Annotated in this window: 47 protein-coding genes and 6 pseudogenes (1 of these 53 only partly in view); 34 read left to right on the forward strand and 19 right to left on the reverse strand. The window is 60.6% G+C overall.

Features of this window, described 5'->3' with window-relative positions:
- From NKJ55_RS06565 to NKJ55_RS06580, 4 genes are all read right to left on the reverse strand, one after another.
- Positions 1–1,360 carry the 5' portion of an adenylate/guanylate cyclase domain-containing protein gene (locus NKJ55_RS06565; protein ID WP_352449175.1) on the reverse strand. 494 nt of this gene lie to the left of the window's left edge, so the window shows 1,360 of its 1,854 coding nt (coding positions 1–1,360); the start codon lies at positions 1,358–1,360; the stop codon falls past the left edge of the window.
- A gap of 588 nt (positions 1,361–1,948) precedes the next feature.
- Complete coding sequence (locus tag NKJ55_RS06570; RefSeq protein WP_352449176.1) at positions 1,949–2,530, reverse strand: sulfocyanin-like copper-binding protein; 582 nt, start codon at positions 2,528–2,530, stop codon at positions 1,949–1,951.
- A 477-nt stretch (positions 2,531–3,007) separates the two neighbouring features.
- The gene (locus NKJ55_RS06575; protein ID WP_352449177.1) at positions 3,008–4,594 is read right to left on the reverse strand and encodes a serine hydrolase; all 1,587 of its coding nucleotides are present in this window, start codon (positions 4,592–4,594) and stop codon (positions 3,008–3,010) included.
- Positions 4,595–5,522: 928 nt separating this feature from the next.
- On the reverse strand, positions 5,523–5,831 hold the full coding sequence (locus tag NKJ55_RS06580; RefSeq protein ID WP_156937426.1) for a hypothetical protein: 309 nt from the start codon (positions 5,829–5,831) through the stop codon (positions 5,523–5,525).
- Between the two features lie 88 nt (positions 5,832–5,919).
- On the opposite strand from NKJ55_RS06580, the gene NKJ55_RS06585 reads away from it, so the two are divergent.
- Positions 5,920–7,596 (forward strand): winged helix-turn-helix domain-containing tetratricopeptide repeat protein, encoded by a 1,677-nt coding sequence (locus NKJ55_RS06585; RefSeq protein WP_352449178.1) that lies wholly within the window; start codon positions 5,920–5,922, stop codon positions 7,594–7,596.
- A gap of 70 nt (positions 7,597–7,666) precedes the next feature.
- A complete protein-coding gene (locus tag NKJ55_RS06590; RefSeq protein WP_352449179.1) occupies positions 7,667–7,834 on the forward strand; it encodes a hypothetical protein in 168 nt (55 codons plus the stop codon).
- A gap of 246 nt (positions 7,835–8,080) precedes the next feature.
- On the opposite strand, the pseudogene NKJ55_RS06595 reads toward NKJ55_RS06590, so the two are convergent.
- Positions 8,081–8,713 (reverse strand): annotated as a pseudogene (locus NKJ55_RS06595) (tyrosine-type recombinase/integrase).
- Between the two features lie 432 nt (positions 8,714–9,145).
- Here NKJ55_RS06595 and NKJ55_RS06600 point away from each other — a divergent pair.
- The 9 genes from NKJ55_RS06600 to NKJ55_RS06640 are packed head-to-tail and all read left to right on the forward strand — an operon-like array spanning position 9,146 to position 19,102.
- Positions 9,146–10,159, forward strand: a complete 1,014-nt coding sequence (locus NKJ55_RS06600) for an ABC transporter substrate-binding protein (RefSeq protein ID WP_352449180.1) — start codon at positions 9,146–9,148, stop codon at positions 10,157–10,159.
- 47 nt (positions 10,160–10,206) lie between these two features.
- Complete coding sequence (locus NKJ55_RS06605; RefSeq protein WP_352449181.1) at positions 10,207–11,217, forward strand: ABC transporter substrate-binding protein; 1,011 nt, start codon at positions 10,207–10,209, stop codon at positions 11,215–11,217.
- 44 nt (positions 11,218–11,261) lie between these two features.
- Positions 11,262–12,269: an ABC transporter substrate-binding protein gene (locus NKJ55_RS06610; protein ID WP_352449182.1), complete on the forward strand. Its 1,008-nt coding sequence runs from the start codon at positions 11,262–11,264 to the stop codon at positions 12,267–12,269.
- 30 nt (positions 12,270–12,299) lie between these two features.
- A complete protein-coding gene (locus NKJ55_RS06615) occupies positions 12,300–13,319 on the forward strand; it encodes an ABC transporter substrate-binding protein (RefSeq protein ID WP_352449183.1) in 1,020 nt (339 codons plus the stop codon).
- A gap of 38 nt (positions 13,320–13,357) precedes the next feature.
- On the forward strand, positions 13,358–14,356 hold the full coding sequence (locus NKJ55_RS06620; protein ID WP_352449184.1) for an ABC transporter substrate-binding protein: 999 nt from the start codon (positions 13,358–13,360) through the stop codon (positions 14,354–14,356).
- Positions 14,353–14,958: an SCO family protein gene (locus NKJ55_RS06625; RefSeq protein ID WP_352449185.1), complete on the forward strand. Its 606-nt coding sequence runs from the start codon at positions 14,353–14,355 to the stop codon at positions 14,956–14,958. The genes NKJ55_RS06620 and NKJ55_RS06625 overlap by 4 nt, the downstream gene beginning before the upstream one ends.
- Positions 14,924–17,578: a GAF domain-containing protein gene (locus NKJ55_RS06630; protein ID WP_352449186.1), complete on the forward strand. Its 2,655-nt coding sequence runs from the start codon at positions 14,924–14,926 to the stop codon at positions 17,576–17,578. Before NKJ55_RS06625 ends, NKJ55_RS06630 begins: the two co-directional genes overlap by 35 nt.
- On the forward strand, positions 17,575–17,940 hold the full coding sequence (locus NKJ55_RS06635) for a response regulator (protein WP_352449187.1): 366 nt from the start codon (positions 17,575–17,577) through the stop codon (positions 17,938–17,940). The genes NKJ55_RS06630 and NKJ55_RS06635 overlap by 4 nt, the downstream gene beginning before the upstream one ends.
- 13 nt (positions 17,941–17,953) lie before the next feature.
- Entirely contained in the window at positions 17,954–19,102 is a 1,149-nt protein-coding gene (locus NKJ55_RS06640) for an adenylate/guanylate cyclase domain-containing protein (RefSeq protein WP_352449188.1), read from the forward strand.
- Positions 19,103–19,384: 282 nt separating this feature from the next.
- Here NKJ55_RS06640 and NKJ55_RS06645 read toward each other — a convergent pair whose 3' ends face one another.
- A complete protein-coding gene (locus tag NKJ55_RS06645; RefSeq protein WP_352449189.1) occupies positions 19,385–19,897 on the reverse strand; it encodes an OmpA family protein in 513 nt (170 codons plus the stop codon).
- A 10-nt stretch (positions 19,898–19,907) separates the two neighbouring features.
- Positions 19,908–20,567 carry a L,D-transpeptidase gene (locus NKJ55_RS06650; RefSeq protein WP_352449190.1) on the reverse strand — a complete coding sequence of 220 codons (660 nt, stop codon included), beginning with the start codon at positions 20,565–20,567 and terminating at the stop codon, positions 19,908–19,910.
- A 267-nt stretch (positions 20,568–20,834) separates the two neighbouring features.
- Between NKJ55_RS06650 and NKJ55_RS06655 the strand changes: the two genes are divergently transcribed.
- Positions 20,835–21,968, forward strand: coding sequence for an aminopeptidase (locus tag NKJ55_RS06655; RefSeq protein ID WP_352449191.1), 1,134 nt, complete (start codon positions 20,835–20,837; stop codon positions 21,966–21,968).
- Between the two features lie 159 nt (positions 21,969–22,127).
- Here the strand turns inward: NKJ55_RS06655 and NKJ55_RS06660 are convergent, their stop codons facing one another.
- Entirely contained in the window at positions 22,128–22,361 is a 234-nt protein-coding gene (locus NKJ55_RS06660; RefSeq protein ID WP_023679240.1) for a hypothetical protein, read from the reverse strand.
- Positions 22,362–22,681: 320 nt separating this feature from the next.
- Between NKJ55_RS06660 and NKJ55_RS06665 the strand changes: the two are divergent.
- Positions 22,682–23,289 (forward strand): annotated as a pseudogene (locus tag NKJ55_RS06665) (enolase C-terminal domain-like protein); the annotation flags it as partial.
- A 138-nt stretch (positions 23,290–23,427) separates the two neighbouring features.
- Positions 23,428–23,676, forward strand: a pseudogene (locus tag NKJ55_RS06670) (glutathione S-transferase family protein); the annotation flags it as partial.
- Positions 23,677–23,731: 55 nt separating this feature from the next.
- Here NKJ55_RS06670 and NKJ55_RS06675 read toward each other — a convergent pair.
- Positions 23,732–25,402, reverse strand: coding sequence for an FAD-dependent oxidoreductase (locus NKJ55_RS06675; protein WP_352449192.1), 1,671 nt, complete (start codon positions 25,400–25,402; stop codon positions 23,732–23,734).
- Between the two features lie 162 nt (positions 25,403–25,564).
- Here NKJ55_RS06675 and NKJ55_RS06680 point away from each other — a divergent pair.
- The 5 genes and pseudogenes from NKJ55_RS06680 to NKJ55_RS06700 form a co-directional block, all read left to right on the forward strand.
- Positions 25,565–25,810 (forward strand): annotated as a pseudogene (locus tag NKJ55_RS06680) (SAM-dependent methyltransferase); the annotation flags it as partial.
- A 77-nt stretch (positions 25,811–25,887) separates the two neighbouring features.
- Entirely contained in the window at positions 25,888–26,184 is a 297-nt protein-coding gene (locus tag NKJ55_RS06685) for a DUF718 domain-containing protein (protein ID WP_352449193.1), read from the forward strand.
- Positions 26,185–26,997: 813 nt separating this feature from the next.
- The gene (locus tag NKJ55_RS06690) at positions 26,998–28,353 is read left to right on the forward strand and encodes a selenium-binding family protein (RefSeq protein WP_352449194.1); all 1,356 of its coding nucleotides are present in this window, start codon (positions 26,998–27,000) and stop codon (positions 28,351–28,353) included.
- A complete protein-coding gene (locus NKJ55_RS06695; protein ID WP_352449195.1) occupies positions 28,350–28,721 on the forward strand; it encodes a 2Fe-2S iron-sulfur cluster-binding protein in 372 nt (123 codons plus the stop codon). The genes NKJ55_RS06690 and NKJ55_RS06695 overlap by 4 nt, the downstream gene beginning before the upstream one ends.
- A 5-nt stretch (positions 28,722–28,726) precedes the next feature.
- Complete coding sequence (locus NKJ55_RS06700) at positions 28,727–29,176, forward strand: CoA-binding protein (protein WP_031212498.1); 450 nt, start codon at positions 28,727–28,729, stop codon at positions 29,174–29,176.
- A 57-nt stretch (positions 29,177–29,233) separates the two neighbouring features.
- Here the strand turns inward: NKJ55_RS06700 and NKJ55_RS06705 are convergent, their stop codons facing one another.
- Positions 29,234–30,457, reverse strand: coding sequence for an NAD(P)-binding domain-containing protein (locus tag NKJ55_RS06705; protein WP_352449196.1), 1,224 nt, complete (start codon positions 30,455–30,457; stop codon positions 29,234–29,236).
- Between the two features lie 59 nt (positions 30,458–30,516).
- Positions 30,517–31,074, reverse strand: coding sequence for an OsmC family protein (locus tag NKJ55_RS06710; protein ID WP_023679231.1), 558 nt, complete (start codon positions 31,072–31,074; stop codon positions 30,517–30,519).
- Between the two features lie 1,334 nt (positions 31,075–32,408).
- On the opposite strand from NKJ55_RS06710, the gene NKJ55_RS06715 reads away from it, so the two are divergent.
- The 8 genes from NKJ55_RS06715 (at position 32,409) to NKJ55_RS06750 (ending at position 39,578) form a co-directional block, all read left to right on the forward strand.
- On the forward strand, positions 32,409–33,020 hold the full coding sequence (locus NKJ55_RS06715) for a cupin domain-containing protein (protein WP_352449197.1): 612 nt from the start codon (positions 32,409–32,411) through the stop codon (positions 33,018–33,020).
- A gap of 116 nt (positions 33,021–33,136) precedes the next feature.
- Complete coding sequence (locus NKJ55_RS06720) at positions 33,137–34,075, forward strand: ABC transporter substrate-binding protein (protein WP_352449198.1); 939 nt, start codon at positions 33,137–33,139, stop codon at positions 34,073–34,075.
- Positions 34,076–34,149: 74 nt separating this feature from the next.
- Positions 34,150–34,947 (forward strand): ATP-binding cassette domain-containing protein, encoded by a 798-nt coding sequence (locus NKJ55_RS06725; protein ID WP_352449199.1) that lies wholly within the window; start codon positions 34,150–34,152, stop codon positions 34,945–34,947.
- Positions 34,944–35,948 carry an ABC transporter permease gene (locus NKJ55_RS06730; protein WP_352449200.1) on the forward strand — a complete coding sequence of 335 codons (1,005 nt, stop codon included), beginning with the start codon at positions 34,944–34,946 and terminating at the stop codon, positions 35,946–35,948. The genes NKJ55_RS06725 and NKJ55_RS06730 overlap by 4 nt, the downstream gene beginning before the upstream one ends.
- A 4-nt stretch (positions 35,949–35,952) precedes the next feature.
- Positions 35,953–37,041 (forward strand): phosphotriesterase family protein, encoded by a 1,089-nt coding sequence (locus tag NKJ55_RS06735; RefSeq protein WP_352449201.1) that lies wholly within the window; start codon positions 35,953–35,955, stop codon positions 37,039–37,041.
- A gap of 27 nt (positions 37,042–37,068) precedes the next feature.
- The gene (locus NKJ55_RS06740; protein WP_352449202.1) at positions 37,069–37,839 is read left to right on the forward strand and encodes a glutamine amidotransferase; all 771 of its coding nucleotides are present in this window, start codon (positions 37,069–37,071) and stop codon (positions 37,837–37,839) included.
- 3 nt (positions 37,840–37,842) lie between these two features.
- Positions 37,843–38,751, forward strand: coding sequence for a ribokinase (locus NKJ55_RS06745; RefSeq protein WP_352449203.1), 909 nt, complete (start codon positions 37,843–37,845; stop codon positions 38,749–38,751).
- Positions 38,748–39,578: a BtpA/SgcQ family protein gene (locus tag NKJ55_RS06750; protein ID WP_352449204.1), complete on the forward strand. Its 831-nt coding sequence runs from the start codon at positions 38,748–38,750 to the stop codon at positions 39,576–39,578. Before NKJ55_RS06745 ends, NKJ55_RS06750 begins: the two co-directional genes overlap by 4 nt.
- A 38-nt stretch (positions 39,579–39,616) precedes the next feature.
- Here NKJ55_RS06750 and NKJ55_RS06755 read toward each other — a convergent pair.
- The 4 genes and pseudogenes from NKJ55_RS06755 to NKJ55_RS06770 all read right to left on the reverse strand — a co-directional run bounded on the left by NKJ55_RS06755 (position 39,617) and on the right by NKJ55_RS06770 (position 41,747).
- Positions 39,617–40,002, reverse strand: a pseudogene (locus NKJ55_RS06755) (type II toxin-antitoxin system VapC family toxin).
- Entirely contained in the window at positions 39,999–40,244 is a 246-nt protein-coding gene (locus NKJ55_RS06760; protein WP_352449205.1) for a type II toxin-antitoxin system Phd/YefM family antitoxin, read from the reverse strand. Before NKJ55_RS06760 ends, NKJ55_RS06755 begins: the two are co-directional and overlap by 4 nt.
- Before the next feature lie 387 nt (positions 40,245–40,631).
- Positions 40,632–40,919, reverse strand: a complete 288-nt coding sequence (locus NKJ55_RS06765; RefSeq protein WP_023679221.1) for a hypothetical protein — start codon at positions 40,917–40,919, stop codon at positions 40,632–40,634.
- Positions 40,920–40,928: 9 nt separating this feature from the next.
- On the reverse strand, positions 40,929–41,747 hold the full coding sequence (locus tag NKJ55_RS06770; RefSeq protein ID WP_352449206.1) for a hypothetical protein: 819 nt from the start codon (positions 41,745–41,747) through the stop codon (positions 40,929–40,931).
- 236 nt (positions 41,748–41,983) lie between these two features.
- Between NKJ55_RS06770 and NKJ55_RS06775 the strand changes: the two genes are divergently transcribed.
- Entirely contained in the window at positions 41,984–42,376 is a 393-nt protein-coding gene (locus NKJ55_RS06775) for a hypothetical protein (RefSeq protein WP_031212493.1), read from the forward strand.
- Positions 42,377–42,433: 57 nt separating this feature from the next.
- Here the strand turns inward: NKJ55_RS06775 and NKJ55_RS06780 are convergent, their stop codons facing one another.
- Positions 42,434–43,975: a caspase family protein gene (locus NKJ55_RS06780; protein ID WP_051406215.1), complete on the reverse strand. Its 1,542-nt coding sequence runs from the start codon at positions 43,973–43,975 to the stop codon at positions 42,434–42,436.
- A gap of 209 nt (positions 43,976–44,184) precedes the next feature.
- On the opposite strand from NKJ55_RS06780, the gene NKJ55_RS06785 reads away from it, so the two are divergent.
- The 3 genes from NKJ55_RS06785 (at position 44,185) to NKJ55_RS06795 (ending at position 47,845) form a co-directional block, all read left to right on the forward strand.
- Entirely contained in the window at positions 44,185–46,134 is a 1,950-nt protein-coding gene (locus tag NKJ55_RS06785) for an adenylate/guanylate cyclase domain-containing protein (protein ID WP_156937424.1), read from the forward strand.
- A 26-nt stretch (positions 46,135–46,160) separates the two neighbouring features.
- Complete coding sequence (locus NKJ55_RS06790; RefSeq protein WP_023679216.1) at positions 46,161–46,919, forward strand: hypothetical protein; 759 nt, start codon at positions 46,161–46,163, stop codon at positions 46,917–46,919.
- A 464-nt stretch (positions 46,920–47,383) separates the two neighbouring features.
- Complete coding sequence (locus NKJ55_RS06795; protein WP_352449207.1) at positions 47,384–47,845, forward strand: phasin; 462 nt, start codon at positions 47,384–47,386, stop codon at positions 47,843–47,845.
- Here NKJ55_RS06795 and NKJ55_RS06800 read toward each other — a convergent pair.
- Complete coding sequence (locus NKJ55_RS06800; protein ID WP_352449208.1) at positions 47,842–48,159, reverse strand: hypothetical protein; 318 nt, start codon at positions 48,157–48,159, stop codon at positions 47,842–47,844. The two genes, NKJ55_RS06795 and NKJ55_RS06800, sit on opposite strands and share 4 nt — an antisense overlap.
- 366 nt (positions 48,160–48,525) lie before the next feature.
- Between NKJ55_RS06800 and NKJ55_RS06805 the strand changes: the two genes are divergently transcribed.
- The 3 genes from NKJ55_RS06805 (at position 48,526) to NKJ55_RS06815 (ending at position 51,633) form a co-directional block, all read left to right on the forward strand.
- Positions 48,526–49,665, forward strand: coding sequence for an FIST N-terminal domain-containing protein (locus NKJ55_RS06805; protein ID WP_352449209.1), 1,140 nt, complete (start codon positions 48,526–48,528; stop codon positions 49,663–49,665).
- A gap of 10 nt (positions 49,666–49,675) precedes the next feature.
- On the forward strand, positions 49,676–51,016 hold the full coding sequence (locus NKJ55_RS06810; RefSeq protein WP_352449210.1) for an ATP-binding response regulator: 1,341 nt from the start codon (positions 49,676–49,678) through the stop codon (positions 51,014–51,016).
- A gap of 71 nt (positions 51,017–51,087) precedes the next feature.
- Positions 51,088–51,633: a hypothetical protein gene (locus tag NKJ55_RS06815; protein ID WP_352449211.1), complete on the forward strand. Its 546-nt coding sequence runs from the start codon at positions 51,088–51,090 to the stop codon at positions 51,631–51,633.
- Between the two features lie 98 nt (positions 51,634–51,731).
- On the opposite strand, the gene NKJ55_RS06820 is transcribed toward NKJ55_RS06815, so the two are convergent.
- The gene (locus tag NKJ55_RS06820) at positions 51,732–52,415 is read right to left on the reverse strand and encodes a response regulator (RefSeq protein ID WP_023679211.1); all 684 of its coding nucleotides are present in this window, start codon (positions 52,413–52,415) and stop codon (positions 51,732–51,734) included.
- Positions 52,416–53,138: 723 nt separating this feature from the next.
- Positions 53,139–53,284: pseudogene (locus NKJ55_RS06825) on the reverse strand (S-(hydroxymethyl)glutathione synthase); the annotation flags it as partial.

Below are 53,284 nucleotides of genomic sequence, written 5' to 3' on the forward strand. Positions count from 1 at the left end.
AGCTTTTTCTTGCGTCGGGTCCGAGGTTGGCCCGCGGAAGAACCTTTGCTTCCAGTTCGGACGCCATGCGCCAATGTTCGTCAGGCTTTTCGTCAAAGCCGAGGTTGGCCGCCAAGACGTGATCCCAAGCCAGTCCGCACGATAACAGCGACGAGTCGGGAAATTTGGCCAGGCCCTCAAGAATTATGTCCGTCGCCTTTACCAGGCTCTCGGGCGTAAACTGCCCAAAGAAGAAATTGGATCGAAGGAAGAAGTCGTACTCTTCGAGATCCGGTGTGTCCTTTTCCCAGACCTTCTTGTATTCGATATCGTACATTTTTCCGCGCTGGCCACCGAGCGTACCAATGATGCGTTCGATCGCCTCATCCTGAATCACAAGGGGATCGCTTCCCGAGCGATCGAACTTTTCCGCCCAGAGATTTTCGCCTGTGCGCGCGTCGATCAGCTGCGCGGTGATCCGCACCCGCTCCGTCTCCTTCCAGATGCCGCCCTCGATCACGTAGGCCGCGTTCAACTGTTGGCCGATCTGGCGGACATCGGTTGGCTTGTCCTTGTAGACAAAGGTAGAGCTACGCGAGAGCACCTTAAGTTCGGTGACGCCTGCCAGCATCGAGATCAAATTGTCTGTCATGCCGTCGCTGAAATACTCCAGCTTCGGATCGCCGCTCATGTTCTTGAACGGCAGAACCGCAACGGTCGGGATACCACCCCGGTCTATCTCGCGCTTTGTTCCATAGAACTGCCACCACGCCAGGACCGCTGTGACTGCTAAGACCAGCACCAGGAAGCTCGCCACGGCTGGCAGCCGCGAGCGGTTGCGGCTCGCGCGCCTGGGCCTAGCCTTGCCGCCGATCGTGACACGATAGGCCTCCACCGGCTCCGAGATGTTCTTGACCTTCTGCGGGCCCATCGACTGAAAGCCGAAAGCCAGCTTCTTCTCAACCTCGCGCGCGACCTTTGCAGACACCCAGATGCCGCCAGGCTCGGCAAGTTGTTCTAGTCGCGCCGCGATATTTACGCCCTCGCCAAACCGATCGTCACCCTCGACAATCACCTCGCCAAGATTGACGCCGATGCGCACTTCCACGCGCTTGTCTTTCGGCAACGAGGCGTTTCGCTCGGCCAGCCCACGTTGCAGCCAAACCGCGCATTCCATCGCCTCGACGACAGAAGAAAACTCCGCCAGCAGGCCGTCGCCCATCAGCTTGAAGATAGTGCCATGATGACGCGCTACTGTCGGTTCGAAAAGTTCCTTATGATCGGCGCGCACCCGTTCATGCGTACCCGCCTCGTCGCGCTCCATCATGGCAGAGTATCCGACAACGTCAGCAGCAAGGATGGCGGCGAGCTTGCGGTCCATTTCGGAGCACTCTGTCGGCGGCCAACCTCGGAGGCGAGGTGGCAAACCCTCCCGGTTCCAATCAGTTTCGCCTATCAGGACCTTACCCGCAAGCGGCTGCCGGTTACGAAACGACTTGATTGGGGCCGGACGCGGACTGTCGGCTATGGGAGAATCCGCCCGACTCCTTCCGATAGGCGAAAGTCGCTCTGGAAAAGCACCGCGGGGTCTTGAAATGGCACGACCGAGCCGGCGGGCGCATCGGCTCGGACTATTCCGCGTGGGAGCGCTCTAAGTCTCGATCGGGCGGAAAGTGGTCGCACACGGGAGCGGCCTAAGTAGGCTCATCTGCGCCAACAGGCGACTTGTGGATCAAGCTTGGAAGGCGGCTCCACCGACGCTTCGACACTAGGCCCAAATTAGCCCTCGCCGATGCTCCGGCTGCGCCAAAGGCTTGTTTGGATGCTTCAGCTTGGACCTGGTGGCTTGGCAACCGGGGGCAGTTCTAAACCGGTCGGGCGCGGCCAGACTTTCGAGTTTCAAGGTAAGCCGCCATGGATTTGCAATGATCTCCACGACGAAGCCATAGCGCTGGTTGCTCGCGCAACGCTAAGGGCGTCCTGGTGGCTGCTCCTGCGGAAACTTGTCTTCATGGACGATTGCCCCGGCCCGCTCAAGATTGCCTCTCACCTCGAAACCGATCCAGTGTCCGTCCATCAGGTGCGTTTGTCTCGGACAGGCGAGGAAATAGTTCCCCGCCTGCTGGGCAACAAAGTTGAGTTGTCTCCTCTCATTAATTTTGATCCCCTCTAGCGGCGCGGTGTACGCCCCCCAAATCGCATCCTCAGCCTCCAACTTCACTGGCATCTCTGACGGAGCATAAACCCTGGTCACCATCAGACCGTGCCTGAAATTCGAGGAGCCATTGATGAACTCGATCTGGACCGACCATTCTTCTGGCACGATGATCGTGAGATTGCCGCCCCAGTAGCCGTTGAAGTCGATAATGTCGGTCCGGTTGTTGTCCCTGCGGTACCGCTCGACTTGGTTCCAATCGGCGACAATCTCGATAGCCACCGTCTTCGCTGCCGGATCGTTTTTGATCCAGCTCGGGACGAAAGGCTTCCCAGCCAGCGCAATTCCAGGCAACAATCCAAAGGCGAGAAGGGCAAGGTGGGCAAAGCGCGCCATCGCAATCAGAGGCTCCTCCCGAGCGGAGCGGCCGAGCTAAAGCGACCGCAATCGAAGTCGACTAGGCCCATCCTTCAACGACGAGAATACCCCCAAAACAAGATCCACACCAGCAAACCCCCTTTGGCGGAACGGAACAAAACTCGCCGTCGCCGGAGTCGCCTCCAAGTGAACGCCCCACCTCGCGCAGGCCGATGTCTGCCGCCGAAAAGCGAAGGAGGGGTAAGGTTATCGCGCCAAGCTGATCGCCGCTCGGCAAAGGTCTGTTTCGCGGCCTGGAGCCGTCGGTCTGCTTCGGATCAGCGGCTGGCCAAAGCCGACGGAGCTTGTCGGAAGCTCCCGAGCAAATGCCGGCTTCCTGATTTCCATGCCCGGAAGCGAACCGTCACAAATCCGCCATCTCAGGCATCACCTAGCAGACGGCCGGTTCGCCTTTTCGACTGCATGGGGTGTATGAAGCACCCGACGCCCCCACCCCTACCTCTGAAAATGCCCCAACCCGTTCTCATTGAGATAGTCCACCGTCATCACCCGCGCGCGAAGGCCGCCGGGGGAACCGACGAACTTCACCGATGACAGCGAGCCGGTCGGCGCGTTCTCTCCGCGGGGCGTGAGGGCGTAGGTGTCGCCGTCCCAGTGCTCGAGCGTGAACTGCATGGGCTTGGGGCCGAGTTCGAGTATCAGCTTGTCGCCATCGGCCCGCACGGTGGCGGTGTCGAAATAGTTGCTCGTATATTGGCCCTCGTAGAAGGATGGACTGCGCGCCTTGGCGGGGTTCGTCGGCCTGTCCTCGCCGGCGAGGTCGCCCACCGGCTTGTAGTAGGCCATGAACCGCGGCTTGATGTAGGGATACCAGTCGCGGGTGACCTGGCCATATTGCACGATGTCCATGAAGCTGGCGGCGACCGCCTCGGCGGCGCCGACGGGGGAGCCGTTGGTGAGCACGACGATGCCGACATCGGCCGAGGGCAAGATCTGGAAGGTGGTGCCGGCGCCGAGCAGGAAGGCGCCGGAATGGCCCATGGTGGTGCGCCCATTGGCGTTCACCCCCACATTGAAGCCATAGCCATAGGAGCTGGCCCGCGTATCGGGCGTCTCGCCGCGGTAGGTCACGCTCTGCGGTGTGATGGCGGGCTGCAGGATCTTCGGGTCGATCATGGGCTGGCCGTTATAGGTGCCGTCGCCAAGCAGCAGGATCATCCACTTGGCAAGATCCTGGACGCTGGAGGAGACGCCGCCCGCCGGCGCCTGCTGGTCGGGGTCGCGGTCATAGAGCGGCTCGAACACATTCTCCGCCACGCGCGCATGCAGCAGGGCGCGGTTCTTGCCGGCGGCAATGAAGTCCTCGTGCCGATAGCTGCTCGAGCGCATGCCGAGCGGATCGAACAACAGGCTCTTGGCCAGCGGCTCCCAAGGCTGTTTCTCGGCGTGGGCCACTGCCTCGGCGCCGACCGTCGTGCCGAAATTGGCGTAGTGATAGGAGATGCGGAAGGGATCGAGCGGCACCATCCACAGGCTCCCGACGATCTGCTTGCGCTGGAAGCCGAGATCCTCGAGTTCGTCGCCCGCCGCCATCGGCAGGCCCGAGCGATGGGCGAAGAAATCGCCGATGGTGGCGTTGCCCGAGACATACTCGAGATTGAGGCGAAAGCCGTCCCAGACCTTGCCAATCGGGGTATCCCAGTCGAAGCTGTGGTCCTTCGTCATGGCGATCGCGGCCACCGTGGCCGAGATCGACTTCGACACCGAGGCGACCTGGAAAATGGTGGTGCTGCTGACCTTAGAAGTGTCGTCCCGGTTGTCGCGAAGGCCATAGCCCTCGTCAAAGATCATCTTGCCGCCATGCACCACCGCCACGGCGAAGCCGGGAACGTCGGATGCTTCCTTGACTTTCTTGACGATGTCCGGCAGCGCGGCCAGCGCCTTCTCGACACCGCCGGGATACAGCTGCACAGCATCCTGCGGCGGCGATGGCCCAAGCTCCGGCACGTAGGACTGCGCGGCTGCCACGGCGGGCAGCATGGTAACAAGGGAAAGTACCAGGAGAGCTGCGACCTTCTTCATTGCATGTCCTCAAACTTGCACCGGCAGATGATCGGACCATACGCGGCAAGATGAAAGATGGTTGCGGCTATTTTCCAATGAAATGTTTAAGTTCAAAGATCAGACAGAGACGGCGGCTGCGTGTCATGTGATTTCGGAGTGGTGAAGTATCCGTGTTACCTACGCGCCCGGCAATGGGATGGGATTGGGCGGGAGAACGTCAACTTTCCAAGCCCGAGCGGCAAATGGCATCCGATCACGAGTTGTTCGCCAACGGGCTGGCGGCCAACCAGAAAGTCATCGAAGCCAATATATGGCCCATCGCGGGGCCCTATGGCCTGCTGCACGGGGTCCGATGGCCGAGGGGCCGGGACGCTTCGTCTTCACCGATCTTGCCTGCGGCACGGGGCCGTTTGCTGTCCGTCCGGTTATTGCCGCGGGACCAGTTAAAGCCGCCGTTCGGCTCACGTGAAGAGTTTCGGGCGCCGGCAGGCGTACGAAAGTCCCCGAGGAAGGAACCCGCGGGCCGCAGACGATGGCTATGGGGATTTCGGATTTCGGCAGACGTCGGCGATGGCGTGACCGCCGTCGGGAAGCGCTGGGGTGAATGCGGACAGACCGCTTCGTTGCGCCCCCGCGCGGTGTTGTCGGCTTGGTCGGCAGCTGGACGCGACCTCTTCAGCATCGAGGATCATCATGGACGTGCGTCGATCCGTTGCCGGAGGCTGAGTGCCTGCAGCTGAAGGCTGAACCATCCCATGCCGGGTCATGGCGTGCTGCTCCCGGTCGACCGGGAGCCGTGTGGTGGTCTGCGCGGTTACCTCCACCGTTCAAACAGCTCGATGACGATCATGCGGCCGCCGCAGCACGGGCACGGCGGGCGGAAGTCGTCCGGTTCGTCGGGGTCGCCGTCGTCGGGCGGCGCGGCAGGGGCAGTCGAGGATCGCCCTCACTGACCCTCCTGGGTAAGTTGGAAGATACTGGCCGTCCGAGCAGGACCAACGTTAGTTAGCTCACAGTACGTGAAAGAAGCAAAAGAACCCGGTTGCGGCGGAAGAAATTCCCCCTGGTGCTTCCATGCGAGGCAGGTTTTGATCGTGTCGAAAGATTTTTGTTCTCGGCGTTCATCGATGCGGCCATCGATAAATACAAGAGAAATTACATGCGCGGTTGCATTTAGAGATTGAGGATCTGCTTTCGCAGCCGTTGGCACTGCCAAGAGAAGAGCCAGAGCGATGATGAGCTTGGTGCGATTCATGTCGTCCTCCGTTTCATCCGGTGCTGCTGGGGTCGCTTGGAGGCGAAGGCCGAATGGGCTAGACTAGGAAGCGCGCCAGGAAGGTGAAATGTCCCGAACGGCCCCTGAAATTGACCTGAAATCTGCTGAAACGATCACGTTCCGCGGTTTTGTCTTCCTGACCAAAAGCAAAGAACTCCGAACCGTCGAAGGCAAAGCGGTCAATCTTCGCAGCCAGTCCGCCGAGGTGCTCTCGGTGCTCGCGGCGCGACCCGGCGAAATCGTCTCCAAGGATGCGCTGATGCAGGCGGTTTGGCCCGAGACCTTCGTGACCGACGACAGCCTCACTCAATGCATTGCCGATATCCGCCGCGCGTTGGGGGACGACGCGCACGTGATGGTGGAAACCGTCCCAAAGAGAGGCTACCGACTGAACGCCGATCTATCGGACGCGGCGGACCCAAACGCCGCAACCGACACGGAACGTGCCAGGACACGATTATCGCAGCGCGGCTTCATTCTTGCTGCACTCGCTCTCCTTGCGGCAGCGATCGGCGCATACTACGGCGCGGAAGCATGGCGAGCCGCTCCCGTTCGTTCGAGCGGCATGCCCAGGATTGCGATCCTTCCCTTCGACGACATGAGTGCCGGTGCGGACAAGGGATATCTCAGCGATGCCGTTGCCGAGGGGATCATCACCGAGCTGGCGCGGAGCAAGACTTATGCCGTCATCGCCCGGAACTCGAGCTTCAGGTACCGCGGTAAGCTGATCGACGCCAGACAGATTGGAGATGAACTCGGCGTCGACTACCTGCTCGAAGGCAGCCAGCAGAAGATCGGAGACCGGCTGAAAGTGTCCGCCCAGTTGCTGAATGCGCATGACGGATCACATGTCTGGGCCAACTCCTACAACCGGGAGATTGGCCATCTTTTCGTCGTCCAGGAGGAAATCATCCGCACGCTTGCGGATCGGGTCGGAGTAAGGATCGAGCGACCCTTGCCACAGAGCGATGCGGCTCAGGTCAGCGCGCTCCGCTATTACCTGATGGGGAGGGCCAAGATCGGAGAGGATATCTCAGCCGAGGGGAACGAGCTGTTAAGGCAGTTCAGCCTCAATGCGATCGAAGCGGATCCGAACTCCCAGTTCGGCCATATCGGGCTGGCCTGGTACTATCGCAATGACGCGGTATTCGGGTGGCACTCACAGGAACACAATCGGAACGAGGCGTTGAAACTCGCTGCCGAATACGCCGACAAGGCCATCCTGCTCGCTCCTGATGACGCTGAAGCGCATGAGGTCCGCGCCAGCACCCACACCGAAGGCGGAGAGGTGGAGCAGGCCCTTGCCCAGTACGATCAGGCGATCGCCTTGAACCCGAGCAACTCGCATATCCTCGTCATGAGTACGAACGTGCTGCTGTATGTTGGCCGCGCCGACGAAGCGATCGATCGGATCGAGCAGGCCAAAGGCATCGATCCCTTCCACCCTGACTGGTTTCACTGGCAGATGGGCTGGGCGCTCTGGGAAAAGAACGATTGTGGGGCGGCGCTGGCTGCGATGCGGAAAATGTCCAGGATCCCGAGCGGCGCACAGCGCATGCTTGCGGGGATCCACGCTTGTCTAGGAAACAAGCGAGAGGCAAAGGAAGCGCTTGCGGTTTTCCTCCAGAACACTCCCAGTGAATCCATCAGTAAAGAACGCAGGGAGTGGGACAAGATTTGGACCGCACCCGGAAGCCTCGACCGCTGGATCAAGCAGATGCGGTTCGCGGGGTTGCCGGAGTGACGGCCGACCGTATGCGGCCCAGCAGAAATCATGGGCTGCAAACGACCCTTGAAGTGGGCCACGAGCGCTGGTGGCCCTCACGCTCAGGGCGCCGATGCGTACCAAACACCTTCATTTCCTCAGTTTTATGTTGCGACTTGCCAGGCTGGCCGATGGCCAGCCTGATGCGGCCGCGGAGACGATCGCGGTAATGCGCCAGGCCCATCCGCGCTTCACACTCAAGGTCTTTCGTCGCTAGGAACCCTACAGGGAGGCGGAGGTGCTCGATAAGATTGTCACGCTCCTGCGCCGTGCCGGTATTCCGGACTGACCTTGGTCGTCTACTTGCCGCCTCGCCTGAACCAGTGACAGCTGCGTCCGCAATTACTATCCTGGCGACGCATGCTGCTGCGTCCGCTTTGGGGAATCAAAGAACGCGAGCCCGATGACCGACATCGGCGCATTGCCGATCGCGGCTCCACCAGTCGAGCGGAGCCGCTTGTGGTCAGGCCTCCGTCGCCTCGGATAATGCGAGCGCATCTTCTACATCCACACCGAGATACCGTACCGTGTTCTCGATCTTGGTGTGGCCGAGCAGGATCTGCACCGCACGGAGATTGCCTGTCGCCTTGTAGATGATGGAGGCTTTGGTGCGGCGAAGCGAGTGCGTGCCATACTCTTCTCGGCGCAGACCGATCGCCGACACCCATTCATCCACCAGTCGTGCATATTGGCTCGTGCTCGAATGCGCGGCGGCATCAACACGACTGGGAAACGCGAAGTCGTCCACTGTTCCGCTACGTCTCTCAAGCCATGCCAACAGACTTGCTCGCGCATCTGACGTGATACTCGAACTGAACCGGTCGCCGGTCTTCTGCTGAACCACCATTGAAGCGGGCCCGGATTTCCGGACCCGCCACAAGCATACCGATCTTGATCTTCACTAGGTCGCAACCCCGCAGCTTGCTGTCGATCGCGAGGTCAAGCAGGCATGATCCCTCATTCGTCCTTCGCGATTGAGGAAGAAGCGGATTGCCCATATCTGCCGCGGCTTCGGGGCTCGCTTGGCTCCGACCTGCCGACCAGCGTTCCATACCGGCCGCCCCTTGGCTGCCGGATCGTATTGTGAAATGCCCATCGTCATTCTCCTTCGGCCAATATTGGCCATTGGAGAAACGATCCGAGGGTCTCGGGCGCGGCGTGGCCGACAGCGGAATTGCGGCTTTTGGCGTCCCGCCAGCACCTCGCTGTCAGTGGGAGACCGTTTGCGCGGTTGCGAATGGCCACTTCGAGTTTACTGCGGCCGGCCCCACCCGCTGAACGTCCGCTATCGTTCTTCGGACGCGGATTGGCGTAGTAAGTTTTGCGCTCGCAACCTACGCAAATTGGGCGTATCGTCGGTATATCGTCGATTGCTAATACATGGGCCGGCGACTGAGAGCGCAAGACTCCCGCATCGGACTAGGCGCGCTAGGTTCCACAACCACTCGTCGCGCTCTGCCTCTGCCGAACCTCTTTTGCTCGGTTCCGGCCAGTATTGCCTTTTGCCAATCGGAAGAGGAGCGTTCTGATGCAGATCATCCAAACCCGCCGCCGATTCCTGGCCGGCGCTGCAACGGCAGGCGCTGCCGGTATCGTCGGACTTCCAGAGTCACTCCACGCGGAACCGCCGTTGGAAACGACCACGGTTCGTCTGCCGCGGTGGGTTGGTGGTTCCTACTGCTGGGCAGGCGCGTTCATCGCCGGAGAACTGATGCGCGCAGATGGCTTCACCGACGTTCGGTACGTAGAAGCCGACAGAAGCGTCGACCAATCGGAATGGATCGCACGCGGTGAGACCGATTTCTCTGTGAACTTTCCGCCGAATCAGATCGCGTCGATCGACGCTGGCGTGCCGATCAAGGTGCTAACCGGGTTGCACTCGGGATGCCTCGAACTGATCGCCAAGGAGAGCATCCGCAGCGTCACGGATCTGCGGGGCAAGAGGGTGGGCGTGGATGGTTTCAACAACTCGCGACACATGTGGCTGACGCTCATGTCCGCGTATGTCGGGCTCGATCCCGTGAACGATATCCAATGGGTCTTGACTAAGGACGTCAAGCCCACGGAACTCTTCATCCAAGGGAAGATCGACGCATTCCTTGGGACGCCGCCCCAGCCGCAGGAGCTGCGCGCCAAGAAGATCGGCCACACGATCCTCAACAATGCCGTCGACCGCCCATGGTCACAGTATTTCTGCTGCATGATCTCCGCCACCACGGACTACGTGAACAGGTACCCGGTGGCGACCAAGCGGGTCCTGCGATCCATCCTCAAGGCCGCCGATCTCTGCGTGTCGGATCCGGAAAGGGTGGCGCAGCAGATGGTCGATCGTGATTTCGTCCCGTCGCATGACTACGCGCTCCAAACGCTCAAGGATATCCGCTACGACCGCTGGCGGGAATTCGATCCTGAAGACTCCCTGCGGTTCTACACACTGCGCATGCAGGAGACGGGCATGATCAAATCGAGCCCGCAACAGATCATCGCCAACGGAACGGACTGGCACTTCCTCGACGAGTTGAAGCGTGAGCTGAAAACCTGAGCAGCTGGCTGACTCGTTGTGCCTTTTTCCTTGGGAAGAAGAAGCCCATGCAGATCATCCAGAACCGCCGTCATTTCCTAGCCGGCGCTGCGGCCGTCGGCGCCGCAGGAATTATCGGCACCGCAACACAAGCCCGGGCCGAGCCGCCGCTGGAGACCACTTCCGTCCGCCTGCCGCGGTACATCGGCGGCGCCTATTGCTGGGCGGGCCTGTACATCGCCGGAGAAATGCTGCGCGCCGAGGGGTTCACCGATGTCCGGTATGTGCAAGGCGACAAGAAGGTTGATCATTCGGCGTGGATCGCAAACGGCGAGACGGATTTCAGTGTGAACTACGTGCCGATTCATCTGGCGTCGATCGATGCAGGAGTGCCGATCAGGGTACTAAGCGGACTGCACTCCGGGTGCCTCGAACTGATCGCCAACGACAGCGTCAAAGGCATCTCGGACCTGCGGGGAAAGCGGGTTGGGGTCTTTACGCTTGATTCGCCGCAATACGTGTTGGTTTCTCTGATGGCCGCCTATGTTGGGCTCGATCCCGTCAACGACATCGAATGGGTCATCGAAGAACACAATTTTGCGGAAGGCTTCGTCGAAGGAAAATACGATGCAGTCCTCGGCCAACCGCCCCGCACGCAGGAACTTCGCTCCAGGAAAGTAGGCCATACGATCCTCAACTCGACCACCGACCTGCCCTGGTCGCAGCATTTCTGCTGCATGATTTCCGCGACTGCGGATTATGTCGACAGGCATCCGGTGGCGACAAAGCGCGTGCTCAGGGCCATCCTCAAGGGCGCCGACCTCTGCGCGTCGGATCCGCCATTGGTAGCGCAGCAGATGGTCGATCGAGGGTTCGTGCCCAGCTACGACTACGCGCTGCAAACGCTGCACGACATCCGGTACGACAGGTGGCGGGATTACGATGCCGAAGCCTCGATGCGCTTCTACGCGCTGCGCATGCACGAAACGGGCATGATCAAGTCGAGCCCGCAAACGATCATCGCCACCGGCACTGACTGGCGTTTCCTTGACGAGTTGAAGCGCGAGTTGAAGACGTGAGGGTCAGCCAGCCTCGTGCCATTTTCAATGGGAGGGAGAACCCCATGCAGATCATCCAGAACCGCCGCCGCTTCCTGGCCGGTGCTGCGGCAGCAGGCGCTGCAGGTCTCATCGGCGCAACGACTGACGCTTGGGCCGAGGCACCCCCTGAAACGACCTCCGTCCGCTTGCCGCGGTGGATCGATGGTGCCTACTGCTGGGCGGGGATGTACCTGGCCGGAGAGCTCCTCAAAGCGGAGGGCTTCACCGACGTCCGCTACGTGCAGGGCGACGAGAAAGTCGATCAGGCGGTGTGGATTGCACGCGGCGACACGGATTTCAGCATGAACTACGCGCCGGTCCATGTCGCGTCGATCGACGCCGGCGTGCCAATCAGGGTGCTTGGCGGTCTGCACTCCGGGTGCCTCGAGCTGATCGCCAACGACAGCATCCAAGGCATCCCGGACCTCAAGGGCAAGCGGGTGGGCATGCACGACATCGATGCGCCGTCGCGCGTGCTGGTCGCCCTGATGGCCGCCTATATCGGACTGGACCCCGTCAACGATATCGAATGGGTCCAGGAAAGCAAGCCGGTGGAAGCCTTCGCCGACGGGAAGTTCGATGCATATCTCTTCACGCCGCCGGAGACGCAGCAACTGCGCGCCAAGAAAATCGGCCACACGATCCTCAACACGACCCTCGACCGCCCTTGGTCGCAGTACTTCTGCTGCATGACTTCGGCCGCTGCGGACTACGTGAACAGATATCCGGTGGCGACCAAGCGCGTGCTAAGAGCCATCGTCAAGGGCGCCGACCTATGCATTTCGGATCCCGCATGGAGTGCAGCGCAGATGGTCGATCGAGGTTTCGTCCCCAGCTACGAAATCGCGCTGCAAACGCTGAGCGACACGCGGTACGACGTCTGGCGGGACTACGATGCCGAAGCCTCGATGCGCTTCTATGCGCTGCGCATGCACGAAACGGGCATGATCAAGTCGAGCCCACAGCAGATCATCGCCGATGGAACGGACTGGCGCTTCATCGAGGAGCTGAAGCGTGAGTTGAAAACCTGAGCCTGCTTTGTCCCAGGGAGGAAGCGTGACATGCGGATCATTCAGAATCGACGCCGTTTCATGGCCGGCCTGGCAGCCGGCACCGTGGGAATTGTCGCAACCCCGAGATTGGCGTTTGCCGAGCCGGAGCCCGAGACGACCAGTGTCCGGCTGGGCCGGTGGGTCGGAGGCGCCTACTGCTGGGAGTCGCTCTACCTCGCTGGCGAACTGCTCCGCGCCGGCGGTATGACCGATGTCCAGTACGTGCAAGGTAATCAAAAGTACTTCGACAGCAGCGAATGGATTGCAGCGGGTGAGACGGACTTCGACTTCAACATGCCGCCGATGCACATCCGCAGCGTCGAGGCCGGGGTGCCCGTCAAGATCCTGGCCGGCGTGCATTCCGGCTGCTGGGAGTTGCGAGCGAACGATCGCGTCAACAGCGTTGCCGACCTAAAGGGCAAGCGGGTGGGGGTCTGGGCGATGAACGACCACCCGCAGGTGTTTCTCCAACTGCTGATCAACTATGTCGGGCTCGATCCCAACCACGATGTTGAGTGGGTCGTAGGCGTCCAGGAGAACGGCTCGCTCATGCAGAACTTCATCGACGGCAAGGTCGATGCCTTCCTGGTAGACACCAGCCAATACTCCGAGGTTCGGAACAAGAAGGTAGGTCACACGGTCTTCAGCAATCTTATCGACCGTCCTTGGTCGCAGTATTTTTGTTGCATGCTCGCCGGCCGGACCGACTATGTCGATAAGTATCCGGTCGCCACCAAGCGCGTGCTGCGGGCCATCCTCCAGGCTGTCGAATTCTGCGTGTCGAACCCGAAATCGGCCGCCCGCGCGGTGGTTGATCGAGGCTTTCTGCCGAGCTACGACGTTGCGCTGACCACTCTGCAGAACACCGGGCACGACAGGTGGCGGGAATACGATGCTGAAGACTCGGTGCGCTTCTACGCGCTGCGCCTCCTGGAGACGGGCATGATCAAGTCGAGCCCGCAGGAGATCATCGTCAAAGGGACGGATTTCCACTTCTTCGAAGAGATCAAGCGCGAACTGAAGACGTGAAAGGCGCAGCGCGAAGGACCGCTGAAGAGGAGAACGTCATGCACATCATCCAGAACCGCCGCCGCTTCATGGCCGGCATCGCGGCGGGTGCCGCGGGATTAGTCGCAGCCCCGAGGCTGGCGCTCACCGAGCCGGCGCCAGAGACGACGAAAGTCCGGTTGCCGGTGTTCGCCAAGGTCTCGGACTGCCAATCGCCGATGTATGCGGCCACCGAGCTTCTGCATGCCGAAGGCTTGGCCGACGTTGAGTTCGTGTCTTCGGGCACCGGCCCGGATTCGTCGGACTGGATCGGCCACGGCGAGATCGACTTCGACTGGAACTACCCGCTCGCGCATGTGCTTAACATCGCAAAAGGCGCGCCGATAAAAGTCTTGACCGGCTTGCATGTCGGCTGTCTTGAGCTGATCGCAAACGATCGGGTCGTTGGCATCCCTGATCTGAAGGGTAAGACGGTCGGAGTGGATGGCAGCACCATCCAGTATCTGTTGCTGAATGTGATGTCTTCCTATGTTGGCCTTGATCCGGCAAAGGATTTCGAAACTCTCGTAACCCCCGATGCGGTTCAAAGCCTCGCGGAGGGTAAGATCGATGCGTTCCTCGGCGGACCGCCCACGCCCCAGCAGGCGCGCGAGCGAAAGCTCGGCCATGTACTTGTCAGCACGGCGATCGACAAACCATGGTCGCAGTATTTTTGTTGCATGCTCGCGAGCACCGCAGATTACGCAGGACGTTACCCGATGGCGACTAAACGAGTCATGCGCTCCCTACTCAAGGCCGTGGACCTCTGCATAACCAATCCGGAAGCGGTTGCGAAAAGTGCGGTCGATATAGGCTACGCCACCGACTACACGCTTCAGGCTATCCGTTCCGACATACGCTACGACAAATGGCGCGAATATGACCCCGAGGATTCCCTGCGTTTCTATGCGCTGCGTATGCAGGAGACAAATGCGGTCACGATGAGGCCACAGGAGGTTCTGGACCGCGGCACCGACTGGCGTTTCCTTAAGGAGCTCAAGCGCGAGATGAAGACGTGAGCCGCTGGCCGACGCGCGCGTTGCTGCTCCTCGCCCTCGTCGCTGAGCCTGCGCACACCTCTGCGCACGAAGCGTCAGCGCACGCTGGGAACAGCGAGCGCCTGCCGATGATGGGTGCTGCACCGGATTTCACGCTGATATCGCAGGACCACAAGCCGGTGTCGCTGCGCGACTTCCGCGGCAAGGTGGTCGCCATCGCCTTCATCTATACGTACTGTACCGACGTCTGCCCCATGCTGACCGCCCATATGGCCAGCGTGCAGGAAAAGTTGGGTAGTGCGTTCGGACCCCAAATCGCCTTTGTTTCGATCACCGTCGACCCGGAGCGCGACACGCCCGATGTTTTGAAGGAATATGCGCAGAATTTTGGCGCCGATCTGAAGGGCTGGTCGTTTCTTACCGGCGATCCGGCGGTCGTCCATGAGGTGGGACGGAAATACGGGGTCATCGCGAAGAAGGCGGCGAACGGAGATGTCGACCATACCTTGTTGACGTCGCTCGTAGACCCCAATGGCATCTTGCGAGTACAGTATCTTGGCGTCCGGTTCGACTTGGAGGAGTTCCGGGATGACCTTGTCAGCCTCTTGGACGAATCCAAATAGCATAACGAACCGGCTCGTTGGCTGGGTTGCCCGGCTGCCGGCGCGCGTCCAGACCAAGCTCTTGATCGCGTTCCTGTCGATCGTCGGCCTGCTGATCGTGCTCGGGGCCGTCGGGTTGCAGGTGCTGAGTGGGGTCAACGATCAGACCAACGAGCTGATCAAGCTGCAGCGCAGGATCGCGGCCTACCGCCAGGTACAGCACGATACGACCAGCCAGCTCTACGGCATCTCCACCGCCCTGTTGCTTCAGGACGACCGGATGCTGGATGCGGCGCTGCGCCAGCTCAATCAGTTCGGCTACGACCTCGACCGCATGGAGTTCGTCGCCAAAGCCGAGGTGGAAGTGCTTGGCCAGGTCAGGCAAGAGTACGAACGGCTGACGGCCGGCGTGACGCACGTGGCAGAACTCGTCCGCGCCGGCCGTACTGAGCAGGCGCGCAAGGTTCAGCTTGATGAAATCATACCGTCGGCTGATCGCCTCGAGCGGCTGACAAACCAGCTGGTCAACATGGCCGAAGCCGACATGGTGGCGGCCATCGAAACGACCGAAGGTGCGTACGGCACGTCCAGACTGATCGTGGTCTCGTTTGCGGTGGGCAGTATCCTGCTGGCGTTGGGGCTCGGCTACATCATCTCCTGGTCGTTGATCGAACCGGTCAAGAAGATCGAGACGCGTCTCAGCCAGATAGCGGCCGGCGACTTCGCCCAACAGGTTGCCGTCGCCAATCGCGACGAACTTGGAGTGCTCGCCGCTAACGTCAACCGGACCTCCGACCAGCTGGGGCGCCTGTATCAGGAGATTGAGACGCGCACCCAGCAGCTCGACGAAGCCCTTCAGCAGCAGACAGCCACTGCAGACGTTCTGAAGGTCATCAGCCGCTCTACCTTCGATCTGCAGGTCGTGCTCGATACGTTGGTGGAATCGGCTGTCAGGCTCTGCCGTGCCGACAAGGGTGGTATCGTGCAGTTGCTTGATGGCGTATTCCGCTATGTGTCGACGCATGGCTACCCGCCCAGCTTCCGTGCTTATGTCGACGCCAATCCACTTCCAGAGCTTGCCGCAGGCCGAGGCTCCGCCGTAGGGCGCGTAATCGAAGAACGGCGGATCGTGCAAATCGAAGACGTGACCGCTGATCCGGACTACCGCGTTGTCTTGATCGCTGAGGCAGGCGGATTCCGCACCGTCCTCGCTGCCCCGCTGTTGCGGGAAGGTGATCTCGTTGGCGTATTCGTCATGACGAGGGTTGAGCCGCAACCTTTCAATCCCAAGGAGATCGCGCTCGTCGAGACATTCGCCGACCAGGCCGTGATCGCCATCGAGAATGCGCGGCTCTTCGAGGCGGTGCAGTCACGGACGCGCGAGCTTGCCGCGTCTGTTGGTGAGCTCGAGGCGCTTGGTGAGGTGAGCAAGGCGGTCAATTCGACGCTGGATCTCGACACCGTGCTGAAAACGATCGTCGCCAAGGCGGTCCAGTTGTCGGAGACGGATGCTGGCACCATCTACGTGTTCAGCAGCACGCGGCAGCAATTCCGTCCGCGCGCAAACTTCGGTATGAGCGATGAGCTTATCGCCGCAGTCTCGCACCAGACGATCGGGCTGGCCGACATGGGGATCGGCGACGCGCCCGGGCGCTGCATGCCGGTGCAGTTTCCCGACCTCAGCGAGGAGACCTCATCCTTCCTTGTAAGAAAGACGATCGTCGACGCCGGATATCGCGGTATCCTGATCGTTCCGCTGCTGAGGCCCAACAAGATCGTCGGTGCACTGGTCGTCAGGCGCCACAAGCCAGGTGCCTTCCATGAGCAAGTTGTCCACCTGCTGGAGACCTTCGCTGCCCAATCGGTGCTCGCGATCCAGAATGCCAAGCTGTTCAGCGAGATCGAGGAGAAAGGCCGGGAGCTGGAGGCAGCTAGCCGCCACAAGTCCCAGTTCCTCGCGAATATGAGCCACGAGCTCAGGACACCGCTCAATTCGGTCTTGGGCTTCACAGAACTGCTGGTCGACGGCATCTACGGCGAACTCCCGGACAAGGCAAAGACGACCGTCGCGCGCGTGCAGGCGAACGGCCGTCACCTCCTCGGGCTCATCAATGACGTACTCGACCTTTCCAAGATCGAAGCCGGCCAGCTCACGCTGGCGATCGAGGACTACTCCATCGCGCAGATTGTTCGATCGACCGTTACGGCTGTCGAACCGCTGGCACGAGCGAAGGGTCTTGAGCTTTCAACGACTGTTGCCGAGAACCTTCCATTCGGCCGCGGGGACGAGCGCCGTTTGACGCAGGTCCTGCTCAATCTTGTAGGCAATGCCGTCAAGTTCACCGAAACGGGTGCGGTCGACATTCTTGCCGATGCGGTCGACGGGCACTTCGAGATCACCGTCCGAGACACCGGTCCCGGCATCGCGTCCAAGGACCAGGCTCTCATCTTCGAAGAATTCCAGCAGGTCGACAACAGCAGCACCAGGCAGAAGGGTGGCACAGGTCTTGGCCTGGCGATCTCGAAGCGCATCGTCGAAATGCATGGCGGAACCATAGACGTCGAGTCCGTGATCGGGTCAGGGTCGACATTCCGTCTCAAGGTACCAATCTGGGTGAATGAGGACGTGAGGGCCGCATGAGCAAACGAATCCTTATGGTGGAAGACACCGAGGACAACCGCCAGATCATCCGCGATCTCATTGCCACCACCGAATACGAACTGATCGAGGCGGCGGACGGCGCCGCCGGCATCGCTGCAGCGGGAGCGCACAGGCCAGACCTGATCCTTATGGACATTCAGCTCCCGGTGATCGACGGGTATGAAGCGACCCGCCGCATCAAGGCCGACCCGGCGCTGCGGCACATTCCGATTATCGCGGTCACCTCCTACGCGCTGTCGGGCGACGAGGCGAAAGCCCTTGCTGCTGGGTGCGATGGTTACATTGCCAAGCCATTCAGTCCGCGCCAGCTGCTTTCCGAGATTCGCGGGTTCCTTTCTTGAGGGAGGCAGCGCCTTGCACGATCCGCCTCGCATTCTCGCAGTCGACGATACTCCGGAGAACCTCGAGATCCTGCGCATGCGCCTCGAGGCGAATGGCTACGAAGTGGCGACCGCCGCCGATGGTGAAGAGGGGTTTGCAAAAGCTCGCGAACTCACGCCGGATCTGATCCTGCTCGACATCATGATGCCGAAGCTGGACGGTATCAGCGTGGTTCGCCTGCTCAAGCAGGACATCTCCCTGCAGGCGATTCCGGTCATCCTCGTCACCGCGAAGGCCGATACGCGTGATGTTGTCGAGGGGCTGGACGCCGGGGGTGACGACTACCTGACAAAGCCCTTCGAGCACAGGGCGCTGTTGGCGCGGGTGCGCTCGATGCTGCGCCAGAAGGCGCTTCACGACACCGTCGCAAGCCAGGCCCAACAGCTTCAGGATCAGGCCGCGCAGCTTTCCGATTGGAACCGCTCGCTCGAGCAGACCGTGGCGGAGCAGGTGACCGAGATCGAGCGAATGGGCCGGCTCCGACGGTTTCTGCCCGCGCAGGTCGCCGACCTCATCGTTGCGGCGGGAAATGGCGATGCGCTTCTGCAAAGTCACCGTCGCGAGGTGACCGTTGTCTTTTGCGATTTGCGCGGCTTTACGGCCTTCGCAGAGACCGCCGAACCCGAAGAAGTCATGACAGTTCTTGCCGAGTATCATTCCTGTCTTGGTGAACAAATTGTCCGCCACGAGGGGACTCTCGAGCGGTTCGTGGGCGACGGTATCGTCGTGGTTTTCAACGATCCACTGCCGTGCGCCGACCATACCGAGAGGGCCGTGTCTATGGCCGCGGCGATGCGCGATGCGATTGACGGGCATTCAGAGCAATGGCGCAAGCGGGATTACTTGCTCGGCTTCGGAATCGGCATCGCTCGGGGCCATGCAACCATCGGGCGGATCGGTTTCGATCAGCGCGCCGACTATGCGGTAATCGGCACTGTGTCGAACCATGCGGCTCGATTGTGCGAAGAGGCGAAGGCTCGACAGATTCTCGTCAGCCAACGGGTGTTCGGCGCTGTCGAGTCGCTGGTCGAATCCGTTCTTGTTGGCGAACTTACGCTGAAGGGCTTTCGCCGCCCGATGCCTGCCTATGAAATCGTGCGGTGGATCGGTCGGCCAAGCTAGCGTTAGACGCATTCCGGCTTCTTTCGGACGATGCGGCGCGTCGAACCGCCGGCACAAAGCAGCCCCAGCCATCGACCGATCTCCAGTTCGCCGCAACGGGGGAAAGCGGTCGCTCCGCGAGTAACAACCCAATGGCAGCCTACGCAAATAAAGCCTGTTCACTCGGATGTCTGCTTTTGGGATGCGGCTATGGCGTGCTCGAGGACCGACATTAGGCGCAAAGCAGCCATGCCGCCGTCGCGTGTGAGACTCTGCTTCGGGCCACAAGCAGAACAGCAGCCCCTACGGCTCGTCCCTCTCATCGCGCAAATTAGACACAACGCGGCGGTTCTGCGACCTGCAGGCGGTGTCGGGGCACTCGCGGACGAGCCTGTCCTTGCCGTAGCCCTTGGCCCACATGCGGTTGCGGTCTATGCCGCCGGCGGCGAGGTAGTCCATCACCGCATCGGCGCGCTGCTGCGACAGCGCCATTTCACTTGCGCCGGGATCGTCTGCGAAACCCTGCAGCTTGAGCAGCCAGCGCGGATGCTTTGCTAGCCAGGCGATCTGGGTGTCGAGGGTGGCCTTGGCGACAGAATCGAGCGCGGCCGAACCTTGCGTGAAATAGGTGCGGCGGCCGACATTGAGGATAAAATCCTCCTCGCTGCCCGGCTGCACATTCTGGAAACCGGCAACCTCGGTGTTGGTGACGTCGGGCGTGGAAGGGGCCAGCGTGTTGCTGGTCGAGCAGGATGCGGTCAGCAGCAGCAGGCCGGCGGCGAGCAGCCGGCGCGTGTTTTCAATGATGCGGTTCATGAGGCGCCAATCATTCGACAGTGGTGGAAGCGGGCGCCTGGTCGGCGATGTGCGGCAGGACCTGCACCCCGGTGCCGATCGGGCAGCGCTGGTAGAGGTCGATGATGTCTTCCGGAAACATGCGGATGCAGCCGCTGGAAGCGTCGGTGCCGATGCTCCATGGCTCCAGCGTGCCATGCAGGCGATAGCCGGTGTCGGCGCCGTCGCGGTGCAGATAGAGCGCGCGCGGCCCGAGCGGATTGTTGGACGCGCCGCCTGCGATCATGGGGGGTAGCTCCGGCCTGCGCTTGCGCATTTCGGGGGGCGGGACCCATTGCGGCCACAGCGCGCGGCGGTCGATCGTCGCGCGGCCGTACCATTTGAAGCCGTCCTTGCCGACGCCGACGCCGTAGCGGATGGCGGTCTTGTTTTCCATGATGACGTAGAGGAAGTGGTGGCGGGTATCGACCACGACGGTGCCGACAGGCTCGCTGCTGAAATACTTGACGATCTGGCGATGCCATCTCTTGTCGATCTTGGCGAAGTTGGTCTTGCGATAGACAAAATTGTTGTCGCTGGCGGTACCGGCGAAAAAGGATTTTGCCGCCGCGGCTTGAGCAATATTGCTGGTTGCACCCACCGCGACCAGCGCCAGGCCGCCGAGCACGACACCCCTGCGTGATAAAACCATCGGCAATATTCCCCCTCATGCCAAAAGCCTGGCGGACCATAGTTGAGAATTACTTCGCCTCAAAGTGGAAAATGCTGCGTTGCTTCAGTCCGCCGTGTCCGGACATTCGGCAATTTGGCGGCGTGTGACCGAATTGTGACAATCTTGCCGAGGACGAACGTCTAGCCTAAACCCCATCCAGGATCTTAACCAAATTGGCGCGACGGTTTCGGACCGGGCGTAGTTGCGACATTTGCCCTATCCGGACGTGTGAGCGATGCTGTGGGCATGATGCATGCTTTTTTTCGTTCGGTTGCTGCGATGATCGTGATGTCCGGCGTGGCAGGTTGCACCAGCATTTCCTACTACGCACAATCCCTGAAGGGTCACCTGGAGATCATGGCGGCGCGGCAGGATGTAGGAAAGCTGATCGACAATCCTTCGACCCCTGGGACATTGCGCGCTCGAATGGCATCGGCGAGCGCCATCCGACAGTTTGCGATAGATGAACTAGCGCTGCCGGACAACAATAGCTACCGCAGCTATGTTGACGTTGGTCGGGACGCGGTGACATGGGCCATCTTCGCAGCCCCGGAATTCTCGCTGACGCCACGAACATGGTGCTTTCCAGTGTTTGGATGCGTTCCGTACCGAGGATACTTCTCCAAAAGGTCTGCGATTGAAACCGCTGTCGAACTTCAGAGACAGGGCCTGGACGTCTATGTGACGGGCATCACTGCATATTCCACACTCGGCTGGTCAAGTGACCCGCTGCTAAGCACCATGCTCAGCCAAGATGAAGCGGGTCTTGCAGGGCTGGTGTTCCATGAGCTGGCCCACCAGCGCGTCTACGTACAGGACGATTCCGGGTTCAACGAGGCGTTCGCTACCGCTGTCGAAACAACCGGTGTAAGAAAATGGCTGCGCGCGAATGGGGATACTGCCGGTTTGCGCCGTTACGAAGCCGACCGGAGGCGCAGAGCTCAATTTCTTGCGCTGGTGTCGCAGACCCGAGACGAGCTAAAGCACGTCTATGACGACAGCGCTACCTCTGAGCAAAAGCGGGCCGCAAAGATAGCCGCGATCGAACGGCTGCGGATGCGCTACCGAGAGATGCGCGACAGTCGCTGGCATGGATACCGGAGGTACGATGTCTGGTTCGATTCTCCGATCAACAACGCGAAGCTCGCCGCGACTTCCGTCTACGGCGATCGGGTGGCGACGTTTCTCCGCTTGTTCGATTTGTGTTCGGGCGACTATCCACGATTTTTCGCGTCGGTTCGATGGATAGGAGCGTTAGACAAATCTGACCGCGCCGAAGCGCTCAAGGCGGCAGATTCATGCGATGGATCCGGTCAAATCCGCAAGCCAGAAGCGGCGAATCGGTCGCTGATGTACTCGGCAGCCGGAGCAGGTGATTGAATTGACCATTTGTCGGCCGATTTCCTAAGTGCTTTGACGTCGGCGGGGCCGGAAGCCGCATGCCGGCCTACAGAAGCCAAAAGCGGACTTGCCTGAACTCCCCGCGGGATCTTGGACCACAATGATTGCCGGCGGGCCGTGGCGCCTTAGCGTGCGCCCCTACGAGGCCGAAAACCTCACGCTCACGCCGCGCTGCCGAAAATAAGCCTGCATTAGCTTGCGGCCCGAACGGTTGTTCTGCGCCAGCCTGGTCGGATCGAACACCGCTTGTTCTATCCCCTCTCGCGCCAGCGCTGCTTTGAGCGCCGCGATATGTGCGTCGATGTCGGCATTGTTCACCCGGAGCGATGCATAGATGCTGTCGGTCGCCTCGGCCACGGTCGGCTCGCTCACGGGTGTACTCCTTTGGCTATTCGGGCGGCGGCTTAGCACAGATCAGCGGCTTCGCCGATACGGATAAGACGGCTAGATGGGCGGCAACAGTGTTCCTTGGGGTCGGCTGTGAATCATGGGTTCCGCCTGAGTCGGAGATCGCAAGCCATGTCGACACGAACGAGTCAGGAGGATTGGACGCACACGTTCGAGTATCCGAGCTTGCCTGCCGCGACGCGGGCGGGGGATGGCTCCGCCCGGGCGTAGCCTGAGGAAGTTCACCTCAAATTGCTCTTCGGAAACAGCACGCGATCGGGTTTTGCATTCATTCGCGCCAGCATTGCCTGGGCGACAAAGTCGGCCTGGCGCTAGACTGCGGCCCGGGCTGGATGCTGCCCGATGCGATCAAGTTCGCTCGCGCGGTCGAGAAGTACAATTTGATGTGGCTCGAGGACATGCTGACCGGCGACTATGTGCCGTGGGTCAATCCGCAGGCCTATCGGGAGCTGACCACCGCCACCCCTCGACGCCAATCCATACCGGCGAGCAGATCTACCTGCGGCACAATTTCAAGGAGCTGATCGAAACGCAGGCGGTGCGCGTCATCGGCCCCGATCCGGCCGATATTGGCGGCATTGCCGAGCTCAAATGGGTCGCCGAGCACGCCTGTATGCACTCGATCCTGATGGCACCGCACGGCACCGCGAACGGCCTTCTAGGCCTCGGCGCGCTGATCAATGTCTGCGCCACGCTGCCCGCCAACTACATTGCGTTCGAATACCCGAGCGCCTCCGACCCCTGGTGGGAGGACCTCGTAATCGGCCTGCCGTCGCAGATCGTGAAGGACAGCATGGTGGACCTGCTGCAAGCGCCGGGGCTGGGCCTCGACATCGACGCCGAAGCAGCCAGGAAGTATCTCCGGGAAGAGGATGCAGGCTTCTTCGACTGAACCATGCTTGCGCCACCGTGCACCGCGCGAACCGCTTCACGCAACCTGTCATCCGGAATGACCGTTTCGGGGCCGGAAGCAGACGGTCCGGTTCTCGAACGACCTAGTCAGAAAACTGCCCTTCCGCTGACGACCCGCGACGAGACCTGGCATAAGCAACGCCTGCCCATGGTCGAGGATCGCATTTGTGGCCGGCTGGGCGAACTTTCCGATCGCCTGGGCAATGCCGACTGGCTCGATGGTGCGTTCAGCGCCGGTGACCTTCTGATGGTGGCGGTGCTGCGCAGGTTGAACGGATCGGCTATACTGGACGAACATCCGAACCTCTCCGCTTATATAGCCCGCGGCGAAGTGCGGCCAGCCCTCAAGCGTGCTTTCGATGCTTAATTGGCGGTTTTCACGCCGCATCGACCGGCTGATGACATTCTGGTTACTTCACCCTCTAGCTTTGGTTGCGGTCTACTTTCTCTTCATTGGCCAGATACTGGTGGACGAAGGCGATGGCCATGCTGCCCTCGCCGACCGCCGAGGCAACGCGTTTGACCGGGCTCAGGCGTACGTCGCCGCAGGCGAAGATGCCGGGCGCGCTGGTCTCGAGGAGGTAGGGGTCGCGGCCATGCGACCAGAGCCCGGCCTTCTTCACGTCGTCGCCGGTCAGCACATAACCGCGTGCATCGCGCGCTACGTCGGCCGGCAGCCACTCGGTCTCGGCGTTGGCGCCGATGAACACGAACAGCCCGCCGCATTCGTGCCGGCTCACCTCGTTGCCGGTCTTGTCGAGAATGTCGATCGCCGTCAGGTGCGTCTCGCCGTGCACGGCCTGGACTTCGGAGCGAAGCTGGACCTTTACGTTGGATTTCGCCCTGAGCTGCTCGATCAGATAGTGGGACATGCTGTCGGCAAGCGAGGGGCCGCGCACCAGCAGCGTCACGCTGCGCGCATGGCCGGAAAAATGCATCGCCGCCTGGCCGGCCGAATTGCCGGCGCCGATCAGGTAGACATCCTGCCCATGCGTGCTGCTCGCCTCGCTGCGCGCGGCGCCATAATAAACGCCTTTGCCGATCAACCGGTCGAACCCGTCGATGGCAAGACGGCGCCAGGCGACGCCGGTTGCCAGGATGAGGCTGCGGGCGCGCACGACATCGGTGCCGTCGAGCACCACCTCGTGCGTCGTCGGGTCGATGCCGGCGACCGAACGGGTGACCAGGATTTCGGCGCCGAGCCGCTTTGCCTGCTGCAGGGCGCGGCTGGCAAGCTCGTCGCCGGAAATGCCGCTTGGAAAGCCGAGATAGTTCTCGATGCGCGAGGATGTTCCCGCCTGCCCGCCGGGCGCCTCGCGTTCGACGACGATGGTGCGCAGCCCCTCGGAGGCGCCATAGACCGCAGCCGCAAGACCGGCCGGTCCGCCGCCGATGATCGCGACGTCGTACTCGGCGCCGCGCGGGCGCGTCTGCAGCCCGAGGCGAATGGCAAGATCGCGCACGGCGGGTGCTTCGATAATCTCCCCGTCCGCCAGCCGGGCAACGGGACCATCGAGAGCCGGCCTGCCGAGGGCAGACCAGAAAGCCTCGGCATCCGACGTGTCGGGCAAAAGCCAGGTGAACGAAATCTGGTTGCGGGCCAGAAACCGGCGCAGTTCGCCGCACGCCGTGTCCCAGCGATGGCCGACCAATGTGACGCGCGGCCTCTGCGGCTCGGCAGTGACGCTTTGCAGCCCGCCCATCCGCTCGCGGGCAAGCGCGCTGACCTTTTGGGCCACGTCCTTTGAAACCGCGGCGATGGAATAATACTGCTGAACCTCGATGCGCATGACGCGGGAAGATTCGGCGGCGCGATAGCCACCGGGAAATCCCGAGCCAAGCGCAATCGGCACCTCGCCGAAGATCGTTCCCGGCAGACGCCAACCCAGCGTTCGCTCGATGCCGTCGAAGGTCTTTAGGACTTCGATCTTGCCGGCGAGAACCGCAAACAGCGCGGCCTCTCCACCCTCGTGAATCGCGAACTCTCCGGGGCTGAGGTGAAGATCGGCCGCTGTCCGCGCCAGCCGCTCCAGCTCTGCCGCCGGCAAACCCGAAAACAACGGGATCGCTCCCACTTCATCACTTGTCAGCATGGCCCCTCCGCGGGAGCCAGTTAGCGTTGTTTTTTTGTCGTGATCAATAAAAAAGCGAGGCGGAGCCGCGTTTTGGCAGAGAGCGCAACCTCCCCGTTGTTGTACCGTTGTTGTGGGGGAGATCGGCAGCCTCGACGCCATGCCACGCATGCTCGTAGCTCGCTCAAGCCGGACGGCACGTGGATGATCGTCGAGCCGTTCGCGCACGATCATCTGGCTGTTAACCCGGTCGGGCGCGCCTATTATGCCGCCTCCGCCTTTGTGTGCACGCCCGCGTCGCTGGCGCAGGATGTCGGGCTCCGGGGCTGGCGCCCAGGCCGGAGAGGCAAGGCTGAGGGAGGTCGTCACCAGCGGTGGCTTCACCGCTTCCGCCGCACCGCAGAGACGCCGTCCAACATGGTGCTGGAGGCCCCCCGTAGTAGGATGGCTGCCGCAGGAAGATTGCTGCTCAAAAAAGTTGCTGCTCCAATCGATCGCAGGAAGCTATGACCGCCTACAATGTAGTCCGCTTTCGCACAAAGCCAAACATAGAAAAGGCCTTCGTCGAAGCGCACAAGACTATCGCGCTCAACGCGACAGGCTTTCGCAAGGGCGCCCTGATCAAGACTGGCGAGCCCACATTCTGCTTTGTCGGCGAGTGGCAGGACATGGACAGCCTCGCCGCCGCGCGGCCGTCGATGATCGGCATTCTCGACACGTTCCGCGATATGCTCGAAGACCTCGGCGGCGACCTCGGCCTTACCGACCCGGTCTCGGGGGCAGTCGTTGCTGAGGTAAGCTGAGGCAGGCTCGAGTTAGCGAAGGCCGGCCGAACTCCCAGGCGATCAACCAAAAAGGCAGAGCAGGTTTTGGCGGATGTAGCCAAGCGACAGAGGTTCGTGCCGGAATTGGTCGGGCGTCTGACGGGCTGTAGCGGCTGAGCCGGAGGCTTGGGTGGCCTCAGCCCGCTGCGTGAGGATTCACCGCGCGCTACGGTTTTTCTCTGCTTCGGATGATCCAAGCGGACAACGGTCCGACGAAGACACTGTCGGCGAGTGCTCGTTCCTCCGCACTCAAAGAACCAGGCATCGTGCACGCAGTGCTGGGTTCGCTCAGCAGCGTCGAGGTAGCGATTGCAAGGAGACTTGCTCTCATTTTGCACACCCGCTCAGACCCCACACGCATTGCGCCGATGGGTAGCTCAACCTGATAGGATGACCATGCGCGATTGCGATTGAGGATCAGGTAATGGCCGGAAGCGGTCCGATCGATTGCGGTAAGCGCGCGAGAATGCAGACATCCAATCCGGGGTTCGAAGTCTCGAACTGACCCAACCCAGACGTTCCCGACCGCTGGAATACTGTCTTGAAACCGTGGAAAGAAGCCGGAGGCTTTCACTTGGGCTTGGTCCAGGCACTGCTCTCCGATCACTCCGCCAACGTTCCCTCGGGATAAGAAGCTGGCGTTGGGTGGTCCCACAGGGCTCTGTCGCCAAGTTGTACGTCACGTGCGCACTTCACAAGCCACCCCGGCCATAGCGCCAATGCCAAGCATGCACTAACATTCCAGCTTGCCCCTTTGGGGCTGGCCAGTGATCTGTTCAAAGGGAAGTACCCATGACCAATCATTGCTGTGGACCGGGCTATGCTTCTCCAGCCGAGGCGATGACGGCACCTCGCGAAAAGCTGCTCTATACGATTGCCATCTACACCGGCACGGGCATTCAGAAGCCGGACTATCTGTGCACCATTGATGTCGACCCGGAGAGTTCGACCTACAGCCAGGTGATTTCGCGTTTGCAAATGCCGGGTATTGGCGATGAGCTTCATCACTCGGGCTGGAATGCCTGTTCGTCGTGCCACGGCGATGCGAGCAAGGAGCGGAAATATCTGATCGTGCCGGGTGTGCGCTCGTCAAATCTGCATATTGTCGATTGCGGTACCGATCCGCGCAGCCCGACACTGTTCAAGGTGATAGACGGCGCTGAAATCAAAGCCAGGACTAACCTGTCGGCGCCACACACGGTGCATTGCCTCGGCTCGGACATCATCGTTTCCATGCTTGGTGACGCCCAGGGCAATGCCCCCGGCGGCTATTTGCAACTCAGCAAGGAGTTCGAGATTGTCGGCCGCTGGGAAAACTCCATGGGCAGGATCAAGTTTGGTTATGATTTCTGGTACCAGCCGCGACACAACGTAATGGTCAGCTCGGAATGGGCCGCGCCCAATACCTTCATGCCTGGCTTTGACCTGGAAGAGGTTGGTCATCTGAAATATGGCCGAGAGATCCATTTCTGGGATTTTGAAAAGAAGGAGCCAAAGCAAACATTCTATCTCGGTGAAGATGGCTTGATCCCACTGGAAGTGCGATTCCATCATAACCCCGACAGCAGTCACGGCTTTGTTGGCGCGGCCCTTTCTGCAAATATCATCCATTGGTGGAAGGACGCGGCGGGTGACTGGCAATGGGAAAAAATTGTCGATGTCGGCAATGAGCCGCATCCCGAATGGCCGATACCAATACCGGGCGTGATCTCGGTCATTCTGCTCAGCATGGACGATCGATACCTCTATATGTGCAACTGGTTGCATGGCGACATTCGTCAGTACGACATCTCGGACCCTCACAACGCCAAGCTTACCGGACAAGTGTGGATGGGCGGACTTCTCGGCCGTGCGCCTGAGGTCAATGGCGTGAAAGTGACTGGCGGGCCTCAGATGATACAGCTCAGCCTCGACGGCAAGCGCCTTTATGTGACGACCTCACTCTTCTCGACGTGGGATAATCAGTTCTATCCCGAAATCCGCACCAATGGCGGATGCATGCTGATGGTCAATTGCGATACGGAAAACGGCGGCATGGAAATCGATCCGCTATTCGTTGTTGATTTTGGTAAGGAACCAAATGGACCAAGCCGCTGCCACGAAACCCGTTATCCCGGGGGTGATTGCACGAGTGACATCTGGGTATGACCTGCTTCACCATCATTCTCGCCAATCAAGGCGGTGCGGCCTTTGACGTCGATCACCGTAAGCCCCTCTTGCAAAGCTTGCGCGAGCAGGGCGTGGATCTGCCGTATGGGTGCAAGTATGGCGGCTGCATAACCTGTGCGGCCAAAATAATCAGCGGCAAAGTCGATCAAAAAGCGCAGCGGGCGCTGAACAACCGCCAGATCAACAATGGCTATATAATCCTCTGCGTCGCCCGCCCTATGAGCGACTGCACGCTGGAGGTCGGCGTTGAGAGCCACGACAAGCTCTATCGCAACCCCTTCCTTGACCCGCTGGCCGCTCATGAATTGAAAGCCGATATTGCGACCCCGTTGGAAGCAAAGAAATGACCCATATGAATCATGATGAGCCCTATTCGGAGGCTTACCTGCAAGACATTCTGAAATCGGTCAAAACCATCGCGATGGTTGGGGCCAGCCCCGATAAAACTAAATTTTCCTATGGGGTACTCAGGGTGCTGCACGAAATCGGCTACGACATGATCCCGGTCAACCCCAGTCCCGGTCTGGATGAGATTCGAGGGCTTAAGGTGTACGCGTCACTAGCGGCCATCGACCGGCCTGTGGATATGGTTGAGGTTTTTCGCCGCTCCGAAGATCTGTTGGAAGTTGCACAGGAGGCCATCGCAATCAATGCCAAGGTTCTGTGGGGTCAGATTGGGGTGCGCGATGACGCTGCCGCCCAGTTGGCGGAGGAAGCGGGCTTGAAAGTGGTGATGAACCGCTGTCCCAAGATTGAGTTGTTCCGCCCCTTCTGGAAGCCAAAGCTGCACTTGGGAATATGACTGCAGGGGCGCAGAATTCGGGGTTGTCGCGGCAACCAACCTGTTCCCTCTGGAGTCTCAGACGTTGATCCCGAGGTACGATGCCAGATGATCGCTGAGATCACGCGCGTCGTCGCCAGCGCCGTCGATCAGCGCAGACTTGCGGCGGCGCAGAAACTGCGTCCCCATCAGGTACAGGCCCGGATGTTCCGCTACACCGCCGTCGTGACGGACGTGGCCCTTGCGGTCGAGGACCGGCAGTTCCAGCCAGGAGTAGTCCGGCCGGTAGCCGGTGGCCCAGATGATCGTCCTGATCGCGCCTCCGGCAAGATCGAGGCCGAGCGGCGGGTTCTCCTCGACACGGGTCGGCGGCGGGCGATCCGGCGGCCCGACCGTAGCGTCCAGGCCGTTGGCGCGCGCCCATTCGTCGATGACGTCGAGCAGCCGTGCCATCTTGAGATCGGAAAGCGCGCACATGTTGCGCAACGACCCCGCAAACTGGGCCTTGCCGTCTTCGGTGATGCCGGCAAGACGACCGATGAGCCGGACGCCGAGGTCGTCGAGCGCATTGAGGTCGAGGGTGATGCGGTCGGGCGTGCCGGCAAGCTGTAGCGAAGGAACCCGTCGCGCCCGCCTGATGTCGTCCACCTCGTCGTAACGCTCGTCGAGCACGCCGGCGGCGTCCATCCACCATTCCAGGTCCTTGCCGCGATAGACGCGGGGCGCCCGGATGTGCTCGCCCACCGACAGGGTCACTTGACGCCCCGAACGCTGCAGCTCCTGTGCGATCTGGGTGCCGCTCGACGACGCGCCCACCACCATCACGCCACCGTCGGCGACCTGACCCGGATTGCGGTAGGACTGTGCCGTCAGCATGGCGACCGACGGCGGCACGCGGCTGGCGACGTCGGGCAGGCGCGCGATGTTGCACGCGCCCGACGCCAGCACGACGGTCCGACACCGCCACTCGCCGCGGTCAGTGCGCACAAGATATCCCGCCCCGTCGCTGCGAACCGAGGTAACGGTCGAGTGGGTTCTGACCGGAGCCGAGATCGCCTTGGCATAGTTCCCGAGGAAGTCGATCACCTCAGGCATCGTCCGGTAGCCGTCGGGATCGTCGCCGTCATAGCGGAAGCCCGGCAGCCGGCTCTGCCAGTTCGGGGTGAGCAGCCGCAGTGAATCCCATCGCTCGGTGCGCCAGGTATGGGCGATCTCGCCGCGCTCCAGCAGCACATGGTCGATAGAGCGCTCCGCGAGGCAGCGGCTCATCGCGAGCCCCGCGTGCCCCGCGCCGACGATCACTGTGGTGACGGAACTAATCGCACCCTCTCATCAGGAGAGTCTACGGTTCGAAGCGCCTTTCAATTCACCACGACCGTGACGTTCGTCGGATTGGTGACAATGTCATAGACCGCCGACCGCTTCTGCGACTGAGCGACGATAGCCTCGATGTCCTCGCGCTTGGCGTCGGCGTCGATGTTGTATTTCACCGTGATGCCGCTGAAGCCGTTGCGCACGTCGCTGTCGATGCCGAGTATTCCGGCGAGATCCATGTCGCCTTCGATGGTCGCCTTCACCGACTTCAACTGGATGTTGCGGTTCTGGGCAACCGCGGCGATGCCGGCGGTCAGGCAACTCGCCAGTCCGACCAGCACGTATTCGACGGGCGTGGCGCCCTTGTCCTGGGAAGCGAAGACCTCCGGATGGTCTGCGTCGAATGTGAAGGTGGTCTTGCGATGCTGATCCTCGCCGAGACCGTAGAAGCTCTCGACCGACGAGTGGCTGTGGGTGCCATCCTTCCATTCGCAGGCCGCGCGCCACTTGAACTGCGCTGCCTCCGGGGCGTTGGTAAGCGCTTCGCGTGCGCCGAGCAGCGCCTCTACGTTAACGCCGTTGTTTGCCTGTACTTCGGAAGCCATAATTATTATCCTCCCTACCTTGCACTGGCTCAAAAACCCGACCGATCTCACTGACCTCTCGATCAGATTTCACCATGGCGCGGCATGCTATGGGCCGCGAAGCCTTTCTTCAAGTTGTTTCCGCAGCGGAATGTTCGCCCTCGTGTGCCGAGTTGTGCCTTTGCAGGCTCTGGCGCGACCACGACCTTCAGCGTGGTCAATTGCAGTGTCTGCTTCCGGGCGGAGGCAAAGTTCGCCTCTATGGCCGACATCAGGCGCAGAGCAGACGGTCGGGTTTCCAACCCGGAGCGACAAGAGCTGACCTTTGGTCGGCGCAAGTGTCGTCCTGACGTGACCCAATGCGGTCTTCCGTTGCGAGCGTTGCTGAAGCTGCGTTAAGTCGGTCGGAGGCCAATGGTATTTTCAATGGAACGCTAATATACATGGAAACCCCAACGAGCAGCGCCTGCCAGATACTTGAGGAATGCCATGCGAAGGCTCATCTTCACGGCGATGTGTATCGCCGCCGCAACAGCCGCTAACGCCCATGATTGGTACGAAGATAAGATTGACCCACAGACCAAATTCAAGTGCTGCGGCGGTTCAGATTGCCGCGCCATACCTCGTCTTCGGTGCGGTCCAGGGTAGACGGCGGGTACACTTATTTGCCGCATAATTTCACCATCCCACGGGACCGTGTACAGGAATCCCCGGACGGGCAATACCATATCTGCGAAAATAAATATGTTGTAACCAACCAGCTGTATTGGCGTTGCTTCTTCGCACCTCGTGTCGATGTGTCTATCCTTCTAAAGCATTAACCGCGCGTCGCTTCCGCAACTTACATCAGCAAGGTGCTAGTTCATTAATTCTGTTGGACTTTCTTCAAAATTGCCGAAGCTCAAGCGGCTGCGCGACTGCCCCCAGGATTTCATTGGATACGTCGCGGCTATCGAGAGCCTGCGCGCCCTGGGCGTAACTCCATGGGGCGCTGCCGCGGGTGACTTCTGGGCGCGCTCCGCAAATTCGGGGACAGTCCAGATTTTATCGTGTCGGCGCGGCCGTGGTTGTGTAGATTGGCTGCGTGGCCCGCCTTGCCCGCATTGTCGTTCCAAGTCCACTCGCCACGTGACGCAAACGCGGTAACGGCTGGCGATTTCGACCACGATGGACAGCCAAGCGATAGGGATAACTGGCGCAGGATCATTCAGCAGGTTCATGCGGGAGCGGCATTCGCCGGATGAGGTAGCTGCGGCTGCAGTCTCGAATTTGACGCATCAGCACTTGCAAATCGTCAGCCGAGGTCTTTTGCTCGCGCGATAGTTGCCCTTGACCGTTGAATGGTTGGCGAACAGATGAACAAAATCGATCGACGGCGGCCAGAATCAGAAACGGACGCCACCATAAATGCCGCAAGACTTGGAACTCGGCTGCGCCTCGCCCGCCAGACACGCGGCATGACGCTGAAGACGCTGGCCGCGGCTGCGAATTGCTCGGAAAGCCTGCTGTCCAAGATCGAGAACGGCAAGGCTTCGCCGTCCCTGCCCATGCTCCACCGTCTGGTCGAGGTTCTCGACACCAATATCGGCTGGATGTTCGAGCAAGTCGACGACGACGAGGCGATCGTATTCCGGGCGGGCGCAAGGCCTTTGATCGCGCTCGACGCGCTACGGCGTGGCGAAGGAATTTCGCTCGAACGCATCATCCCGTATTCGCCTGGCCACCTCTTACAATGCAACATCCATCACATCGAGGCAGAGGGCTCGAGCGAAGGTCCGATCCAGCATGCCGGCGAGGAAGTCGGCTACGTGCTCGCCGGGCGGATCGAACTGATCGTCGACGGCAAGAGCCATGCTCTCGCCACCGGTGATGCCTTCGTGTTCAGGTCGGAGCTGCCGCATCATTACCGCAACATCGGCGAGGAACGCGCTAGCATTTTCTGGGTCAACACGCCGGCGACTTTCTGAGCAACGCTCTGCGTTCATTTGGATTGACAAATATTCAAGTCTCTTGAATGCTTGCCTCGTGCCTGTAGCACCAACGGGACCAGCCGAGGTCTGGTCCGCAAGCAAGGGGAACCGAAATGCGTCTGTTCAAACTTCTCGCCGGCTGTGCCGCCGCCATTGCCATGGGCTCGGCAGCCATGGGATCGGCGCTTGCCGATACGTTCGCTCTCGTCAACATCAACCAGCAGGCCCTGTTCTTCAACCAGATCAACGAGGGCGCGCAAAAGGCAGCCGACGCCGCTGGCGCCAAGCTGGTCATTTTCAACGCCAACAATGTGCCGAGCGCGCAGAACGACGCGATCGAGAACTACATCACGCAGAAAGTCGACGGCATCATTCTGGTCGCCATCGACGTCAACGGCGTCAAGCCTGCGATCACTGCAGCCAAGGCGGCCGGCATTCCCGTCATAGCCATCGACGCGCAGATCCCCGACGGCGACAATATTTCGTTCATCGGCGTCGACAACACCAAGGCCGGCGAGGACATCGGCAAATTCTACGCCGACTATGTGAAGACCGATATGGCCGGCAAGGCCAAGATCGGTATCGTCGGCGCACTCAATTCATTCATCCAGAACCAGCGCCTCGACGGCTTCAAGAAGGCGGTGACCGAAAGCGGCCAGGCCGTCACCTTCCTCGACACGGTCGACGGCCAGAATGTTCAGGAGACCGCCTTGAGCGCTTCGGAAAACCTGATGACCGCCAATCCGGACATGAACTCGCTCTATGCGACCGGAGAGCCGGCCTTGCTCGGCGCCGTTTCGGCGGTGACCAGCCAAGGCCGCACCGGCGACGTCAAGGTGTTCGGCTGGGATCTCACCAAGCAGGCCGTTCAGGGCATCGACGACGGCTGGGTGGTGGCGGTCGTGCAGCAGGATCCGGCCGGCGAAGGCAAGGCCGCGGTCGAAGCGCTGGGCAAGATCAAGAAGGGCGAGAAAATCGACCCGATCATCAATATCCCGGTGACGATCGTGACCAAGAAGAATGTCGACCAATATCGCGCGATGTTCAAGTAAACTGCGTCGGCGACCGAGCCGCGGCGCCGCCCGAGGCTGCGGCGCGGATCCCTTGCAATCGCGTGGAATTCCAGATGAGCAGTGGCCAGACCTATCGGGTGCGGATGAGCGGCATCTCAAAGCGCTACAACGCCATCCAGACGCTCGATGACGTGTCGCTGACGCTGAAGCCGGGCGAGGTGCTGGGGCTGGTCGGCGACAATGGCGCCGGCAAGTCGACATTGAGCAAGGTGCTGTCGGGGGCAGTGGTTCCCGACGCCGGCACCATCGAGATCGACGGCAAGCCGGTGATCTTCAGCTCGCCGGCGGACGCACGTGCGGCGCGCGTCGAGATGGTCTACCAGGACCTGTCGCTCTGCGACACGGTCGATGTCGCCGGCAATCTGTTTCTCGGCCGCGAGCCGCGCCGCCGCATCGCAGGCATTTCCTTTCTCGACAAGAAGCGCATGCATGACGAGACGCGCCAGATGCTCGATCGGCTCGGCATCGTCATTGCCGATACGCGGCTCAAGGTCGAAAACCTCTCCGGCGGGCAGCGCCAGTCGATCGCGATCGGCCGCGCCGCCTCGTTCGAGCCGGCCGTGCTGATCATGGACGAGCCGACGGCAGCGCTTGCCGTGGCCGAAGTCGAGGCGGTGCTCGAACTGATCCGCGCGGTCAGTGCGCGCGGTGTCAGCGTCATTCTGATCACCCACCGGCTGCAGGATCTCTTCCTCGTCTGCGATCGCATTCAGGTCATGTATGAAGGGCGCAATGTCGCCGAGCGGCTGATCGGCGACACTAATATCGAAGACGTGGTCAATCTGATCGTCGGCCGCAAGTTCAATGCGCGTTCCGCCACCAATGGCTATCGCGGTGGAGCGCCGGCATGAGTGACGCGATCCACACCGCCAAGCCCTCACGAATACGCAGGGGCACCTGGCGCGATGCGCTGCTCGCCAATGGCAGCGTCGTCTCGATCGCGCTGTTCTTTCTGGTCGTCTGCATCATCTTCTCCGTTGCGACCGACGCGTTTCTGACATCGCCCAATCTGTTGAACATCCTGCGGCAGTCGGCGCCGCTGCTGATCGTCGCCGCGGCAATGACTTTCGTCATCACCACTGGCGGCATCGATCTTTCGGTCGGCTCCGTGCTGGCGCTGGTGGCGACGCTGTCGGCGACGCTTTTGCAGTTTGGCCTGCCGTGGCCAGTCGTTATCCTCGCCATGTTGGCGCTCGGTGCCCTGCTTGGGGCGGTACAGGGCTATTTCATTGCCTATGAGGGCATCCCGTCCTTCATCGTCACGCTTGCCGGGCTTTCGGTGATCCGTGGCGTGGCGCTGCTGATCACCGGCGGCTATTCCATCCCCATCGAGCCCGGAAGCGCTTTCACCGTGCTGGGCCGCGCCTGGTTCCTTGGCGTGCCGGTGCCGGCGCTGATCGCGCTGGCGATCCTGGCCATCGCCTATCTCGCCTTCAACGAGACGCCATTCGGCCGCTATGTCACCGGTATCGGCGCCAACGCCGAGGCGGTGCGGCGCGCCGGCGTCAACACGCGGCAGACGACGCTCTTCGTATACGTGATTTCCGCCACCGCGGCAGCCCTTGCCGGGATCATCATTGCTGCCCGGCTTGGATCGGGATCTTCGAATGCCGGCCAGGGTTTCGAGCTGGAAGTCATCGCCGCCGTCGTGCTCGGCGGCACCAGCCTGTTCGGCGGCCGCGGAACGATCATCGGCACGGTGCTCGGCGCGCTGACGGTGGCCGTCATCGGCAACGGCCTGATCCTGGCGCATCTGTCGCCTTTCCTGACGCCGATCGTCACCGGAACGATCATCCTGATCGCCATCTGGTTGAACTTCCGCCTGTTCCGCGGCGCCGTGCGGAGCCGTTGAGCCGATGAGCGATCTGTTCGATGACGCGGTGCCCAGGCGGCGGCTGCCAATCGGGGTCGAAACCGGCCTTGTGATGACCGTGCTCGGCCCGGTTCCGGTCGAGGAGATGGGCATTACGCTGATGCACGAGCACATCTTGCTCGACGGGGCGCGCAGCTGGAAATGCCCCTGCCATCCCGACGACATGGCGATCGCCGAGCAGCCGGTGAACATCGAGATCATCGGCGAGTTGCGCATGAACCCATACGTCAACCGCGACAACGTCTCGCTCGACGACGCCGACCTCGCGCTGTCTGAGCTGCAGCGCTATCGCGCGCTGGGCGGCCACACCGTGGTCGATGCCACCAATATCGGCATCGGCCGCGCCCCCGAAAAGCTCGCCCGCATCAGCCGCATGTCCGGCCTGAAGATCGTCATGGGCACCGGCTTCTATCTCGAGCACACCCATCCCGAATGGCTGAAGGCGATGGATGTGGACGCCGTGACCGAGTTCATCGTCAACGATGTCGGCGGCGGCGAGACGCAGCCGCCGATCATGGCCGGGCTGATCGGCGAAGTCGGCGTCAGCAAGGATTTCACCGCCGAGGAACGCAAGTCGCTGCGGGCTTCGGCGCGCGCCTCGCGCATCACCGGCGTGCCGCTGTCGATCCATCTGCCTGGCTGGGAGCGGCTGGCGCACGACGTGCTCGATATCGTCGAGGCCGAGGGCGCCGATCTTCGCCACACCGTGCTCTGCCACATGAACCCGAGCCACGACGATCCCGACTACCAGAAAAGCCTCGCTCGGCGCGGCGCGTTCCTCGAATACGACATGATCGGCATGGACTATTATTACGCCGACCAGGACGCGCAATCGCCCTCCGACGAGGAGAATGCACGCGCCATCGCCGCCCTTGTCGAGGCGGGCTTCGGCGACCGCCTGCTGTTGTCGCAGGATGTGTTCCTCAAGATCATGCTGACGCGCTTCGGCGGCTTCGGCTATGGCTATATCCTGAAGCATTTCATACCGCGCCTAAAACGCCATGGCGTCGAGCAGCCGGCCATCGACCGCATGCTGATCGCCAATCCGAAAAGCGTATTCGCGCGGCTCTAAGCGGCCTGGAATTACACTGGAGTTCAAATGTCCAAGAAGAAGATCCTGCTTGCCGGCGAATCCTGGGTGTCGACCGCGACCCATATCAAGGGTTTCGACCAGTTTCCGACCGTTACCTACCACACCGGCGCAGACGAGTTGCTGGGCGCACTGAAGGCGACCGACTTCGACGTCACGTTCATGCCGGCGCATGAGGCGCAGCGCGGCTTTCCACAGACCATGGAGGCGCTGTCGGCCTATGACGCGGTCGTGCTCTCCGACATCGGCGCCAACACGCTGCTGCTGCATCCCGACACCTGGGTCCACTCCAAGCCGACGCCGAACCGCCTGCGCCTGCTCCGCGATTACGTCAGCGGCGGCGGCGGTCTATTGATGTTCGGCGGTTACTACAGCTTCCAGGGCATCAATGGCGGCGCGCGCTACCACAAGACCCCGGTCGAGGACGTGCTGCCGGTGAACTGCCTGGCATTCGACGACCGCGTCGAGGTTCCCGAAGGCTTTGCGCCCGTGCCAAAACCAGGGTCGAGCCATCCCATCCTCAGGGGCCTCGGCTCGGACTGGCCGGTCCTGCTCGGTTTTAACGAGGTGACGCTGAAGGACGGGGCCGAGGTCCTGGCCAGCGTGTCGTCGGACTATGGCTCGCTGCCGCTGCTTGTCACCGGCCATTACGGCAAGGGCCGCACCGTGGCCTGGACATCCGATGTCGGGCCACATTGGCTGCCGCCGCAATTCATCGCCTGGCCAGGCTACAAGACCCTGTTCGAACAGATGCTGGGCTGGGCGACAGGTGAGAGCTGAGCCATGCATGTCCACGTCGTCGGCAATGCCTGCGTCGATACGGTGTTTCGCGTCGGCCGCTTCCCTGCCGCGGGCGAGACTTTGAATGCCGTGAGCTATGCCGACGGGCTCGGCGGCAAGGGCGCCAACCAGGCGGTCGCAGCAGCACGGACTGGTGCAGAGGTGACGTTCTGGACGGCGCTCGGCAAGGACCCCGCTGGCGCGTGGATGAGGAGCCGCCTCGACAGCGAGCTGTCCAACGTTGAGGTGAGCGAATTCGAGCTGCCGAGCGACTGCTCGACCATCGTCGTCGATAAAGGCGGAGAGAATTTCATCGTCAGCGGCGTCGCCTGCAGCGAAGCCTTCGATCCGGTGGCGCAAACAGCACTTGTCCGCTGGATCGCTCCCGGCGACATCCTCGTCTGCCAGGGAAATTTGCGGACTGCCGTGACCAATGCCTGCCTCAGAGCAGCAAAGGGAAACGGTGCGCGCACCGTTCTCAACGCCAGCCCGATCGACACGGCCTCGCTGCCCGATCTCGGCCTGGCGGAGGTTCTGGTGGTCAACCAATCCGAAGCGCAAATCTTGACCGGCCGGGATGACATGACAGCAGCCGCTGGCGCGCTGGCGGCCAAAGGCGCAGGCACCGTCGTAATCACCCTCGGTGCCGCAGGCTGTATCGTGCTTGGCACGGACCGGACGGAACCGCTTCGCTTGCCGGGGCCGCGAGTCGAAGCGCTCGACACCAGCGGCGCGGGCGATGTATTCTGCGGCTGTCTGGCCGGTGGGCTTGCCCGGGGCATGCCGGTCATCTCGGCGCTGGAGCTGGCGCTCGCCGCCGCCGCAATCGCCGTGACACGGCCGGGCACGCTGGCATCCTGTCCTTCCGCCTCCGAGATGGCGGCGCTCATCGATCAAATGGAGCTCTCATGACCCAGCTCGGCCAATCTGGCGGCGACGCGCTCGTGGACCTTTTCGGCCGCACAAAGGTGGTGATCGGCGTCGTTCATCTGGCGCCGCTGCCCGGCGCGCCGCGCTATGACGGCGAGGCTATCGAGGCGATCTACCAGCGCGGGCTTGACGACGCCAAGGCCTATCTCGACGGCGGCTGCGACGGCGTGATCGTCGAGAACCATGGCGACATCCCCTTCGCCAAGCCTGATGATATCGGCCCGGAGACGGCGGCCTACATGGCGGTGGTTTCCGACCGCATCCGCCGCGAACTCGGCAGGCCGATCGGCATCAATGTGCTGGCCAATGCCGCGATTCCGGCCTTGGCGATCGCCAGCGCAGCCGGCGCCGGCTTCGTCCGAGTCAATCAATGGGCGAATGCCTACGTCGCCAATGAGGGCTTTGTCGAAGGCGAATCGGGCCGCGCGGCACGCTACCGCGCCAGGCTGCGCGCCAACGGCATCCGCATTTTCGCCGATGCCCATGTCAAGCACGGCGCACACGCCATCGTCGCCGACCGCCCGGTGGAGGAACTGGTCAAGGACCTGGTCTTCTTCGACGCCGACGCCATCATCGCCACTGGCCAGCGCACCGGCCACGCCGCGGATTTGGGCTACATAAGTATGATCAAGCAGGCCGCCGGCCTGCCGACGCTGGTCGGCAGCGGTGTCACGCCGGACAATGCCAAGGATATCCTCGCCATTGTCGACGGGGTCATCATCGCCAGCGCGCTGAAGCACGACGGCGTCTGGTGGAACCAAGTCGACGCTGCTCGAGTAAAGGCGTTCATGGGTGGTCTGAAGCGATAGCTGGACTACTCTGCCGAGGGGCTTGGGGTCCAGCTTGATCAGAGACGACGGACGGGCCCAGGATACTGCGCGACCAGATCGTCGACGGTAGCAAAGTAATGCCTTCCACAATCGATTGAGCAATCAGGATCCGATCGAAGGGGTCCTTGTGGATGGGTGGAAGCCCATCCACCGCAATGGCATGCTCGCCGGTGATTGGCAGCTCATGATAGCCATTGTCTATCAGGGCCCGACGTAAAACACGCGCATCGACTCTGAAGTCGGGGCGCCCCAGACCGCGTTTAAAGGCAATCTCCCAGAGACTTGCGGCGCTGAACGTCAAGTGGTTATCGGCATTCTCGATCTCAGCGAGGGCTGCGGGCGGAAGCTTTTCGGGTTCGCCCACCGCCCAGAGCAGAAGATGGGTATCGAGAAGAAGTTTCATGCATGGCCGCCAAACAGCTTCTCGATTTCGTCATCGGCCATGCGATCAAAATCGTCCGGAACTGAAAACCGCCCGGCCATAAACCCCACCCGGCGCATTTCGCCGGCGGCAGGTGCGTCTATGGCAACGACCTTGACCATCGGCTTGCCGGATTTGGCAATAATGAAGGATTCGCCTTTGGCCGCCCTGTCGACAAGACGACACAGATGCGTCTTGGCCTCGTGGATATTGACGGTGCGCATTGCGGGCCCCATGACTTAGTCCATGCAACTTAGTCTACATGGGGCCCCCGATTATCAAGCGTGTTTCAGTCAGTGAAGGTGATGGATGCCGGATGCGGCTGATCCTTTCGGATCGGCCGCAGGGCACGACTTCAACAAAGACGCGTAATCGATTGTCTGAACTGCATGTTTGTTGGGACTACATCTCACCTGATGTTGGCCGAACCTGTTGGTCCGCCATACGAGGTCGGAGTTCACAGGAGCGATTTTTACCGAGCAAATGCTCTAGGTTACGCAAGGGCACGAAAGCGAAACGTCCGCTTTTAGGGCGCTGCACCACGGCGGCGACGAGCCCGACACTGTACCGAAGGCGATCGACGCGACGGGCGCCAAGGGCCTTACCGGACTCTATGTTCCCTTCACGATTCTCGGTTTAGTCGGTCGGCGGGATTGAGCCGCGCTCTCGAGGGCCAAGGCCAACCGCTTCTCGTCTTCGATGGCGCGATCGACTGCCTCAATTTCCTCTTGGAGCACCTTCAGCTCGGCTCCGTAGCTGGAGCCGTCGCTGTCCCCGATCTGAAAGCCACTTGCCCGCATTGCGTCGCGAGTATGGTGCACGTTACGGACTCCTTCGCGTCGAGTCGCGACCAAGATTTCCCTAAACTCTCCAAGACGTTCAACGTGATTGCGAGCCATTGCGTTCTCCTATTTCGTCGTCATCGTCGCCGACGGCGATTCAGAACGGCTAAAACTTACGGAGATACTCTCGACAAAGCATGAGTGCGGAAGCTCAAATTTGAATGTCTTGCAATAGCGTGAAGCGCAGCAGGCGGAAATTGGCTTCGACCCGATCGATCTCAGACCAAATGCCAGACACCTTCGGCCGAGCGCGTCTGCGGCTCCCCCAACGGGGCCATCCGCCCATGTAATCAGTAAAAAGTCGAGTGCGAGAATGACCCGGGCCATGGACGTCCCGCCATTCTGGAAAGCGCGTTGAGTAATGCTCCTCGACAAAGAATCATGCTGGCACACTGGCGTCGTAGGTCCGAGGCGAGGCCGGCTAATTCGTGCCGTGTTCGCTGGAGGTATCACTCCTCTCTGAATCCTGCAGTGAGGCGTGGCGAAATCCGAACTCGCCCGTAGATGCTTGACGTGGGCTTTCACCCCGGCCTGACCCATGGTCGCCGGCCGCTTTATGCCCTTCGGCGGTGGCCCGGCGTGCTCTTGGACACGCTTCCACAGCCGTTCGCGCATCTCCTGGTTCAAGCTGATGAAGGCCGAACCGGCATATTTTCCGGTACCGGGCTTCGCCAGCAAGGCGAATGCCGCCTTGCCCGGCTCGCGCTCGACGCCCAATAGTTCGTATTCCTGGACTGTGAAGCTCTTCGTCTTCAGCCAATTCGCCGTCGGGCCGCTTCGATACGGGCTGTCGGCGCGCTTCGAGACGATGCCCTCAAGGCCCGCTTGGTCGGCAAGATAGGCGGCGGTAAGTGCAATGAGGCTCGCAATCCAAACACCGCGCATCACACGCTCGGGCGGCCTGCGCATTGTAAACACTGAGAACGCGTTGGCTTAAGCGCAAATCCTAGGGAACATGCTAGAATGTGCGGCTTCGCTCAACTTGAGCAAATGTCCCCAACGACATCTAGGACGCGCTGATTTCCGCTTCTTGAAAGCTTGTTATCATGATAATTTTCAGTCTCCTCGCTTAAGAATATATAGACATGTCAGTCAAACCGGCGGGGGATGGGGAGGATAGGATGAAACTGTTATCGCTTGTTGTCGCAGCTACGTTTTCACTTGCTATGTCCGCTTGGGCCGAGGATCTACCAAGTAGCGCGAAGAAAGCATCGATGGAAGAATTTAAGACTTTTGCTAATGGGAAAAAGGTAAATGTAATTATATACGACGCTGGAGCTGCCATAACTGCCACTCTTGTCTGGAACTGGAAGAAAAAACAGATCATTGGGGAAGCTTTGGTGAACAACAAAACTAAGATAAAGGTCAAAGTTCCCTTGACTTTCGACGGTGACAAGGCCTGTTCACAAGACCAAGGTAAACCAGTTTGTCATCTTATCTACATTGACAACGACAAATTTTACGAGGTGCGCGACGACGGCAAAGTCCACGCGACTTCGACGTTGGTTCAATGAGACGGACCACGTCCGAATGGTTTGGTCGGCGTTTGCACGGACCCGCAAATGCCGGCCCTATTCAGTACGCTTGTCAAGTCTTACGACACCTGCACACTCGCCTCCGACTCGAGAAAACTCACCGCTGCCTTTCGCACCTTGAAGCCTGCCGATGATATGGTTTTGCCTTGGCGCACCATCGTCATCGACGAAACTTAAATAGATGTCGAATGCCCCGTCGGCGGTGATTGTTCCGGCCAAAGGCACCATCGCGGAAATTTCCGTTCCATCGATAAAGATTGTCGTTGACTGTTCAGTGTAATCGCAGGCGGAATTACCTGCGCGCCGCGTCAGTGCCCACGCGCCATCAAAAGCCTTTACCTTGACCGGAGCGCAGACACGTTCTGGGATATTCTTGATTGCGCGCAACACCTCTTTCGTCGGCTCCAGGCTGGCAAGCTTCAATCCCCGCTGCTCGGCAAAGGCTTGAAGAGCTTTCCGACTTCCCGGTCCCCATTTGCCGTCTGCCTGTCCGACAAGGCAGCCGACTCGCGTTAGCTCTGTTTGCGTTGCCTTTGTCAACGCGCGCGGATCAGCCAAAGCTTGCGTCACATCTAAATCAGGATGAGCTTCTGCAACCTCCACGCCCTCGATGGAAATCGAGGGGGCTTTGCCACGATCTGTTGCTGCCTGTTCGATCTCGTCGATCTTCAAGCTGGCTAACGCCGCAAAGGCGCCGCTTGGATACTGTCTGAGATAGGCCTCAAAGAAGCGCTTGTCCGTTTTTTCCTTGATGGTCTCCCAATAGGCGACTTCTACGTCCCCTCCTTTCGCACCCGCCGTGACAGCGGTGTTTCCGGACAACGGTTGCAAAATGACGTCGCCCGTCAGCGAGGAGTTGTCCCATGGCACTTGCTTGCCGTCGGTTGCTTCAAGCACATCCCTACGGACGTTGATGAGGTCGCGGGAGATGTCCTGGCCAGGCGTACCAAGATTCTTCAGCAGCGCAGATGTGAACGGCGAGTTCCTTCCCTCGCCGTCCAGCGCAACGTTCCCGGGCTGCGTTGCAAAGGCTATGAGCGATCCAACGCCCGTGCCTAGCTTTGCCAAGCCCCGACCGACCGACCCTGATCGCGTACCCATCGAGCGCCCAAGGTTCTGTGAGAAAGGACTGTCCCGGCAAGCATCCAAAAATACCAGGTTGACCTTCGTGGTTCGCTCCATGGCCGACAAGACGAGGTCCATGGGCACGGCTTCGAAGTCGAGGTCGTTATATGTGGATAGCCGCGCATCAACGGGAGCCATGTAGTTGGTGCCGTTCACCTGGACGCCATGGCCGGCATAGAAGAGAAGCGCCATGTCGGCACCATCCAGCTTGCCGATGAAATCTCGAACCGTGCCGCGCATCCCGCTCAGATCGAGGTCCTCGCCTGCAACCACCTCAAAGCCCAACGCCTGCAGTTTTGCGGTCATATCCACCGCATCATTTTTTGGATTGGAAAGTGGAACCGCGTATCTATAGGCAGAATTACCGATGACCAGCGCGACGCGCCGTTCTGCCCACGCTTGGGCGCTCAGCGAAACTAGAAGAAGCGCAATGGCGAAGCGAAGCGCCATCATGGCTGTATATCCTTAGTCTCAGCTCATGCAGCGGATTCACCAGTCGATGGACAGGATAAAACCGGAGCAGTCTTGCGAGACTGAGCCCGGTGCTTCGCAGTGTCAAGTCTAGCGGATCTAGCGAAGGGCCCACCGCTAGCCCACAGTTCGTCAGCGGTCTATGCTGTGTAGATTCACGCCGATAGACACCGAAACGAATTGCACGCAGCTTGGCCGTCTTCACGCCGATCGGAATGGTTCAAAAAGGGCGCCTTCTCGCGTCGCTCGGATTCTTTTTCATTCTGGGCGCCTGCATTGCCACATTCTCTCCCTCAGGCGAGAAACTGCTGCGCGACGTCTTGATGACGACCATCTCGCCCTTCGTCGCGCCCCCGACAGACATCGTGATCGTAACGATCACAGAGCAGACATTGGAAAGGTTTCCCTATAGATCGCCGCTGGATAGGGGTGCCTTGGCCGACCTTGTGCAGAGAATCGACAAGGCTCATCCGAGAACAATAGGCATTGACTTGCTTTTCGATCAGCCAACCGAGGCAGAAAAGGATCGGCGCCTAGCTGAGGTTATCGAGGCGGCCGAAAGTCCGGTAATTGTCGCATCTGCATCACACGACGACGACCTTACCGACAAGCAACTGTCGTATCTTAGTCGGTTCGCGCCAAGCGCCATCCGCGGACTGGCCGCCCTGTCTCATGATAGGGTCGACGCGGTTGTGCGGGAAGAATTTCCAGGGCGCGTGGTGAATGGCAACTGGCAACCTAGCTTTGCATCAGCGCTCGCGCAGACCGCCGGCATATCGGCATCGCAAGCTGCGGAGAAGATGGTCTACTATCGGGCTACAGGCATTCATCCGGCACGATGGACAATATATCCGGCACACGCCGCCGCTTTCGCGCCCCCGGCCTGGTTCGCCGGGAAGTTCGTTTTGATCGGCGTCGACCTCCCGCTGCAGGATCGTCATGCAACCCCCTTTGCCGTGCTGAACGGCTCTGTTGCCGGAGCGCTGCCGGGTGTCGTTATTCATGCCAATGCGCTGGCGAGATTGATCAAGGGCGACAAAATCATTACGCCAGGGGCGGTGGCGGCGTTTGGGCCCTTCGTTCTCGCGACGGCGCTCTGCATCTGGGTCGCTTGGCTCCGCATATCAGTGCTGGTGAAACCTATGGTCATCATCGGCGCAGTCGTTTCGGTTTTGATCTTAGAAGCAACCGCGTTTGCCAAGGCCGGGATTCTGTTACCAATGGTCGCGCCGTCGATGCTGCTGCTAGGGCTCTCCGGATTCGTCGCAATTCTGGCATGGCACCGGGACTCGAAAGAAAGGCGTTTCGTCCAGAACGCGTTCTCTCAGTATCTCAGCCCGGCAGTCGTGGCAGAGCTAGTCAGCAAGCCGGCGTCACTGCGCCTCGGCGGATCCGAACGCTTGATAACGTGCGTGTTCACCGACCTTGAGGGGTTCACCAGTTTGGGCGAACGGACGGAACCAGAGGTATTTGCTGCGGTTCTGAATGAATACCTCGATGCGGTTTGTGGTCTCTTCATTGAACATGGAGCCACGATAGACAAACTGATAGGCGATGCAGTCATTGGTTTTTTTGGTGCACCGGGTGTGCAGGAGGACCAAGCCGAAAGGGCCCTAAAACTAACGCTCGCTACCGTCGCGATGTCTCGAAGATTTCGGACAGATGTAAAGTCTAGAGGCCACGACGTTGGCGTCACTCGTATCGGCGTCCATCGAGGACCTGCAGTTGTCGGAAATTTTGGGGGCAATCGATTCTTCAACTACACGGCCATGGGCGATACGGTGAACACCGCTGCCAGGCTCGAAGGCGCGAACAAGTTTCTAGGTACCATGAACTGCATCAGCGAGGAGGTGGCGAACTCTTCCGATGACTACCTGCTTCGGCCATCCGGTGTGTTGTGTCTGAAAGGCAAGACTGAGTGGATCTCAGCCTTCGAGTTGCTGGAGGACGGGCGTATGAATCGCGAGATGGTGGAGGCTTACTCGCAAGCTTATTTGCTGATGTCCGCGCGTGACAAGACTGCCGCTGCTGCCTTTGCATCGCTGGCCATTCAATATCCCAACGATGGCCTCGTTGCTTATCACCTTGGAAGACTGAAGCAGGGTGAGGCTGGCGATAGGATCTATCTTGAAGGCAAGTAAAACAAGCGTATGGTTGAACGTGCGTCATGTATCGGCAACCCAAAATCATTTTCCTACTGGCTGCGGCCATCGCAGCAGTTGGTTCTTGCTCGAGCGCTCTTGCGGCCAGCGAGTATGTCGTTGTCGCTGTCGATCCTCCCGCGGACAGCCCTCAGCTCGGCAAACTGTTCAGACTGGGCGACCTCGTGCATATCGAGGGTGGATCGACTGTCACTTTGATGGGTGACGATGGCTCGGTCACTGCGTTGCCGGGACCTGCGGATGTTGTGGTGACTGACGACGCATCGGGTTCTGGATCAACCTCTAACGGGGCGGCGGGCGCTTCTTCGAGTTTGACTGCGATTTCGGATCTATTGGGGAATGCCGCTGGTCAGCTCCAAACCATAGGTGGGTCTCGTGGCGTTTCCGACACGACGGCCGCCACCTTGGAACCTTGGATGGTGCCGGTCGAAAATCGTCTGACAGGCTGCGTTTATGACCTCAAACTGGAGCTTTGGCGCCCACCGGGGCACAGGGCGGATGTTTCGGTTGCCTATAATGAAGAGTCGCTGGCGACAAGCTTGGTCTGGGACAAGGACACCCCAATTTTGGCAATTCCCGGAAACGTGCCACCGGATCTTCGATCCGTTGAGTTGGTGATCGACGATGAGTCGGTTCGAATGCCTATCGTGCATTTGCCCACCGGCCTCAGCCCGTCGGATCATGTGGGACTGTATGCCTGGATGATAGAAAGCGGTTGTCTTCTTCAGGCATCCGCACTGATCCGGAACTTGGCTAACCGATAGACCACCAGGGGTGGTCACTTCACGGCGCACTGGAAGCGGTTGAGGCGCGCCTTCGCGTCAACCACCGCCATATCGAGCAACTTCTCGATGGCGCGCTAAGGAAAGCGATCGCCTTGTGCCCAGCGGGTACGCCGACTGAAAGTTTGCGGCGCACGAATTTAACGCTTTCGTTGACGTAGACTTGGACGGTTGCCGAATAGCGGCTGAAGTAGATACCCAGGTGGCAAAACGTCGTGCTCTGTTGCAAGGCTATGCTGGATCAGGGGATCAGGTGGTCCGTCCAGAAGAGTTCTTCCTGCAGAACCGGCGATCTCGAGATGCCACCGACCCTCCGCATGCCCCCTCGGAACGCTGGAACAGGGATGGTGCGTCGCACAAAAATATTGCAATGCACTATAAATGCCGTAACGTCAGTTTCGTAAATGAACGAGACGGCTTTTGTGAAAGGCCGTCCACCGGAAAGGATGGAAACTATGGCCAAGACCGCTGACACCGTTGAAAATACCTCATTCCCCACCTTCGACGCGTCGAAGGCTGCCGACCAGGTCCGCGCTGTCGCCGAAAAGGGCGTCGAGCAGTCGAAAGAAGCCTATGCGAAATTTGCGTCAGGCACCGAGACGACCCAGAAGGCTCTGCAGTCGAGCTTCGAAACCGCCAAGACCGTCGGCAACGAGTTGTCGCTGAAGACAATTGCTGCTCTGCGCGCCAATGCCGAAGCCGGCTTCTCGCACCTCGAAGCCCTGGTTGCCGTGAAGTCGCCGTCCGAGTTCATCGAACTCCAGACTGCCTTCTTGCGCACGCAGCTCGAAAAGACCGTCAAGCAGGCCAAGGAATTTCAGGCCGTGACGACCAAGGCTGCCGAAGATGTATCGAGGCCGATCAAGGATGTCGTTGAAAAGGCGATGAAAGATCTCAAAGTCGCCTAATTGAGTCTAAGCGATCGGAAATAACCGCGAAACAACACCTTCTCCAGCCGGTCTTTTTCCTTTTGGCTGGATGCTCTTTGGTGCCTGCGTTGCCATGGCGGTGCGGTCATGGCTCTCTCGGCTGCGATCATCCGCACAATCTGACGGCGGCGAGCGACGAGCCCGGCCAGGGCCTCGGCTTCGGTGCCGCGCAACGGGCACTTGCCGCTTGCTCGACCCAACGAAGGCAGCGTTACAGCAGCATCGGTGGTGTCGGTCCTGGCCCGCTTGCCGAGCGCATTGGCGTAGGCTGTCACCTGCCCCGGATTGACCACGACAACCGCCAGGCTAGACTAGCACCCTGTCCAAAACGGCAACGGCTAAGCGCGATATCCTGCCCCATTCTTGGCACGTCGAGCCTGCCAGCCATGATCCGTTGACATTCGCCTGCGGCAAATTCAGCTGGGCCTTCGTTGCACGGATGGCGGTGCGATGCGGCCTTTCGTCTGTGAGCGGCTGCGCGGACGCCGTCAAACGGCAGAAACTTCAAATCCATCATGTTGGCTCATTGCCAAAGCACCGCTTCAAGACAACAATGACCTCGACGCCGGCGCGCCAGACGCGCACAAAAAGAGCGTTGGAGGAAATGGAGGAGGAAGCCGCTGGCCAAGTCACGGACGCGCTATGCATGCGGCCTTTCGGTGCTCACGACCGACGAATCTGACGCGGATGCGTTCGCCCGGGCGGTGGCAGCGGAAGCAGCGGCCATTGACGCCGGGTTTGCCCTCCTGTTTTTCTCGCAGAGCCTCATAGAGGCCGTCGCCCTGTCGGAAGCGCTGAAGACCCACGCGCCGGCGCTCCACTATGCCGGCTGCTCGACAGCCGGTGAGATAACGCCCAAGGGGCTGGAGGAAGGCCAGATCCTGGCCATGCTGCTTCCCTCCGTATCGTTTTCGGCAGCCAGCACCATGATCGAAAATCTGTCCTCATCGGGCATGGACGGGATTACCGGCGAAGTCGAGGCGCTGAGGCGTTCGTTACACGAGCGCCTCGGGCACGAGCGAGCCGACACCACTTTCGCGCTCTGCTTGATCGACGGCCTGTCTTATGCCGAAGAAGCGGTGACCTCCGCCATCCATTGGGGGCTCGACGACATCCCACTGATCGGCGGGTCGGCTGGCGATGATTTGAAATTCGAGACAACGCGGCTGATCTCGAACGGCAAAGTGACCTCCGACAGCGCCATCATCGTGCTGGTCACCACGGAAATTCCTTTCCACGTGTTCAAGACCGACAATTTCGTTCCCACCGACGAGAAGCTGGTGGTGACGGCATCCGATCCCGACCACCGCATCGTGCGCGAATTCAACGCCACCATTGCCGCCGAGGAATATGCCGCCTCGGTCGGCGTTGTCGCACAGATGCTGACGCCACTGAGTTTTGCCTCGCACCCGGTGGTGGTGAAAGTCGGCGGCGAATTTTACTGCCGTTCAATCCAGAAGATGCACGCGGACGGCTCGCTGTCGTTCTTCTGCGCCATCGACGATGGTGTCGTGCTTGCCGTCGCCCAGCCTAAGGACATGGTCGAGGCGACCCGCGCCGCGCTCAGCGACGTCAGCGAAAGGCTTGGCGGCATTGACCTGATCCTCGGTTTCGACTGCGTGCTGCGCCGGCTCGACGCGCGCAATCGGCAGGTCTATCGCGAGATTTCGGAACTCTACAAGGTCAACAACGTCCTCGGCTTCGGCACCTATGGCGAACAGTACCGTTCGATGCATCTGAACCAGACCTTCACCGGCATCGCCTTCGGTGAACGCAAGGCGGCCGAAGCGGCGGAGTAGGAAATCCGGGATGCCGCTCAGGAACATCGACGACCTGGAAAGGCTGAAGAAGATCAACGCCGCGCTGATCAGCCGCGTCGAGCGTTCCATGGACCAGCAAGGCAATGCCTTTTCGCTGTTCCAGACCGCCATTTCGCTTGAGAGCCGGGTGCGCAGCCGCACCGAAGAGCTGCATTCGACCTTGCGCCGGCTGGAGCAGTCGAACATCGACTTGAACGCAGCCAAGGAAAACGCCGAGCTGGCGAACCTGTCCAAGACCAGGTTCCTGGCGGCCGCCAGCCATGACGTGCTGCAGCCGCTGAACGCCGCGCATCTGTCGGTCTCGGCGCTTGCCGAAGTACAGACCAGCGAGGAAGGCAGAAAGCTGGTCCGCCAGGTCGAGCGATCGCTGGAGACCATGGAGGACCTGCTCCGCACCTTGCTCGACATTTCCAAGCTCGATGCCGGCGTCGTGCAGCCCGACATCACCGATGTCAGCCTGGAGACGCTGTTTTCGTCTCTGCGCTCGGATTTTCAGCCGGTTGCGGAGATGAAGGGGCTGACGCTGAAGTTCCGGCCGGTCAATGCGCTCGTTCGTTCGGACCGAACCTTGCTGCGCCGCATCCTGCAGAACATCCTGTCCAATGCACTGCGCTATACCCGCTCGGGCGGCGTGTTGGTCGGCACCAGACATCGCGGCGACACGATCCGCATCGACGTCGCCGATACCGGCTGCGGCATCCCCGACGACCAGCGCGAGGCGGTGTTCGAGGAATTCCATCGCGGCGTGATCCCGACGGATGCCGGGCTTGCCGCCGGCGGGCTGGGGTTGGGGCTGGCCATCGTGCGCCGCATCGCCGCGGCCCTCGGCCATCCCGTCACGTTTTCGTCGAAGGTCGGACATGGCACGATTTTCCATATCGACGTTCCGGTCGGGATCGGCGACACGGCCGATCCAATCGCCAGCACCGTCGACATGGAGCGGCCGCGCGGCTACGGTCTGTTCGGCACAAGGGTGCTGCTGGTCGAGAACGACATCGACGTGCTGCAGGCGATGACCTCCCTGCTCGAGCGCTGGCAATGCCTGGTGCGCCCCGCCACCTCGACCGGTGACGCGCTCGACTTGCTTGGCGATACCGACTGGTTGCCAGATATTGTCATAGCCGACCAGCATCTCGACGGCGGCGACCTCGGCACCACCACAATCGCCGAGGTCCGTGATTATCTCGGTCGCGCCGTGCCGGCGCTCATCGTCACCGCCGATGGTTCGCAGACAGTCGCCAACGCCGCCCGCGCCGCCGGCATCGAGCTGATGCGCAAACCGTTGAAGCCAGCGCAGCTAAGGGCGCTGCTGGCGCATCTGCTGGCTTGAACTGGTCGTATCTTCCCAGCACACGGGTCACCGTATTCCCAGCCATTACTTGTGCCTAGGCGGTAATTCATATGAAGCAGATTCACTTCTTCGCGCTAAAGGACGATCTTCTTCCCGTATTGGAGGCAGTAGAACGTGCAATTTCGATAAAATACATCCTCATGGGTCATTTTCCCAAGATGGAATTCGACCCTTTTAGCAATAGAATGCAAATTCCAACTCTTGGGCAATCAACCACTGAATCGGCTTCTAGCGGTCGATCATTTCTTGTCACTGGCCACGCTGTGCCCATTGAGGTGAGGCCGATAAAAACACCTTCCGGCATCCGGTATTCGCTAGATCAGCTTAGCAATCCGGACACAGTAACTTTTTCCCCTGGTGGGCGATGGGCTGAAGATGTTGTGATAAATGGCCGCGTGGCAACGGTCTCCGACACGCCGCTCGCTCAGGACCTAATGAAGACTTTTAATAGAGCATTCAAAAAGCAATTTAGTAAAATTAAAGCATTCTACGTTGGACCCGGGGCCGCCATTTTACTAGACGAGGGAAAGCGGCTAACTGCTGCAGAGCAATCGCCGCGTGAATTTGATCTGACTAGAGAGGCGCGGGTTGCTTAACTGGTGTCAGGAACGTGAGAGCCGTCGCTAGTCTAGTCCGATTGCGGTGACACGAGTGCGGTCGACTACGGTGACAGTGCGCTTTTTAGCGAGCCCTCTCAAAACCCCGCCGGATCGCGAAACAGCTCGGCATTGTCGAGCTTTGAGACCTCGATCACCGCCTGGGTGCGGCTGTAGACGTTGAGCTTGCGCAGGATTTCGGAGACATGCGCCTTGACGGTGGTCTCGCCGACCTGCAGCTCATAGGCGATCTGCTTGTTGAGCAGGCCCTGGCGCAGCATCTGCAGCACTTTGAGCTGCTGCGGCGTCAGCGTAGCCAGCCGCTGCACCATCTCGGCGCGGTCGGTGCTGTCGGCGTCGCGCGGCCGGCCTTCATAAGTCTCGGGAACATAGATCGCGCCTTCCATCACCGAGCGGATGGCGGCGGCAAGGTCGCTCTTGCGCGCCGATTTCGGGATGAAGCCGGCCGCACCGTAGGACAGCGCCTCGGAAATGATCTTCGGTTCCTCATAGCCGGAGACGATGACCACCGGCAGGCGCGGATAACGCGTCCTGAGCTGCAGCAGCCCGTCAAACCCATGCACGTCGGGCATGCTGAGATCGAGCAGCGCCAGGTCGAACGGCTTGGCATCCGTCAGAAGCTCGAGCGCCTCGGCAATCGAACGTGCCTCGACCGTGTCGACTTCCGGATAGGCCATCTGCACGGCACTATGCAGCGCCTCGCGAAACAGCGGATGGTCGTCAATGATCAGGAACCTGGCGCGATCGGTCATCAGCTTCATTTCGGTTTGGTTTGGCCTAGAATAGTCCTGCAACCATGGCCAGCTTATTGGCAAATAGTACATTGCCATCTTGGCCGGCTAAAGCAGAATGTGCCCATGATTTCCGCGGCGCCACGCGGCAGATGTGGCCGTTCTGAAATGCAATGCCTTGCCCGGTGGCCCAAATCGGCCGAATGTGCCGGCGACAGATCCATTGAAACAGAGACAGGTCGTGACCGACTTCCGGCTTCGCGTGACAGCCAGTGACCGCCGGCTTTCGCACTGTTGCCGGTCGCCACACGACGCTTCCCCGACGCCCGCCTTGTTCGCGGCCGCACCGATGGTATCGGCTGGTCTGGGGTCGCGCTGGTATACGGGCTGGTTTCCTGGACAAAACGCAGCAAGCTGATGGTGCTGCCGTTCAAGCCCGCTAGGCGCTGGTAAGGAGCACCACCTTGCCGCCATCGCGCTTTGGGCGCGACTTTGCCTGCGATATCCAAGCTAGTCCACGATCTGGGCCGCGCCAAGCCAGAACCAACTGATCGCAGTCGCTGATCTTGAAGCTATACGACCCGGTTGGACCAATTTCAGCGTATTCCCCGTTGAGCCCAACGCCCCCTGAGGCTGACAGCACGTCTGCAATGACTTACGAAGCGTGTCCGTCCACGCGCTCGCCTGCGTTCGTTCCAACGCCTGGGACCGGGCGATTTCGTCCGGCCCCCAAGGATAGTGTCTGATCAGTCGTTAGGCCGGCAACGCGCCGGATCTCTTGGCCGTCCAGGTGGCGATATAGTCCATCAGCCCGGGATTGAGGCAATCATAAGGTTCGAGCCCGATCGACTTCAGCTGTGACCTTATGCCGTCCATGCGGCTCGGATCGACACCGGATT

The organism is Mesorhizobium sp. M0106 (assembly GCF_040322715.1).
Classification (GTDB): Bacteria; Pseudomonadota; Alphaproteobacteria; order Rhizobiales; family Rhizobiaceae; genus Mesorhizobium.

What these genes read in the sequence shown, in the direction of transcription:
- NKJ55_RS06715 (WP_352449197.1), top strand. Translation starts at nt 32,409, where the DNA reads ATGAACAAAATCGATCGACGGCGGCCAGAATCAGAAACGGACGCCACC.
- NKJ55_RS06720 (WP_352449198.1), top strand. Translation starts at nt 33,137, where the DNA reads ATGCGTCTGTTCAAACTTCTCGCCGGCTGTGCCGCCGCCATTGCCATG.
- NKJ55_RS06620 (WP_352449184.1), top strand. Translation starts at nt 13,358, where the DNA reads ATGCACATCATCCAGAACCGCCGCCGCTTCATGGCCGGCATCGCGGCG.
- NKJ55_RS06795 (WP_352449207.1), top strand. Translation starts at nt 47,384, where the DNA reads ATGGAAACTATGGCCAAGACCGCTGACACCGTTGAAAATACCTCATTC.
- NKJ55_RS06750 (WP_352449204.1), top strand. Translation starts at nt 38,748, where the DNA reads ATGACCCAGCTCGGCCAATCTGGCGGCGACGCGCTCGTGGACCTTTTC.
- NKJ55_RS06765 (WP_023679221.1), bottom strand. Translation starts at nt 40,919, where the DNA reads ATGGCTCGCAATCACGTTGAACGTCTTGGAGAGTTTAGGGAAATCTTG.
- NKJ55_RS06790 (WP_023679216.1), top strand. Translation starts at nt 46,161, where the DNA reads ATGTATCGGCAACCCAAAATCATTTTCCTACTGGCTGCGGCCATCGCA.
- NKJ55_RS06745 (WP_352449203.1), top strand. Translation starts at nt 37,843, where the DNA reads ATGCATGTCCACGTCGTCGGCAATGCCTGCGTCGATACGGTGTTTCGC.
- NKJ55_RS06700 (WP_031212498.1), top strand. Translation starts at nt 28,727, where the DNA reads ATGAATCATGATGAGCCCTATTCGGAGGCTTACCTGCAAGACATTCTG.
- NKJ55_RS06810 (WP_352449210.1), top strand. Translation starts at nt 49,676, where the DNA reads ATGCCGCTCAGGAACATCGACGACCTGGAAAGGCTGAAGAAGATCAAC.
- NKJ55_RS06695 (WP_352449195.1), top strand. Translation starts at nt 28,350, where the DNA reads ATGACCTGCTTCACCATCATTCTCGCCAATCAAGGCGGTGCGGCCTTT.
- NKJ55_RS06605 (WP_352449181.1), top strand. Translation starts at nt 10,207, where the DNA reads ATGCAGATCATCCAGAACCGCCGTCATTTCCTAGCCGGCGCTGCGGCC.
- NKJ55_RS06820 (WP_023679211.1), bottom strand. Translation starts at nt 52,415, where the DNA reads ATGAAGCTGATGACCGATCGCGCCAGGTTCCTGATCATTGACGACCAT.
- NKJ55_RS06575 (WP_352449177.1), bottom strand. Translation starts at nt 4,594, where the DNA reads ATGAAGAAGGTCGCAGCTCTCCTGGTACTTTCCCTTGTTACCATGCTG.
- NKJ55_RS06655 (WP_352449191.1), top strand. Translation starts at nt 20,835, where the DNA reads ATGATGCATGCTTTTTTTCGTTCGGTTGCTGCGATGATCGTGATGTCC.
- NKJ55_RS06675 (WP_352449192.1), bottom strand. Translation starts at nt 25,402, where the DNA reads ATGCTGACAAGTGATGAAGTGGGAGCGATCCCGTTGTTTTCGGGTTTG.
- NKJ55_RS06635 (WP_352449187.1), top strand. Translation starts at nt 17,575, where the DNA reads ATGAGCAAACGAATCCTTATGGTGGAAGACACCGAGGACAACCGCCAG.
- NKJ55_RS06685 (WP_352449193.1), top strand. Translation starts at nt 25,888, where the DNA reads ATGACCGCCTACAATGTAGTCCGCTTTCGCACAAAGCCAAACATAGAA.
- NKJ55_RS06710 (WP_023679231.1), bottom strand. Translation starts at nt 31,074, where the DNA reads ATGGCTTCCGAAGTACAGGCAAACAACGGCGTTAACGTAGAGGCGCTG.
- NKJ55_RS06735 (WP_352449201.1), top strand. Translation starts at nt 35,953, where the DNA reads ATGAGCGATCTGTTCGATGACGCGGTGCCCAGGCGGCGGCTGCCAATC.
- NKJ55_RS06600 (WP_352449180.1), top strand. Translation starts at nt 9,146, where the DNA reads ATGCAGATCATCCAAACCCGCCGCCGATTCCTGGCCGGCGCTGCAACG.
- NKJ55_RS06580 (WP_156937426.1), bottom strand. Translation starts at nt 5,831, where the DNA reads ATGAATCGCACCAAGCTCATCATCGCTCTGGCTCTTCTCTTGGCAGTG.
- NKJ55_RS06690 (WP_352449194.1), top strand. Translation starts at nt 26,998, where the DNA reads ATGACCAATCATTGCTGTGGACCGGGCTATGCTTCTCCAGCCGAGGCG.
- NKJ55_RS06725 (WP_352449199.1), top strand. Translation starts at nt 34,150, where the DNA reads ATGAGCAGTGGCCAGACCTATCGGGTGCGGATGAGCGGCATCTCAAAG.
- NKJ55_RS06780 (WP_051406215.1), bottom strand. Translation starts at nt 43,975, where the DNA reads ATGATGGCGCTTCGCTTCGCCATTGCGCTTCTTCTAGTTTCGCTGAGC.
- NKJ55_RS06730 (WP_352449200.1), top strand. Translation starts at nt 34,944, where the DNA reads ATGAGTGACGCGATCCACACCGCCAAGCCCTCACGAATACGCAGGGGC.
- NKJ55_RS06740 (WP_352449202.1), top strand. Translation starts at nt 37,069, where the DNA reads ATGTCCAAGAAGAAGATCCTGCTTGCCGGCGAATCCTGGGTGTCGACC.
- NKJ55_RS06610 (WP_352449182.1), top strand. Translation starts at nt 11,262, where the DNA reads ATGCAGATCATCCAGAACCGCCGCCGCTTCCTGGCCGGTGCTGCGGCA.
- NKJ55_RS06570 (WP_352449176.1), bottom strand. Translation starts at nt 2,530, where the DNA reads ATGGCGCGCTTTGCCCACCTTGCCCTTCTCGCCTTTGGATTGTTGCCT.
- NKJ55_RS06650 (WP_352449190.1), bottom strand. Translation starts at nt 20,567, where the DNA reads ATGGTTTTATCACGCAGGGGTGTCGTGCTCGGCGGCCTGGCGCTGGTC.
- NKJ55_RS06585 (WP_352449178.1), top strand. Translation starts at nt 5,920, where the DNA reads ATGTCCCGAACGGCCCCTGAAATTGACCTGAAATCTGCTGAAACGATC.
- NKJ55_RS06760 (WP_352449205.1), bottom strand. Translation starts at nt 40,244, where the DNA reads ATGCGCACCGTCAATATCCACGAGGCCAAGACGCATCTGTGTCGTCTT.
- NKJ55_RS06630 (WP_352449186.1), top strand. Translation starts at nt 14,924, where the DNA reads ATGACCTTGTCAGCCTCTTGGACGAATCCAAATAGCATAACGAACCGG.
- NKJ55_RS06770 (WP_352449206.1), bottom strand. Translation starts at nt 41,747, where the DNA reads ATGCGCGGTGTTTGGATTGCGAGCCTCATTGCACTTACCGCCGCCTAT.
- NKJ55_RS06615 (WP_352449183.1), top strand. Translation starts at nt 12,300, where the DNA reads ATGCGGATCATTCAGAATCGACGCCGTTTCATGGCCGGCCTGGCAGCC.
- NKJ55_RS06775 (WP_031212493.1), top strand. Translation starts at nt 41,984, where the DNA reads ATGAAACTGTTATCGCTTGTTGTCGCAGCTACGTTTTCACTTGCTATG.
- NKJ55_RS06815 (WP_352449211.1), top strand. Translation starts at nt 51,088, where the DNA reads ATGAAGCAGATTCACTTCTTCGCGCTAAAGGACGATCTTCTTCCCGTA.
- NKJ55_RS06645 (WP_352449189.1), bottom strand. Translation starts at nt 19,897, where the DNA reads ATGAACCGCATCATTGAAAACACGCGCCGGCTGCTCGCCGCCGGCCTG.